The sequence below is a fragment of the Pantoea sp. Ae19-2 genome (assembly GCF_059801205.1).
In genome coordinates, this window is record NZ_JBCHWE010000001.1 from 921,012 (window position 1) to 978,104 (window position 57,093).

54 protein-coding genes and 1 riboswitch (2 of these 55 running past the window's edge) are annotated in these 57,093 nt (G+C 53.9%); of the genes, 26 read left to right on the forward strand and 28 right to left on the reverse strand.

Going from position 1 to position 57,093, the window contains the following annotated elements; genetic code table 11:
- From AAIE03_RS04315 to yeiP, 3 genes are all read right to left on the reverse strand, one after another.
- On the reverse strand, positions 1-113 hold the start of the coding sequence (locus AAIE03_RS04315) for a phosphatase PAP2 family protein (RefSeq protein ID WP_015699897.1). 589 nt of this gene lie to the left of the window's left edge; 113 of the gene's 702 nt are visible here — the first part of the coding sequence; the start codon lies at positions 111-113; its stop codon lies off the left edge, out of view.
- Positions 114-154: 41 nt separating this feature from the next.
- Positions 155-1,132, reverse strand: coding sequence for a CobW family GTP-binding protein (locus AAIE03_RS04320; protein WP_089517180.1), 978 nt, complete (start codon positions 1,130-1,132; stop codon positions 155-157).
- A 77-nt stretch (positions 1,133-1,209) separates the two neighbouring features.
- Positions 1,210-1,782 carry an elongation factor P-like protein YeiP gene (gene yeiP / locus AAIE03_RS04325; protein WP_014594125.1) on the reverse strand — a complete coding sequence of 191 codons (573 nt, stop codon included), beginning with the start codon at positions 1,780-1,782 and terminating at the stop codon, positions 1,210-1,212.
- A 283-nt stretch (positions 1,783-2,065) separates the two neighbouring features.
- On the opposite strand from yeiP, the gene AAIE03_RS04330 reads away from it, so the two are divergent.
- A complete protein-coding gene (locus AAIE03_RS04330; protein ID WP_014594124.1) occupies positions 2,066-2,350 on the forward strand; it encodes a YkgJ family cysteine cluster protein in 285 nt (94 codons plus the stop codon).
- A 256-nt stretch (positions 2,351-2,606) separates the two neighbouring features.
- Positions 2,607-3,257: a hypothetical protein gene (locus tag AAIE03_RS04335; RefSeq protein ID WP_128391945.1), complete on the forward strand. Its 651-nt coding sequence runs from the start codon at positions 2,607-2,609 to the stop codon at positions 3,255-3,257.
- A 312-nt stretch (positions 3,258-3,569) separates the two neighbouring features.
- Here AAIE03_RS04335 and AAIE03_RS04340 read toward each other — a convergent pair whose 3' ends face one another.
- Positions 3,570-4,952, reverse strand: a complete 1,383-nt coding sequence (locus AAIE03_RS04340) for an MFS transporter (protein WP_498562816.1) — start codon at positions 4,950-4,952, stop codon at positions 3,570-3,572.
- 475 nt (positions 4,953-5,427) lie between these two features.
- Here AAIE03_RS04340 and AAIE03_RS04345 point away from each other — a divergent pair, with 475 nt between their 5' ends.
- From AAIE03_RS04345 to fruA, 6 genes are all read left to right on the forward strand, one after another.
- Positions 5,428-6,459 (forward strand): LacI family DNA-binding transcriptional regulator, encoded by a 1,032-nt coding sequence (locus tag AAIE03_RS04345; RefSeq protein ID WP_498562817.1) that lies wholly within the window; start codon positions 5,428-5,430, stop codon positions 6,457-6,459.
- Between the two features lie 247 nt (positions 6,460-6,706).
- Positions 6,707-7,636 (forward strand): dihydrodipicolinate synthase family protein, encoded by a 930-nt coding sequence (locus AAIE03_RS04350; RefSeq protein WP_013026440.1) that lies wholly within the window; start codon positions 6,707-6,709, stop codon positions 7,634-7,636.
- Between the two features lie 315 nt (positions 7,637-7,951).
- Positions 7,952-9,238 (forward strand): anaerobic C4-dicarboxylate transporter family protein, encoded by a 1,287-nt coding sequence (locus AAIE03_RS04355; protein ID WP_498562818.1) that lies wholly within the window; start codon positions 7,952-7,954, stop codon positions 9,236-9,238.
- Positions 9,239-9,632: 394 nt separating this feature from the next.
- Positions 9,633-10,763, forward strand: coding sequence for a fused PTS fructose transporter subunit IIA/HPr protein (gene fruB / locus AAIE03_RS04360; protein WP_014605419.1), 1,131 nt, complete (start codon positions 9,633-9,635; stop codon positions 10,761-10,763).
- Complete coding sequence (gene fruK, locus AAIE03_RS04365; protein WP_013026437.1) at positions 10,760-11,698, forward strand: 1-phosphofructokinase; 939 nt, start codon at positions 10,760-10,762, stop codon at positions 11,696-11,698. Before fruB ends, fruK begins: the two co-directional genes overlap by 4 nt.
- A gap of 16 nt (positions 11,699-11,714) precedes the next feature.
- Positions 11,715-13,409 (forward strand): PTS fructose transporter subunit IIBC, encoded by a 1,695-nt coding sequence (fruA, locus tag AAIE03_RS04370; RefSeq protein WP_015699904.1) that lies wholly within the window; start codon positions 11,715-11,717, stop codon positions 13,407-13,409.
- 45 nt (positions 13,410-13,454) lie between these two features.
- On the opposite strand, the gene nfo is transcribed toward fruA, so the two are convergent.
- The 3 genes from nfo to AAIE03_RS04385 all read right to left on the reverse strand — a co-directional run bounded on the left by nfo (position 13,455) and on the right by AAIE03_RS04385 (position 16,669).
- Positions 13,455-14,297 (reverse strand): deoxyribonuclease IV, encoded by an 843-nt coding sequence (gene nfo, locus AAIE03_RS04375; protein WP_013026435.1) that lies wholly within the window; start codon positions 14,295-14,297, stop codon positions 13,455-13,457.
- Positions 14,298-14,544: 247 nt separating this feature from the next.
- On the reverse strand, positions 14,545-15,438 hold the full coding sequence (locus AAIE03_RS04380; protein ID WP_019106549.1) for an Rpn family recombination-promoting nuclease/putative transposase: 894 nt from the start codon (positions 15,436-15,438) through the stop codon (positions 14,545-14,547).
- Positions 15,439-15,616: 178 nt separating this feature from the next.
- Positions 15,617-16,669, reverse strand: a complete 1,053-nt coding sequence (locus AAIE03_RS04385) for a YeiH family protein (protein WP_014594116.1) — start codon at positions 16,667-16,669, stop codon at positions 15,617-15,619.
- A gap of 102 nt (positions 16,670-16,771) precedes the next feature.
- Between AAIE03_RS04385 and AAIE03_RS04390 the strand changes: the two genes are divergently transcribed.
- The 5 genes from AAIE03_RS04390 to AAIE03_RS04410 all read left to right on the forward strand — a co-directional run bounded on the left by AAIE03_RS04390 (position 16,772) and on the right by AAIE03_RS04410 (position 21,674).
- Entirely contained in the window at positions 16,772-17,137 is a 366-nt protein-coding gene (locus AAIE03_RS04390; protein ID WP_013026432.1) for a YkvA family protein, read from the forward strand.
- 14 nt (positions 17,138-17,151) lie between these two features.
- Positions 17,152-18,018 carry a DNA-binding transcriptional regulator YeiE gene (gene yieE / locus AAIE03_RS04395; RefSeq protein ID WP_014594115.1) on the forward strand — a complete coding sequence of 289 codons (867 nt, stop codon included), beginning with the start codon at positions 17,152-17,154 and terminating at the stop codon, positions 18,016-18,018.
- A gap of 183 nt (positions 18,019-18,201) precedes the next feature.
- A complete protein-coding gene (locus AAIE03_RS04400; RefSeq protein ID WP_014605424.1) occupies positions 18,202-19,668 on the forward strand; it encodes an amino acid permease in 1,467 nt (488 codons plus the stop codon).
- Positions 19,669-19,809: 141 nt separating this feature from the next.
- Entirely contained in the window at positions 19,810-20,886 is a 1,077-nt protein-coding gene (locus AAIE03_RS04405) for a FecCD family ABC transporter permease (protein ID WP_116584648.1), read from the forward strand.
- Complete coding sequence (locus tag AAIE03_RS04410) at positions 20,883-21,674, forward strand: ABC transporter ATP-binding protein (RefSeq protein WP_015699905.1); 792 nt, start codon at positions 20,883-20,885, stop codon at positions 21,672-21,674. The genes AAIE03_RS04405 and AAIE03_RS04410 overlap by 4 nt, the downstream gene beginning before the upstream one ends.
- Positions 21,675-21,710: 36 nt before the next feature.
- Here AAIE03_RS04410 and fghA read toward each other — a convergent pair whose 3' ends face one another.
- The 3 genes from fghA to ptrR all read right to left on the reverse strand — a co-directional run bounded on the left by fghA (position 21,711) and on the right by ptrR (position 24,686).
- A complete protein-coding gene (gene fghA, locus AAIE03_RS04415) occupies positions 21,711-22,556 on the reverse strand; it encodes an S-formylglutathione hydrolase (protein WP_013026427.1) in 846 nt (281 codons plus the stop codon).
- Between the two features lie 15 nt (positions 22,557-22,571).
- The gene (locus AAIE03_RS04420) at positions 22,572-23,696 is read right to left on the reverse strand and encodes an S-(hydroxymethyl)glutathione dehydrogenase/class III alcohol dehydrogenase (protein ID WP_015699906.1); all 1,125 of its coding nucleotides are present in this window, start codon (positions 23,694-23,696) and stop codon (positions 22,572-22,574) included.
- A gap of 78 nt (positions 23,697-23,774) precedes the next feature.
- Positions 23,775-24,686: a putrescine utilization regulator PtrR gene (gene ptrR / locus AAIE03_RS04425; RefSeq protein ID WP_013026425.1), complete on the reverse strand. Its 912-nt coding sequence runs from the start codon at positions 24,684-24,686 to the stop codon at positions 23,775-23,777.
- 106 nt (positions 24,687-24,792) lie between these two features.
- Between ptrR and AAIE03_RS04430 the strand changes: the two genes are divergently transcribed.
- From AAIE03_RS04430 to mglC, 7 genes are all read left to right on the forward strand, one after another.
- Positions 24,793-25,920, forward strand: coding sequence for a YbfB/YjiJ family MFS transporter (locus tag AAIE03_RS04430; protein ID WP_498562819.1), 1,128 nt, complete (start codon positions 24,793-24,795; stop codon positions 25,918-25,920).
- Between the two features lie 125 nt (positions 25,921-26,045).
- Positions 26,046-26,711 carry a GTP cyclohydrolase I FolE gene (gene folE / locus AAIE03_RS04435; protein ID WP_014594111.1) on the forward strand — a complete coding sequence of 222 codons (666 nt, stop codon included), beginning with the start codon at positions 26,046-26,048 and terminating at the stop codon, positions 26,709-26,711.
- Positions 26,712-26,761: 50 nt separating this feature from the next.
- On the forward strand, positions 26,762-27,922 hold the full coding sequence (gene yeiB / locus AAIE03_RS04440) for a DUF418 domain-containing protein YeiB (protein ID WP_013026422.1): 1,161 nt from the start codon (positions 26,762-26,764) through the stop codon (positions 27,920-27,922).
- 142 nt (positions 27,923-28,064) lie between these two features.
- Positions 28,065-29,105, forward strand: a complete 1,041-nt coding sequence (galS, locus tag AAIE03_RS04445; protein WP_013026421.1) for an HTH-type transcriptional regulator GalS — start codon at positions 28,065-28,067, stop codon at positions 29,103-29,105.
- 320 nt (positions 29,106-29,425) lie between these two features.
- Positions 29,426-30,421 carry a galactose/glucose ABC transporter substrate-binding protein MglB gene (gene mglB / locus AAIE03_RS04450; RefSeq protein ID WP_013026420.1) on the forward strand — a complete coding sequence of 332 codons (996 nt, stop codon included), beginning with the start codon at positions 29,426-29,428 and terminating at the stop codon, positions 30,419-30,421.
- Between the two features lie 70 nt (positions 30,422-30,491).
- Entirely contained in the window at positions 30,492-32,012 is a 1,521-nt protein-coding gene (mglA, locus tag AAIE03_RS04455; RefSeq protein WP_029570284.1) for a galactose/methyl galactoside ABC transporter ATP-binding protein MglA, read from the forward strand.
- Positions 32,013-32,031: 19 nt separating this feature from the next.
- A complete protein-coding gene (gene mglC, locus AAIE03_RS04460; protein WP_013026418.1) occupies positions 32,032-33,042 on the forward strand; it encodes a galactose/methyl galactoside ABC transporter permease MglC in 1,011 nt (336 codons plus the stop codon).
- Between the two features lie 257 nt (positions 33,043-33,299).
- On the opposite strand, the gene sanA is transcribed toward mglC, so the two are convergent.
- The 6 genes from sanA to metG all read right to left on the reverse strand — a co-directional run bounded on the left by sanA (position 33,300) and on the right by metG (position 40,258).
- Complete coding sequence (gene sanA / locus AAIE03_RS04465; protein ID WP_014594108.1) at positions 33,300-34,019, reverse strand: outer membrane permeability protein SanA; 720 nt, start codon at positions 34,017-34,019, stop codon at positions 33,300-33,302.
- Positions 34,020-34,152: 133 nt separating this feature from the next.
- Positions 34,153-35,850 carry an NAD-dependent malic enzyme gene (locus AAIE03_RS04470; RefSeq protein WP_014594107.1) on the reverse strand — a complete coding sequence of 566 codons (1,698 nt, stop codon included), beginning with the start codon at positions 35,848-35,850 and terminating at the stop codon, positions 34,153-34,155.
- 168 nt (positions 35,851-36,018) lie between these two features.
- Positions 36,019-36,909, reverse strand: a complete 891-nt coding sequence (gene cdd / locus AAIE03_RS04475; protein WP_014594106.1) for a cytidine deaminase — start codon at positions 36,907-36,909, stop codon at positions 36,019-36,021.
- A gap of 119 nt (positions 36,910-37,028) precedes the next feature.
- Positions 37,029-37,721, reverse strand: a complete 693-nt coding sequence (locus tag AAIE03_RS04480) for a CidB/LrgB family autolysis modulator (protein ID WP_014594105.1) — start codon at positions 37,719-37,721, stop codon at positions 37,029-37,031.
- Positions 37,714-38,106: a CidA/LrgA family protein gene (locus AAIE03_RS04485; RefSeq protein WP_014605429.1), complete on the reverse strand. Its 393-nt coding sequence runs from the start codon at positions 38,104-38,106 to the stop codon at positions 37,714-37,716. Before AAIE03_RS04485 ends, AAIE03_RS04480 begins: the two co-directional genes overlap by 8 nt.
- Before the next feature lie 118 nt (positions 38,107-38,224).
- Positions 38,225-40,258, reverse strand: a complete 2,034-nt coding sequence (gene metG / locus AAIE03_RS04490) for a methionine--tRNA ligase (protein ID WP_263751767.1) — start codon at positions 40,256-40,258, stop codon at positions 38,225-38,227.
- Positions 40,259-40,434: 176 nt separating this feature from the next.
- Here metG and apbC point away from each other — a divergent pair, with 176 nt between their 5' ends.
- Entirely contained in the window at positions 40,435-41,547 is a 1,113-nt protein-coding gene (gene apbC / locus AAIE03_RS04495) for an iron-sulfur cluster carrier protein ApbC (RefSeq protein ID WP_014594102.1), read from the forward strand.
- Here apbC and AAIE03_RS04500 read toward each other — a convergent pair.
- Positions 41,544-42,011, reverse strand: coding sequence for a GNAT family N-acetyltransferase (locus tag AAIE03_RS04500; protein ID WP_014594101.1), 468 nt, complete (start codon positions 42,009-42,011; stop codon positions 41,544-41,546). The two genes, apbC and AAIE03_RS04500, sit on opposite strands and share 4 nt — an antisense overlap.
- A 322-nt stretch (positions 42,012-42,333) precedes the next feature.
- On the opposite strand from AAIE03_RS04500, the gene ahpC reads away from it, so the two are divergent.
- Positions 42,334-42,897 (forward strand): alkyl hydroperoxide reductase subunit C, encoded by a 564-nt coding sequence (ahpC, locus tag AAIE03_RS04505; protein ID WP_013026408.1) that lies wholly within the window; start codon positions 42,334-42,336, stop codon positions 42,895-42,897.
- Positions 42,898-42,968: 71 nt separating this feature from the next.
- Positions 42,969-44,537, forward strand: a complete 1,569-nt coding sequence (gene ahpF / locus AAIE03_RS04510) for an alkyl hydroperoxide reductase subunit F (protein ID WP_014594100.1) — start codon at positions 42,969-42,971, stop codon at positions 44,535-44,537.
- Positions 44,538-44,584: 47 nt separating this feature from the next.
- Here ahpF and AAIE03_RS04515 read toward each other — a convergent pair whose 3' ends face one another.
- From AAIE03_RS04515 to AAIE03_RS04530, 4 genes are all read right to left on the reverse strand, one after another.
- Positions 44,585-45,544 carry an AEC family transporter gene (locus AAIE03_RS04515; protein ID WP_014605433.1) on the reverse strand — a complete coding sequence of 320 codons (960 nt, stop codon included), beginning with the start codon at positions 45,542-45,544 and terminating at the stop codon, positions 44,585-44,587.
- Positions 45,545-45,636: 92 nt separating this feature from the next.
- The gene (locus AAIE03_RS04520) at positions 45,637-45,834 is read right to left on the reverse strand and encodes a hypothetical protein (protein WP_072138160.1); all 198 of its coding nucleotides are present in this window, start codon (positions 45,832-45,834) and stop codon (positions 45,637-45,639) included.
- Between the two features lie 362 nt (positions 45,835-46,196).
- Entirely contained in the window at positions 46,197-46,601 is a 405-nt protein-coding gene (locus AAIE03_RS04525) for a hypothetical protein (protein WP_246875211.1), read from the reverse strand.
- 89 nt (positions 46,602-46,690) lie between these two features.
- On the reverse strand, positions 46,691-47,761 hold the full coding sequence (locus AAIE03_RS04530; protein ID WP_019106536.1) for a lysozyme inhibitor LprI family protein: 1,071 nt from the start codon (positions 47,759-47,761) through the stop codon (positions 46,691-46,693).
- A 151-nt stretch (positions 47,762-47,912) separates the two neighbouring features.
- Positions 47,913-48,009: riboswitch (TPP riboswitch) on the forward strand.
- On the opposite strand from AAIE03_RS04530, the gene thiM reads away from it, so the two are divergent.
- The gene (thiM, locus tag AAIE03_RS04535) at positions 47,999-48,841 is read left to right on the forward strand and encodes a hydroxyethylthiazole kinase (RefSeq protein WP_498562820.1); all 843 of its coding nucleotides are present in this window, start codon (positions 47,999-48,001) and stop codon (positions 48,839-48,841) included. It overlaps the preceding riboswitch by 11 nt.
- Positions 48,828-49,628 (forward strand): bifunctional hydroxymethylpyrimidine kinase/phosphomethylpyrimidine kinase, encoded by an 801-nt coding sequence (thiD, locus tag AAIE03_RS04540; RefSeq protein ID WP_019106534.1) that lies wholly within the window; start codon positions 48,828-48,830, stop codon positions 49,626-49,628. The genes thiM and thiD overlap by 14 nt, the downstream gene beginning before the upstream one ends.
- A 34-nt stretch (positions 49,629-49,662) precedes the next feature.
- On the opposite strand, the gene AAIE03_RS04545 is transcribed toward thiD, so the two are convergent.
- The 3 genes from AAIE03_RS04545 to yegS all read right to left on the reverse strand — a co-directional run bounded on the left by AAIE03_RS04545 (position 49,663) and on the right by yegS (position 52,918).
- Positions 49,663-50,349 carry a GntR family transcriptional regulator gene (locus tag AAIE03_RS04545; RefSeq protein ID WP_015699924.1) on the reverse strand — a complete coding sequence of 229 codons (687 nt, stop codon included), beginning with the start codon at positions 50,347-50,349 and terminating at the stop codon, positions 49,663-49,665.
- 43 nt (positions 50,350-50,392) lie between these two features.
- Positions 50,393-51,859, reverse strand: a complete 1,467-nt coding sequence (locus AAIE03_RS04550) for a mannitol dehydrogenase family protein (protein WP_498563162.1) — start codon at positions 51,857-51,859, stop codon at positions 50,393-50,395.
- A gap of 156 nt (positions 51,860-52,015) precedes the next feature.
- Positions 52,016-52,918, reverse strand: a complete 903-nt coding sequence (yegS, locus tag AAIE03_RS04555; protein WP_498562821.1) for a lipid kinase YegS — start codon at positions 52,916-52,918, stop codon at positions 52,016-52,018.
- A 60-nt stretch (positions 52,919-52,978) separates the two neighbouring features.
- On the opposite strand from yegS, the gene AAIE03_RS04560 reads away from it, so the two are divergent.
- On the forward strand, positions 52,979-53,110 hold the full coding sequence (locus tag AAIE03_RS04560) for a hypothetical protein (RefSeq protein WP_019106532.1): 132 nt from the start codon (positions 52,979-52,981) through the stop codon (positions 53,108-53,110).
- Positions 53,111-53,148: 38 nt separating this feature from the next.
- Here the strand turns inward: AAIE03_RS04560 and trhP are convergent, their stop codons facing one another.
- The 4 genes from trhP to AAIE03_RS04580 all read right to left on the reverse strand — a co-directional run.
- Positions 53,149-54,525 (reverse strand): prephenate-dependent tRNA uridine(34) hydroxylase TrhP, encoded by a 1,377-nt coding sequence (trhP, locus tag AAIE03_RS04565; protein ID WP_498563163.1) that lies wholly within the window; start codon positions 54,523-54,525, stop codon positions 53,149-53,151.
- Between the two features lie 116 nt (positions 54,526-54,641).
- Positions 54,642-55,349 (reverse strand): envelope stress response regulator BaeR, encoded by a 708-nt coding sequence (baeR, locus tag AAIE03_RS04570; protein ID WP_013026399.1) that lies wholly within the window; start codon positions 55,347-55,349, stop codon positions 54,642-54,644.
- Positions 55,350-55,355: 6 nt separating this feature from the next.
- Positions 55,356-56,744, reverse strand: coding sequence for an envelope stress sensor histidine kinase BaeS (baeS, locus tag AAIE03_RS04575; protein WP_015699928.1), 1,389 nt, complete (start codon positions 56,742-56,744; stop codon positions 55,356-55,358).
- Positions 56,741-57,093, reverse strand: partial view of an MFS transporter gene (locus AAIE03_RS04580; protein ID WP_498562822.1) — the final stretch only. 1,048 nt of this gene lie beyond the right edge of the window; only the last 353 of its 1,401 coding nucleotides appear in the window; its start codon lies off the right edge, out of view; the stop codon is at positions 56,741-56,743. The genes baeS and AAIE03_RS04580 overlap by 4 nt, the downstream gene beginning before the upstream one ends.

Consider the following 57,093-nt stretch of genomic DNA (forward strand, 5'->3'; position numbering starts at 1 on the left):
CCTTTATCGATATCAAACCAAAACCCGTGATGGGGCGGTAAATACCATGAAAAAAACAGCACCAGTCCCAGTGCGTTAAGCAACAGGATGGTGACAAGGCGTGTTGCGTGCATAATTCTGCCCTAGTAAAAAATAACCGCCGACCTTAATCCTGTCAGCTTAAACGAAACCTCAACAAAGCAGATTGTAAACTATTCCAGTCGGCAGATGAGGAATGAATCATCTCAATGCGACTGTCAGGTGGGGTTGCGGCGAGAATTTCAACATGCACGTCTTCTCCCTGACGGTTAATGCTGACGCATCCTTCGGGGATGCGCAGCACGCCTTTAACCCGATCGACGGGGGCAAACCGCGCCCATTCCAGCAAAGGAAGGCTATCAAACACCGTTTCGTGGTCAAAAATCCAGCCGCAGGCGACATAACCCTGACCCTCATTCACCGCCCGACGCCATGACGCGCGCCCGTCGAGTCGCAAGGCTGCGATACCGCTGCCCGGGGCCGCAGCGTGATGATGGTGGACCGGATGCGGAAGGGCGCGCGGTTTCCCGCGCGGACTGTCAAGTAACGCCAGGGGAATCTGACCGAACTCGGCAGTAACAAATTCACGATCGTCCTGATGGGCGGCAAGCCACGCCTGGAGACGCTGCCGATCGGCCTCGCGCCAGCAGTCGCGTTTATTGCCGACAATAATGTCGGCCGCGGCCAGCTGATCGCGAAAGTTTTCATTTTCCGTTACACGCACGTCGGCGAGCTGGCGTGCGTCCAGCAGGGTTAGCGTGGCCTGCAGTTCGATCCAGGGTTGATAAACAGACGACGTCAGCATCTGTAGCAGCTGGCGTGGATGGCCCAGGCCCGTGGGCTCAATCAGCAGGCGGTCGGGCTTGTTTTGTTGAAGCAGCCTGTTTAGCCCGACCTGCATGGGCAGCCCATTAACGCAACACATGCAGCCGCCGGGGATCTCCTTTAACGTCGCGCCACGGTTGGCCAGTAACGCGCCATCAATACCAATCTCACCGAATTCATTGACCAGCACAGCCCAGTTTTCAGTCTGGGGCTTGTGCGCCAGCAGATGAAGCAGCGTGGTGGTTTTTCCGCTGCCTAAAAATCCGGTGAGAAGGTTAACGCGTGTCATGCCAGTGACTCCTGTAGAGAAAGAGGGCGGTGTTATAATATAACACTACCTGTCAACCCGGCGTACAGCGCGCGTTATCAGTCGGCACGTCCCATATAGCGACGCTCGGCAACATGGATGCGAATGCGATCGCCGTTGCTGAGGTACTCGGGAACCTGAATGATCAAACCGGTAGACATTCCCGCCGGCTTAGTGCGGGCACTGGCCGATGCGCCTTTGATACCGGGTGAAGTATCCACAATATCCATGTCCACCGTTTGTGGCAGCTCAAGCGCCAGCACCTGGCCATCCATCGTGAGTACCTGAATGCCGGGAATGCCACCTTCCGGGATGAACAGCAGCTCTTCTTCTATTTGCGCTTTTTTAAAGGAATAGGGCGTGTAATCTTCGTCGTCCATAAAGACGTATTCATCACCATCAATATAGGAGAAGGTAACGCTGCGGCGGCTCAGGGAGATGGCCTCAATGATCTCGTCGCCCTTAAAGCGTTCTTCCACCTTCATACCGGTGCGAACATCGGTAAAACGCATTTTATAAAGCGTTGCCGCACCGCGCGCGCTGGGGCTCTGGACATCAATATCCTTTACCAGCAGCAGTTTTCCATTGTGGGTAACGGCCATTCCTTTTTTGATTTCATTCGCCTTTGGCATTGCTGTTCTCACTTGCAGAGTAATAGTGCGCGCAACGTTACTCGCGCGGTCGTGAACAGGCAAGATAGCGCGAAAAATTTTGTGGTCGCGGATCAGTGGCAGTGCAGGCGGGCGTTTATCTTCAGGCAGGATGAAGTGACTCAAGCCTCTCGCTCTCTGGGCATCGCGCTTCTTGCGAAAGCACGTTAGCCGTGGCAGGAAAAAATTTTTACGCGGCAAGGGATTTCGACGCTTTAAGCGTTCTGCTATCGTCCACCTTTGACACTATACAGAGAAATTCAAGATGGAATGCCGTTCAGGCTGTGGTGCATGTTGTATTGCACCCAGCATTTCTTCACCCATACCTGGTATGCCCGACGGGAAGCCAGCTGGCCATAAGTGTGTTCAGCTCGATGAAAACATGCGGTGCAAAATTTTCGGTCATCCTGACCGTCCTCGCGTCTGTGGCTCGCTACAGCCGAGTACTGCGATGTGTGGCGATAATCGCGAGCAGGCAATATTCTGGCTTGGTGATTTGGAGAGAGCGACAACGCCAGGAATTTCAGTTGTGCAAAACGATGAGCAGTGAGCTTAATGCTTCGCTGTAACGCACAAGCGATAGCGCTGATTTAACGATGTGTTGAATTACCGTTAATGTATAAAGCAATACCTTTTCTGTATACCTGAGTCAGTGATCTTAAAAAAACCAACCTGGTCAGAACATCCTGAGATTTCCTGTTAAACGGGATGTACCTTCGTTTGATTCTGAGTCGTTAGATCTGGCCAATCTTCAGATTTGATTCTATAACGCCCTGAAGCCGCGGCGTTCTGTTTATAGGTGGTTCATGGAAAGAATGAATGGAGACACTTACGCGTATGGACAATTTTTTATCAAGAGTCTGATTTGGTTGGGAATTTTTGTGGCCCTTTCAGAGGCAGTATCGATTATTGTCTCATTGATATTCACTGATTTTATCCATGGAAATCCACACAGAAGTAAAAGTAATGCTGTTTCTATGATGGAAATTTTTCCATTAATAATGGGTTTTATAGCGATAATTGGCGTCTTTATTGTATTTTCACTCTCACAGGCTATTCAGGTAATTATGCTGCGAAAACTGTATCCAGCATTTGGTCGCCGTTCCTGTTTATTCGTCGCCCTTGCGACGCCGTTGGTTACGATTGTGACCTGGTATAGCTATGATTACCTGACGCCCACCGATTTTAGTTTTGTCGGAGCGGATTGGGTGCCGCCCTATCAGCATGGTATAAGTTTCACGAGATATTTCTTAACACTCGCATACCAGTGTATGGTAACGGCATTTAGCATGCTCTATTTTGATTATGAGGTCAGGGAACGCTCAAAAAAATCAGTGTTGCTGGGGACTCTTCTCATAACGATTATTGCTGGCGCTTTGTGGGGATATCACGATGCAACGGTACAATATCATTTTATAGATAATCCTGCAGATTCTCCTTCTATAACCGATTCTTAAGTTCATCACTTTTGAACTGTGCTCTTGCGCATTACCCTCCATCTTTGCCATAGCGTTTGTCAGGTACGCTTTAATCGTCCTTGTTTTAAGCTCCACCATTCAGAGTTTAAATAGCGAGAAACGGAGCGTTCACTTCATTGCGTCCAGCCGACTTCAGCGTACGCCCGGACGGTAAACGGCAAGACTCAACGCCAGATTCGCCGTCCAGAGTCGGTAACGTTTTGTTTTTCAAAGTAAATCTGACGAACCAGAGAAAGACCCGTCAGATGATGGCTATCGGTCTCACCTGATTAGCACCGTAATTTTGCCTGGCTAGGGCGATAACTCTTCAAGCGATTTCCCTTTGGTTTCAATGGCGAAGAGCAGGGTAATCATTCCGCCGATTAGGGCAATCACGGCGAACGCAATGAAAACAAACCGGATCCCAAATCCCGATACAATGAAACCCACCATCAGCGGCCCAACAGACGACCCGGCGCGCAGCCAGGCGCTGGAAAAGGCAGTACCTGTCGCGCGAAGTCTGGTCGGATACAGTTCGGCAGAATAGAGATAAAGTGAAAAGGCAATTGTTTGCAAAATAGCATAGGCCATGCTGCCCAATATCAGTATCTGCCATGGCGTATTGGCACCCAGTACACACAGCACGATGAGCGGAATAATGGCCAGCATAAATGCCCAAGTGTACCAGCGCTTACGGCCTACTTGATCGATCCTAAAGGCACAAATGACAGAGGCAATAACACCACAGGTAGAGGTAATCCATCCATAGGCCAGGCTGGTTTCTAGTGGCAGATGAAACAAGGTTCTGTACATAGTGGGAAACCAGGTAATCATGCCGTTGTTAACGGTATAAACCGTGAGCCACAATCCCCACAGCATAAACGTGCGGGATTTGTAGATACCTGAAAACAGCGCCTTTACGCCGCTGGACGAGGCGGGCATCACCGGTACGGGTTTTATTACGGGGTCGGGTAATGACATACCACGACGCAGGGCTTCTGCTTCAAACGACTGAACGACTTTTTCAGCCTGTTGATGGCGGCCTTTAGAGACTAACCAGCGCGGAGACTCTGGCATAAACCAACGCAAAGGCGCCGCCAGAGCTGAAGGGATCAGGCCAATGAGAAACATGATTTTCCAGCCATAAATGGGCACCAGAAAGAATCCGATAAGGCCAGCACACATCATGCCGACTGGAAAGATCACTTCATAAAGTAGAAAAAACCGCCCCCGCTTCTTTGCACCGACAAATTCGTTGATATAGGCACTGGCAACGGGAACCTCAGCACCAATGCCCAGTCCCTGCAAAAAACGAATGATCAGAATTGACCAGCCGTTCCAGGCGAACAGGCAGGCGGCATCCATAATCACAAACATCACGATGGTGATACGTAAAACACCAATCCTGCCAATTTTTTCTGCCAGCGTACCAAAAAAGAGCGCTCCCACCAGTTGCCCAATATAGCTGGCTGCAATGATCAGACCGACGAACGTCGGCGTAAGCCCCCATTCCTGCGTCAGTTGTGGCAGGGCAAACGCGATGGCAATAATGGTATAGGCATCAAAAAAAGTGGACAGCCCTACCACAACACGAATCGCCATTAACCGGCGTGTGATGGGCAATCGCTCAAGCCGTGCCAGTAATACTGATGCGTCGGCGGGATGAGCGTGGGAAGCGATAACCTGAGTTGACATAGTTACACCCTGTTGCGTGATGGATATGGGGCAAACATGCAAGACGACGCGCGTTCCTGAGCCATGCATTTGCAGCCCACTCACTGACGGTAGTTGCATAAAACCTGTGCAAAATGGATAGTGTGAAAACGTTAATGCAATCGTTTTCACATGAGTTATCGTTGGTTTAATATCCCGCTGCGTCAATTAAGCGGCTTGATTAATTGTTAACGTGTTCACATTCCGCTCTCAGGCAATCGAAAAAGCGTGAAACAGGTCATACTCTCTTCAATAGCCTTTACGGGGACGCTCAGGCTGGGGAGAACAATGAGAGCCTAAGCGTTGAAAATCGTATTCTTCAGGCGTGACGACAAAGAGAAATGCGGACCCCACGCAGTGCATGTTAAGGGCGTATCCCGTTGTTATAGCGCCTGTTGTATAGTATTGCCGTCTGCAGAGGGATCTTTGCCACCCACATTAATCCTCGGAGTGATATATGGATCAGGAAAGCCAGGAAAAGGAACAGTCGGATAAAAGGCTGATAACGATGCGTGATGTTGCTAATGCCGCGGGCGTAAGCATTTCCACCGTATCGCGAATTCTGGATGAGAGGCTTCCGCAGTCAAAAAGCGCGTCAGCTGAAAAGGTTCGCCAGGTTGCTCGTGAACTTGGCTATCGGCGTGATTATGTTGCCTCCAGCCTGCGCAGGGGCGATACCGGCACGCTTGGCGTTCTGGTTCCGCGTATGACGGATGCGGTGACGGCGATGCTGTTTGAGGCTATCGCGACAGCAGCTTCACGACGCGGCTATTTTGCCATCGTGGCAACCTGTGGTGACGATGCGCAACAGGAAAAAGCGTCCGCAGAATCCCTACTGGACAGACGCGTTGACGGCCTGATTCTTTCAACCTGTCGTCTGGGCGATCCGCTTCCCCAGACCCTGCGGGAGCGCGAGATACCGCACGTGCTGGTATTGCGTACGGATGGCGTAAGTCCCTCTTCCGTTGGCGATGACGAAATGGGCGGCTACCTTGCAGCGCGTCATCTGATCGATTTAGGCCATAAAAAAATCGGGATGATTGGTGGACCGGATTTTGCGTCCAATGCGTTGAATCGTCGAAAAGGTTTTGAACGGGCAATGAGTGAAGCCGGTTTGCCTGTTCGGCCAGAATGGTGCCGTTCGTCTGACTTTAATATCAAGTCAGGCGAAGATGTGGGGTCGTCAATGTTGAACCATCCCTCGCGGCCTACCGCAATTTTTGCCGTCAATGATGAGATTGCGATTGGGGTCATGGCTGCGGCGCATCGTGCAGGCATGACCATCGGTAAAGACCTGTCACTGGTCGGATACAACGATATCCCCCTGGTCAGCCGCTTGCCTGTCGCATTGACCTCAGTGCGAACACCGCTGGAACATATTGCCGGGAATGCTGTAGATATGCTTATCCATGGCAGGCATGAACCCCATTTATCGACCATTATTCCTACGTTAATTCCGCGAAAATCCACGTCTTCTCCTCATCAGTAATCGTTCCTTTAATGACCGCATTGCGAATGTAATGTGGTCATTAAGCCGCTGGGATCCCGATCGCAAACTCTCTTCGTCTCCCAAAGCGTTTTGTGATAACTGCCTCATTTATCAATCGCCGCTGGTTGACGCGACGAAATTAGATTGCCAATTTATCTTATGTGAAAACGATTGCAGTAACGTTTTCATATTGTGTTCACTTTGACTGAACCTGTGACTAAAAGTATTTCACATCAAGGAGTTAATCATGATTAATATCGACCTCAGAGGTTTAACCCCTGCGCCTGTCACCCCATTCACGCGCGAAGGGCAAGTGGATTTTGACGCGATTCAACGTCTGGGCAGTTGGCTGGGAAGTATCGACGGCGTAAAGGGGCTGGTGGTCCTGGGGCATGCTGGCGAGGGCACCTTTCTGACGCAGGATGAACAGGCCGACGTGATTCGGGCATTTGTAAAATCGGTCGAAGGCAAAATCCCCGTTATTGCCGGTATTACCGGTGAAGGCACCGAAGTCGCGGCGCGTGAGGCAAAACGCGCTGTCGAGGCCGGTGCGGCTGCCGGTTTGCTCTATCCCTCACACGGCTGGTTGCGTTTTGGATACCAGGACGGCGCACCTCAGGATCGCTACCGCGTCGTGTATGAAGAGAGTGGTTTACCGCTTATTTTATTCCAGTACCCGGATGTGACCAAAGCCACCTACAACCTGAAAACGCTGCTGGATATTTCCGCGCAACCCGGCGTGTTTGCGATGAAAAATGGCGTGCGTAATATGCGGCGGTGGGATACTGAAATTCCCGTCATCCGCCGTGAACGTCCCGATCTACAGATTCTGACCTGCCACGATGAATATCTGCTGCATACCATTTTTGATGTTGATGGTTTCCTGGTGGGCTACGGCAATATTGCCCCTGAGCCGCTGATTGAAATGATTAACGCAGGTAAAGCGCAGGACTATAAGAAAGCACGTGCTTTACATGATCGACTGATGCCTGTGACTAAAGCGGTTTACCATCGTGGCTCACATATGGAAGGCACTGTCGCACTCAAACATGCGCTGGTTGCGCGTGGCATTCTGGAACATGCCACTGTCCGTTCACCGCTGTTACCGCTGGGTGACGGAGCGGCCGAAGAGATTCATGCCGCAATGCGTTCTGCTGAGCTGGGCCGGGTGAAATAAAACGGGCGAGTCTGGCAGGCAGGGCGCCTTCATGTGGGAACTGCCTGTCGTCGCGGCCTAAGGCTATTCAACGTATCTCTGGGATAACCCGGTTTTCTGACCGGCAGCCAGCCAGAGAAAAAAGGCATCAGCGCGAAAAGAATTTACACCCTCAGTGCACCTGATACGCAGAAAACGGTTATTTAGCCGCGTGCCATTTCTCTGTAGGACATACCGACAAATAACCCGTTGCAACCTTGCGGAGTGAAAGGAAGCCTGTACCGGCCTTGAGTGTGGGCTGGAACGGTGTAAACCGCAGTCAGAAGGAATGGGATCATGCTACTACTACAGTTTATGACCGTGCTTTTTTTTCTGTTTTTGGGAATGCGTATTGGCGGTATCGGTGTGGGGTTTGCAGGTGGGGCGGGTGTAATCATGTTGTGCGCGCTGGGTGCCACGCCTGGCGATCTGCCCATGCTGGTAATGGTATTTATTATGGTGGTGATCGTCGCCATATCGGCCATGCAACAGGCAGGCGGCATTGATTATCTGGTGCAACTGACAGAACGTGCCTTACGTCGCTATCCGCGGTTGTTGGTGATTACGGCACCGCTCTCAACCTGGTTACTGACCATGATGGCCAGTACCGGGCAGGTCTCTTTTGCCTGTATGCCCGTGATTGTGGCTGTGGCCAGAGATAATCACCTTCGTCCAACCCGCGCATTAGCGCTTTCCGTTGCCGCATCCTTACTGGGCATTGTGGCCTCGCCCATTTCTGCCGCCGTGATTTTTCTCTCTGGGATTCTGGAACAGGGACCGCATGGTTGGGGCTATATTGAACTGATTGCCGTGACCATCCCCGCCACCTTCATGGCACTTTTCTGTTCCGCCTTGTTTTACCTGTGGTGGGATCGCTTACGTCACACAGACCAGCTTGCGCATCAGGATGATGCGGTAAACACCATTCAGCATTCGCATTCCGCTCTCCACGGCAGACGTTCAGTACTGATTTTTATTGTCGGCCTGGTGACAGTGCTGATTTATGCCATTATCAGCAGCCCTAAAATGGAGATCATGACTCGCCCCGTTCTCAATAGCGGACAGGCACGGATTGCCGTAATGCTAACGGTGGCGATGGCTATCGTCATGTTCTGTCGGGTGAATGTGCATACAATTCCGGGATCGTCGGTGTTTAAAACCGGAATGACGTCTTGTATATGCATACTGGGTGTGGCCTGGCTGGGTTCCACATTTATGGAGAGCAATCGTCTGTGGTTGCAGGATAGGGTGGCGAGCTATTTTCTGGATTCCACATGGTTACTGGCGTTGATTATCGTGCTGGCATCATGTTTTCTCTATTCTCAGGCGGCATCGACCAAAATTTTATTTCCGATGGCCTTAAGTATGGGCATTGCGCCCGCCACGCTTGTTATCTGTTTTCCCGCTACCGCGTCCCTGTTTATCTTACCGAACTATCCCACATTGCTGGCCGCCGTTGCGCTGGATGATACGGGATCCACCCGCCTTGGCCGACGGATAATCGATCACCCGTTTATCCTGCCTGGCCTGCTGGCTACCGGTCTGTCGATGCTTTTTGCAGCAGGTTTAGCAAGGCTGTTCTAACCTTAAGGACATCATGAGCGTAAAAGGCTAAGCCCCTTTGCCGCCATGCTGTGAAGCCCGTGCTGGTGGATTATCACTGTCTGCCAACGTGCCTCTTAGAGGTTAACGTTACCCTGTTTGCAGCGTCTGGTGACGCTGCTGAAATCACGCTCAAAAACTCGGCCTCGTGTCGTCCAGGCTTCAGCACTATTTTTAAGAAAATTCCGTAACCTCTCTGAATTGTGCGTAATGTCAAAGATCTGTTATGCCGTTTACGCATTTTCTTGCCTGCAAAGCCAAGCTGAATAACAATCCCTGAAACGTTTCAGCGTTGCTGTGACAACCTTCACCAGGTCAAACAGCAAGATTCAACACCATTGAGCTGAAACGATTCAATCAGCAAGCGAGGAGAATTATGTTCCAGCTCGAATTGCAGGCCATCCATACCGGAGCCAGCGCCCAAAATAAAGAAGATGCGATTCGTCAGGTTGCGGCGGCACTTACCGCTGCGGGTAACGTGGCGGAAGGTTATGTTAACGGCATGCTGGCGCGTGAGCAGCAAACCTCAACCTTTTTGGGTAATGGCATCGCCATTCCTCACGGCACCACCGACACCCGCGATCTGGTGCTGAAAACCGGCGTTCAGGTCTTCCAGTTTCCTCAGGGAATTGCCTGGGGCGACGATCAAACGGCCTATGTCGCGATTGGTATTGCCGCGAAATCTGATGAACATCTGACGTTGCTGCGTCAGCTGACGCACGTACTGAGTGACGACAGCATCGCCGAACAGCTTAAAACGGCCTCTGCTGAAGATCTGCGTGCGCTGCTGATGGGTGAGAAGCAGTCAGCTGAATTCAGCTTCGATACTTCATTAATTTCCCTGGATGTCAGCGCACGTGACCTGATAACGCTGCAGGCCGTCAATGCCGGCCGTTTACAGGCTGCGGGTGTGGTTGATGCCAGCTATGTTGCTGAGGTGGTTTCCAGTAAACCGCTGAGTCTGGGGCAGGGCATCTGGTTAAGCGACAGCGGCAAAGGCAATCTGCAAAGCGGTGTGGCCGTCAGCCGCGCGGCGACAGCCTTTGAACATGAAGGTGAATCCGTGGCAATGCTAGTCAGCGTGGCCGCCGTCGATGACCGCCCGCTGGAGGTACTGGGTTACCTGAGCGCACTGCTGCACAGCAACAAAGCCGACCGTTTGCTGAAAGCCGATGCGGCAGGTGTTTATGCCCTGCTAACCAGCGAAGTTGACGAGCAGGCAGACCAACTGACGGCTGAATTTACTATTCGCAACGAGCATGGCTTACATGCGCGTCCGGGGACCGCCCTGGTGAGCGTTATTAAACAGTTCAACAGCGACATTACGATTACCAACCTTGATGGCAGCGGTAAACCTGCAAACGGACGCAGCCTGATGAAAGTCGTCGCGCTGGGTGTGAAAAAAGGTCACCGCCTGCGTTTTACTGCCAGTGGTGAAGATGCCCAACAGGCACTGACAGCTATCGAAGAAGCCATCAACAGTGGCTTAGGTGAGGGGGCGGCATGACCAGACGTGTTGCAACCATCACGTTGAATCCTGCGTACGATCTGGTCGGTTATACGCCTGAAATTGAACGTGGTGAAGTGAACCTGGTGAAAACCACTGGCTTACATGCTGCCGGGAAAGGCATCAATGTGGCGAAAGTGCTGAAAGATCTGGGTATCGACGTAACCGTTGGTGGCTTTCTGGGTAAAGACAATCAGGATGGTTTTCAGCAGCTCTTTAGTGAACTGGGGATCGCCAACCGTTTTCAGGTCGTGAATGGCCGCACGCGCATTAACGTCAAGCTGACTGAGCAAACCGGTGATGTGACCGATCTTAACTTTTCCGGTTTTCAGGTGACGGCTCAGGACTGGGATCGCTTTACCAGCGACTCATTAACCTGGCTGGGCCAGTTCGACATGGTGTGCGTGAGTGGCAGCCTGCCGGAGGGGGTCGATCCTGATGCCTTTACCCGCTGGATGACTGAACTGCGTACGCACTGTCCCTGCATCATCTTTGACAGTAGCCGCGAAGCGCTGGTGGCGGGCCTGAAAGCCGCGCCCTGGCTGGTTAAACCTAATCGTCGCGAGCTTGAGATTTGGGCAGGGCGCAAGCTACCTGCACTCCAGGACGTGATTGACGCAGCGCACGAGTTGCGTGAGCAGGGCATTGCACATGTGGTGATTTCTCTGGGTGCTGAAGGCGCACTTTGGGTCAATGCCTCAGGTGAATGGATAGCTAAACCGCCGGTGTGCGAAGTTGTCAGCACCGTTGGCGCAGGTGACTCCATGGTAGGTGGCCTGATTTATGGCCTGTTAATGCGTGAATCCAGTGAACATACGTTACGTCTGGCTACTGCGGTAGCCGCAATGGCTGTCAGCCAGAGCAACGTCGGCGTGACCGATCGTACCCAGTTGGCCGCAATGATGGCGCGCGTCGACTTACAACCCGTTAACTGACAGCAGGAGAGCGATAGTGAAAACGCTGCTGATAAAAGATCCTTCAACAGGACTGGCTTCTGCCTACATGGCAAAACAACGTCTGGCCGCTGCGGCTGCTCAGGCTGGTATAACGCTAACCGAAAACCCGGCCGAGGCCGAACTGGTGATCGTCACCGGTAAAACAGTACCAGAGGATGCCGCGCTGACGGGGAAATCCGTGTGGCTGGGCGATGTGCAGCAGGCAGTCAGTGAACCTGAACTGTTCCTGAATCGTGCCAAAACCGAAGCGAAACCCTGGCAAGCCAGCGTGGCAGCACCTGCTGCCGTTACCGCTGTGCCAGCGAATGGGCCAAAACGTGTGGTTGCCGTGACCGCTTGCCCAACGGGCGTTGCGCATACCTTTATGGCGGCCGAGGCAATCCAGGCGGAAGCGACCAAACGCGGCTGGTGGGTTAAAGTTGAAACTCGTGGCTCTGTAGGGGCCGGTAACGCGATCACCCCTGAAGAAGTTGCCGCAGCCGATCTGGTTATCGTGGCCGCGGATATCGAAGTGGATCTGGCTAAGTTTGCGGGTAAACCGATGTACCGCACCTCAACCGGTCTGGCACTGAAAAAGACCGCGCAGGAGCTGGATAAAGCCGTGGCAGAAGCGAAGCCTTATAAACCTTCTGGCGCGCAAAACAGTTCTCAGGAAGAGAAAAAAGAGGGCGGCGCGGGGGCTTACCGTCACCTGTTGACCGGCGTCTCCTACATGCTGCCCATGGTAGTGGCGGGTGGCTTGAGTATCGCGCTGTCGTTTGCGTTTGGTATCACGGCCTTTAAAGAGCCCGGTACGCTGGCCGCTGCCCTGATGCAAATCGGTGGCGGGAGTGCCTTTGCACTGATGGTTCCGGTTCTGGCGGGCTTTATTGCCTTCTCAATCGCGGACCGTCCTGGTCTGACGCCTGGCCTGATTGGCGGTATGATCGCCACCAGCATCAACGCGGGCTTCCTTGGCGGCATCATCGCCGGTTTTATTGCGGGTTATGCGGCCAAACTGATCAGCGGTAAGGTGAAGTTGCCACAGAGTATGGAAGCGCTAAAACCTATCCTGATTATTCCGCTGTTTGCCAGCCTGATCACCGGCTTGCTGATGATCTACGTGGTAGGTAAACCGGTCGCGGGCATCATGAGCGGTTTGACCAGCTGGCTGGCTAACATGGGTACCGCGAATGCAATCCTGCTGGGCGCTATCCTGGGTGGCATGATGTGTACCGATATGGGTGGTCCTGTTAACAAAGTTGCTTACGCATTTGGCGTCGGCCTGCTGAGTTCACAAACCTACGCACCTATGGCCGCGATTATGGCTGCCGGTATGGTGCCACCGCTGGCGATGGGGCTGGCGACGCTGGTTGCGCGTCGTAAATTTAACAAAGGTCAGCAGGAAGGCGGTAAAGCCGCGCTGGTTCTGGGTCTGTGCTTTATTTCAGAAGGTGCGATTCCGTTTGCGGCCCGTGACCCGATGCGCGTCCTGCCATGCTGTATCGTCGGTGGCGCAGTAACCGGTGCCGTTTCCATGGCGATTGGTGCCAAGCTGATGGCACCGCACGGTGGCCTGTTCGTCCTGTTAATCCCGGGGGCGATTACGCCGGTCGTGGGTTATCTGATGGCGATTTTGATTGGTACCGCGATTGCCGGATTAGGCTATGCAGTACTGAAGCGCCCGGAAGAAGAGCTGGCGAAAGCCTGACAGGTAAGACGACAAAGGAGCCGCAAGGCTCCTTTTTCTTATTTCTTAACGTTGTTCTGACTTAAGCCAGGCAATTTCATCTTTCCAGATATCCGGATTAATGGTCTCCAGAATCAGCGGAATACCATCGAAACGCGAATCCTTCATCATCCAGCTAAAGGCGGTTTTACCGATATTCCCCTCACCCAGGCTGTGATGACGGTCAACCCGGCTGCCCAGCGTACTTTTGGCATCATTCAGGTGCATCCCGCGAAGATAGTTAAAACCCACCACGCGCTCAAATTCGGCAAAGGTCTCCGTGCAGGCGGCTTCACTGCACAGATCGTATCCGCCCGCGAAGGCATGGCAGGTATCGATGCAAACGCCGACGCGCGACTTATCTTCGACGTGTTCAATAATGGTCGCCAGATGTTCAAAGCGGAAACCCAGGTTGCTGCCCTGACCGGCGGTATTTTCGATAACGGCGGTCACGCTGTGGGTTTGATCCAGGGCGATGTTAATTGACTCGGCGATGCGCTTTAAGCAGGTCAGCTCATCAATTTGTTGTAAATGACTGCCCGGATGAAAATTCAGTAGCGTCAGACCCAGCTGTTCCGCGCGCTGCATTTCATCTACGAACGCATCGCGCGATTTTTGCAACGCGTCCATGACCGGATGCCCCAGGTTTATCAGATAGCTGTCGTGCGGCAGAATCTGGCCCGGGCCAAAATGGTATTTCTCACAGGCAGCGCGGAAGGCGGCGATGGTTTCGTCTGACAGCGGGGCGGCTTTCCACTGACGCTGGTTCTTCGTGAACAGCGCAAAAGCCGTGGCTTCCAGTTCGTGGGCGCGGAGGACCGCCTGATCCACACCACCCGATGCGCTGACGTGCGCGCCAATATACTTCATGCCGTTCTCCTGAAGGATTTAACTCAGATTGAACGGCATGATACACGATGGCGCTGTGGCAAAGCGCGGTGCGCAGGAAATTTTTAGCGAGGTCAGGAGGAGGCATTATCAGGAATACAGCCGTGCCGCAAAGGGCTCGCTCTTTTCACCCGAATACGCGAAAAGTCTCTGGAAAGGGGCCGGGCGTGAGGCGAAAACGGCCGATGCCGAATCGACCTTGTCTGTCGGAAGAAGACAACGCAGCGGATCAGTGGCGGAGTTTCGCCAATTCATCTTCGGTCAGGCCGGTCATTTTAATCACGGTCGGGCGATCAAGGCCGTTATTTAACATGGTCTGGGCAATCTTCAGCGCTTCTTCCTTCCTGCCTTTTTCAATGCCTTTTTGTTCCAGCTGTTCTGCAATGGTCATCAGAGCCTCTCCGTGTTGCGGCACCCGCTGTGCCAGCTTATGAACAAAGGTTTGCGCATCTGAAGCTTCGCCCACCTGTATCATGTAGTTTACCAGCGATATCACCAGCGATGAAGAGAGATGTTTATGCAGAAGAAGGCTGACCAGGCTGTCAATCAGGGCTGTCAGGTTTCGCTGGTGGATATGCTTTTGCAGTAAGGTTAAGGCGGCCATGCTGCGATGGTGTGCAATCTCCTCGTCAGGGATAATCGTCACATCAACCAAAGGGAAAGCCGTGGTGTACAGTGCGCCCGCGATGTCCGATCGGGCAAATTCATCGAGCCAACAGAGGGAATAAGGATACGGGCTGCGTTTACCGGTATAGAACAACATCGGGATAACCAACGGCAGTGTTTTATGTCCGGCCTGCAGGTGGCGGTGCATGGCGGCAACCGCATAGCGCATCAACCTGAAGGCCATATGTTGATCCGGACCGGACTGATGCTCGATAAGCACGTGGATGTAGCCTTCCCCGGATGCGGTTTTAAGGCTGTAGAGCACGTCGCTGAAATACTGACGCAGATCGTCTTCGACAAACGAACCCGATTCCAGTTTAAGGGTGGACAGGTCGCAAAGGGCGCGTAACGGTTCTGGCAGGTGGATCGCCATAAAATCCCGCGCAATATCGGGCTGTGTCAGAAACTGCCTGAACAGGGCATCGTGAGGCGTTGGCGTGGTGGTTTTTATCTTCATCCGTCCCGGCTCGAAAAAATGACCTGCCTAAAATAGGGCAGACCGGGGCGTTCGCCTAATAACGGCGCAGTAATGTACGGCGCGTCTCGCAAATCCCCGCGAGTGGTGCAGTGAAGGGGAAGTGGCCGCCATAACCGGCCCCGTCAAGGGCCGGTCAGGAAGGGAGAGGGCTGCGTGCTTACGCCATGAGGTGCTGGACCAGCAGATTAATAGTACCGCCACCCACAATCAGCCAGACAAATACCAGTGCTCCTAACAGCACAGGCTTAAATCCGGCAGCGCGCAGGGCAGTAAAGCGGGTAGTTAAGCCCAACGCTGCCATTGCCATGGTCAGCAGGATCCCGCCGAGGGTATTTAATGTGTTAACCCACCCGGCCGGCAACCAGTGCAGAGAGTTGAACAGAGCGACAGCAACAAACATTAAAGCAAACCACGGAAAGGTGACCGGCTGTGCGCTATGCTGTGCTGTCTGTTCACGTCGCAGTACACCGCTCAGCAACAGTAAAAACGGAGCCAGCATCATCACCCGGAGCATTTTCGCAATGACTGCGCTGCTCTCGGTTTCGGGCGCAATGCTGTGCCCGGCGGCGACCACCTGGGCCACTTCGTGGATCGTCGAACCGGTGAAAACACCAAACTGTGTCAGACTGACGGCAGGGAAAAGATGATGAACCCATGGCCACAGCAAGGGATAAACAAAGATCGCCAGGGTGCCAAACAGCACGACCGTTGCCACCGCCACCGCCACCTTTGAGGGGGCCGCTTTCACGACTGGCTCTGTGGCCAGTACGGCAGCGGCACCGCAGATGCTGCTCCCCGCACCGATTAACCACACGGTGTCACGATCGAGCCTGAGCAGGCGCCTGCCCAGCAGGCAGGTTATAAAAAACGTGCTGCTCAGGGTCAGTACATCAATAACGACGCCGCTCAGGCCGACATCCGTGATTTGTTGTAAGGTGATGCGAAATCCGAACAGTATCACGCCCAGCCGGAGCAGTTTTTGTTTGGCCAGCAGTACGCCAGCGTCGCACTGACCGGCCATGGGGGAATAAACACTGTTCCCGATAATGATGCCCAGCATAATGGCCAGAGTTAACGAACCCAGCCCCAGACGCGAGACGGCAGGTACCTGCGCCAGCAGCGCCGTGACGCTGGCAAGGGTACCGCATAGCAACAGGCCTGGCAGCCATTGCTGCACAGTGTGAGATTTTGAAATGCTGATGTCGGCCATGATTACGCTCCTGGTTGAGCACGCATCATCGCGCCAGGTTTGTTAAAAGTGAAATTGATTATATATTTATAATCTACCGCTATAAGTGATAAGGCAGGATATATGCTGTTCGCACGACTGGGGCGCTTCATCACGCTCATCAAAAGAGATGTTTTAACGCTCGCCTATGCCTGCCGCGATCCCCGAACGCCGCTGTGGTGTAAAGGCGCGGCCGTGGGACTCATGGCGTACGGCATCAGCCCCATTGATGTGATCCCTGATGTCATCCCGGTCGTCGGGCTACTCGATGATGCAGTGATCATTCCCACCGGCGTCATGTTGCTGCTGAAAATGTTACCCACGGAAGTGCGCGCCAGCAGCGCAGAGCGTGCCCGGCAGCAGCGTGCACGCGGTAAAACCCTGTTCGGTGTGCTGGGTGTGGTTTTTCTGCTGTGGATAGCCCTGATGGTTTACCTCTTACAGCGTTAGATTCAGGAGTCTCCATGCACATTACACTGCGACAAATCGACGTTTTTACCGAAGTGCTGAAAAGCGGCTCCACCACGCAGGCTTCTCAGGTGCTGGCCTTGTCCCAGTCAGCCGTCAGTGCGGCACTCGCCGATCTGGAAAACCAGCTTGGCGTTCAGCTTTTCGACCGTGTAGGTAAGCGACTGGTAGTGAATGAACACGGCCGGTTACTTTACCCGCGGGCCGTGGGCCTGCTTGAACAGGCGACGGAAATCGAACAGCTGTTTAAAGAAGATAACGGGGCTATCCGAATTTATGCCAGTAGCACAATCGGGAATTACCTGTTGCCGGGGATGATTGCCGGCTACCGCCGTGATTTCCCGACCTTACCTTTAGAGCTGAGCGTGGGAAACAGCCAGGACGTGATCATGGCCGTGTCTGAATTCAGGGTTGATGTCGGGTTAATCGAAGGTCCCTGTCATATGACGGAACTGGTAAGCGAGCCCTGGCTTGACGATGAGCTGGTGGTGTTTGCCGCGCCGGATGCTGCCATTTTACAGCAGCCGGTGACGCTGGCATCGCTGGCGGAGGCCACCTGGATTCTTCGCGAACGGGGTTCAGGGACGCGCGAAATCGTTGATTACCTGCTGCTGTCTCATCTGCCGACCTTTCAACTGGGGATGGAACTGGGCAACTCCGAAGCGATCAAACATGCCGTGCGTCACGGCATGGGCATTAGCTGTTTATCCCGTCGGGTTATTGCCGACCAGCTCAGTGCCGGAACGCTCATTGAGCTGAATACGCCTTTGCCCAATTTGACGCGTACGCTTTACCGTATTCATCACCGGCAAAAACATATCTCAAAGGCGCTGTCACGGTTTTTGTCCTACTGCCGGGAATAACCGCAGGGGGAGGCTGATGATGAAATAAGCGGTTCAACCCCTTGAAATTCAGGGAGACAGGCGCTGCCGCTAATAATCTGCCGCCTATCATGAAGGTAACTTATATCAACGCAGCATTCGCTATACAGTGCGGCCTTTGCTGCTACAATCGCGCCTTATTTTTACCCAGCGTAATGTTTACACATGCATAATGACACAAAAACAACACAACAACCTGCGTTACGACGCGATCTAAAAGCGCGTCACCTCACCATGATCGCCATTGGCGGTTCAATCGGTACAGGCCTCTTTGTGGCATCAGGTGCCACCATCTCTCAGGCCGGTCCAGGCGGCGCGTTACTCTCCTATGCCCTGATTGGTTTGATGGTTTATTTCCTCATGACCAGCCTGGGTGAACTGGCGGCATTTATGCCGGTATCCGGTTCTTTTGCTACCTACGGTGCGAAATACGTCGAAGAAGGCTTTGGTTTTGCCCTTGGCTGGAACTACTGGTACAACTGGGCGGTTACGATTGCCGTTGACCTGGTGGCTTCCCAACTGGTGATGAATTACTGGTTCCCGGACACGCCAGGATGGATCTGGAGCGCTCTGTTCCTGAGCCTGATGTTCCTGATCAACTACATCTCGGTGAAAGGCTTCGGCGAAACGGAGTACTGGTTTTCGCTGATCAAGGTTGTCACCGTGGTGATCTTTATCGTGGTTGGCGTACTGATGATTGTCGGGATTATGCGCGGCGCTGAAAATGCGGGCTGGCATAACTGGCAGGTCGGTGACGCGCCATTTGCGGGCGGTTTCGCCGCGATGATCGGCGTGGCGATGATTGTCGGCTTCTCCTTCCAGGGCACTGAACTCATCGGTATTGCGGCGGGCGAATCAGAAGATCCGGCGAAGAATATTCCTCGCGCGGTACGTCAGGTGTTCTGGCGTATCCTGCTCTTCTATGTGCTGGCTATCCTGATCATCAGCCTGATTTTGCCTTATACCGATCCGCAGCTGTTACACAATGATATTAAAGATATCAGCGTCAGTCCGTTTACGCTGGTGTTCAAAAATGCCGGTCTGCTGTCAGCGGCGGCGGTGATGAACGCGGTCATTTTAACGGCGGTATTGTCCGCGGGTAACTCCGGAATGTACGCCTCAACGCGCATGCTTTATAACCTTGCACGCGAAGGCAAAGCACCGCGTATCTTTGCCCGCCTGTCAAAAGGTGGCGTCCCCCGTAATGCCCTGTGGGCGACCACGGTGGTGGCTGGTCTGTGCTTTTTAACCTCGAAATTTGGCAATCAGGAAGTCTATCTCTGGCTGTTGAATACCTCAGGCATGACCGGCTTTATCGCCTGGCTCGGTATTGCAATCAGCCACTATCGTTTCCGTCGGGGTTACGTTGCGCAGGGCCACGATCTTACTGCGCTGCCATATCGTTCCGGCTTTTTTCCCGTTGGACCGATTTTTGCTTTTGTCCTTTGTCTGATTATCACTCTGGGCCAGAATTATCAGGCGTTCCTGCAGGATAAAATCGACTGGTACGGCGTGGCGGCTACCTATATCGGTCTGCCGCTGTTCCTGCTGATCTGGCTGGGTTACAGGCTGGTGCGGGGTGGTCGGATCGTCAAATATACTGAAATGGAATTTCCCGTCTATAAAGACTAACTATGCCTGAAAGCGCCCGGTGAACGCCGGGCGTTTTTTAAGCTTACGTCATCACTGTTAACATTCCATGAATTGATAATTATTATCACCTGCACTATTGTGGCTGCGTTTTTAATTCTGGAGCCATTACTGGGTTGAATCATGACAACGGAATCCTCGTTGATCGGTGCTGAAGCGGACCATCAGCACACCTTAAAAAACTATCATCAGGTTGTGCGCCGCCGAATCTTCTGGCTGGGTGCGCTGCTGATAGCGATACTCGCCTCACTCGTTCTTGATTTTACGCTCGGTCCGGCAGGGCTCTCTTTGTCCGTGTTGTGGCACACGCTGCTCTCTCCTGAGAGCGTCGATGCAGGTACCCGCGTAATCGTCTGGGATATTCGCCTGCCTTATGCCTTGATGGCGATTGTTGTTGGCCTGGCGCTGGGCCTCGCCGGCGCCGAAATGCAAACGATCCTGAATAATCCGCTCGCCAGTCCGTTCACGCTGGGCGTGTCTTCTGCGGCGGCGTTTGGTGCAGCACTGGCGATTATTCTGGGCATAGGGATTCCGGGCATCTCCGGGCAGTGGTTTATCTCGGCCAACGCCTTTCTGTTTGCCCTGTTTGCCGCGTTGATGCTGGATGGCATTACGCGATGGACCCAGGTGTCATCGTCCGGTGTGGTGCTGTTTGGTATCGCCCTGGTGTTTACTTTTAACGCCCTGGTTTCAATGATGCAGTTTATTGCCAGCGAAGATACGTTACAGGGGCTGGTGTTCTGGACCATGGGCAGCCTGGCGCGCGCCTCCTGGGAAAAGCTGGGCGTACTGAGTGCGGCCTTTGCGCTGCTGGTTCCCTTCTCTATGCTCAGCAGTTGGAAACTTACCGCGTTGCGCCTGGGTGAAGACAGGGCGATCAGTTTTGGTATTGATGTTCGTCGTTTACGCCTGGCCACGCTGCTCCGTATCAGCGTACTGTCCGCGCTGGCCGTCGCCTTCGTCGGACCGATTGGCTTTATTGGGCTGGTGGCACCGCATATTTCCCGCATGATGTTTGGTGAAGATCATCGCTTCTATTTGCCGGCCAGCGCGCTGACCGGTGCCCTGGTGTTGTCGCTGGCTTCTGTGGCGTCGAAAAACCTTATTCCCGGCGCCATCGTGCCGGTGGGCATTGTGACTTCGCTGATTGGCGTACCGTTCTTCCTGAGTATTATTCTGCGTCACCGGGGGACAGTATGAGGGAGCAAGGATTAAGCCTGCGCGGCTTCACGACCGGCTATCCCAAACGCCAGGTCATTGAAAACCTGAATGTGGCGCGCCTGCCGCGTGGGGAAATTACGGTTCTGCTAGGACCGAACGGCTGTGGCAAATCTACGCTGCTGCGTGCGCTGGCCGGACTGAATAAAGGGCAGGGCGAGCTATGGCTCAACGGGAAAGACCTGATGACCCAGCCTTTCGCCCAGCGTGCCAGACAGGTCGTGTATCTGCCCCAGTCGCTGCCGGCTGGCGTTCATCTGCACGTGCTGGAGTCCATTATCGTGGCACAGCGCGCCTCCAGTGGTTTACATAGCGCCGCCAGCGAGGCGGACGTGATGGCGCTGCTGGAGCAACTGGGCATTGCGCATCTGGCCATGCGTTACCTTGACCAGCTCTCCGGTGGACAGAAACAGTTAGTGGGCCTGGCGCAGTCGCTGATTCGTCGGCCTGCGCTGCTGCTGCTGGACGAACCGCTCAGCGCGCTGGATTTAAACTACCAGTTCCACGTGATGGATTTGGTACGGCGTGAAACCGCGCTGCGCAATATGGTCACGGTGGTGGTGGTGCACGATATCAATATTGCCTTACGCCACGCTAAGCATGCGGTGATGCTTAAAGCGGGCAGGTTAATTGCCGAAGGCACGCCGGATAGCGTTATCACCCCAGCAACCCTGGCGCAGGTTTACGGCGTACAGGGCCGCATTGAGCACTGTTCACGCGGTACACCGCAGGTCATGATTGACGGGCTGGTACAGGAAGGACTGTCTTGAAATCAGGGGATTGCACTGGCAATCCCCTGTGTGAGATCACCCTACCAGCAGGTGTTGCGCATGGAAGCGCAGGTGATCTTCGACAAAGCTGGCAATGAAGAAGTAGCTGTGATCGTAGCCAGGCTGGATGCGCAGGGTCAACGGGAAGCCCATTTCCTGCGCGATCGCTTCTAAGCGCTCCGGCTGCAGTTGATCCGCCAGGAACTGATCGCTGTCGCCCTGATCGATCAACAACGGCAGACGATGCTGAACCTCCCGCATCAGCTGGCAGCTGTCGTAGGCGAGCCAGGCCTGGCGATCGTCCCCCAGATAGGCCGTGAATGCTTTCTGGCCCCAGGGAACCTCACAAGGGTTAACGATGGGCGCAAAGGCGGAAGCCGACGCAAAGCGGTTTCCCAGACGTAATGCCAGCATCAGCGCACCGTGTCCGCCCATGGAGTGGCCCATTATCGACTGACGTTCACTGACCTTAAAGTTATCGGCAACCAGCTCAGGCAGCTCGTCACTCAGGTAGTCGAACATACGGTAATGATCCGCCCAAGGCTGTTGCGTGGCGTTGAGGTAAAAACCTGCGCCCTGGCCCAGGTCATAGCCTTCGTCATTCGCAACCTGCTCACCGCGTGGGCTGGTGTCCGGCATGATTAACACCAGGCCCAGCTCGGCAGCGACACGCTGTGCGCCAGCCTTGGTGGTGAAGTTCTCGTCGTTGCAGGTCAGGCCCGCCAAAAACCACACCACCGGCGGCGGGGAATCACCGCGCGGACTCGGCAAATAGATACTGAACGTCATCGGGCAATGAAGCACCTGAGACTGATGACGCCAGCGCTGCTGCCAGCCGCCAAAAATACGATGCTCTTCCAGCAGCTCCAGAGTAGATGTCATAGATAGCGCCCCCGGTTACTTGTTAAAATGCACGACGGAGCGGATCGATTTCCCTTCATGCATTAAATCAAAGGCGTCATTAATCTCTTCAAGCGGCATGGTATGGGTAATGAAATCGTTCAGCGCGAATTTCCCATCAAGATAATCCTGCACGATACCGGGAAGTTGTGAACGGCCTTTCACGCCACCGAAAGCAGAGCCACGCCAGACGCGGCCGGTTACCAGCTGGAATGGACGCGTTGAAATCTCCTGACCTGCGCCTGCAACGCCGATGATCACCGACTCGCCCCAGCCCTTGTGGCAGCACTCCAGAGCAGAGCGCATCACATTGACGTTACCGATACATTCAAAGGAATAATCCACGCCGCCGTCGGTGAGTTCAACAATCACGTCCTGAATCGGCTTGTCATAGTCTTTCGGGTTAATCAGATCGGTGGCACCCAGCTTACGCGCCAGATCAAACTTACTGGTGTTGATATCAACACCAATAATGCGGCCCGCTTTGGCCATTTTCGCGCCGATAATCGCCGACAGACCAATGCCGCCCAGCCCAAAGATGGCAACGGTATCGCCTTCTTTAACCTTGGCGGTGTTCATCACTGCGCCCATACCGGTGGTTACGCCACAACCCAGCAGGCACACTTCTTCCAGTGGCGCTTCTTTACTGATTTTCGCCAGGGAGATTTCAGGCACGACGGTATATTCAGAGAAGGTTGAAGTGCCCATGTAGTGGAAAATCGGCTTGCCGTCTTTAAAGAAACGCGTGGTACCGTCAGGCATCAGACCTTTGCCCTGCGTGGTGCGGATGGCCTGACACAGATTCGTTTTACCGGACAGGCAGAACTTACATTGACCACATTCTGGCGTGTAAAGCGGGATCACGTGATCGCCCACTTCAACGCTGGTCACGCCTTCGCCGACCGCTTCAACAACGCCACCGCCTTCGTGACCCAGAATCGCCGGGAACACGCCTTCAGGATCGCTGCCGGACAGCGTATACGCATCCGTATGGCAGACGCCGGTGGCGACGATACGTACCAGCACTTCCCCTTTCTGCGGCGGCATAAGATCCACTTCTTCGATTTTTAGCGGTTCGCCTGCGGCCCAGGCTACGGCGGCACGGGTTTTGATCATGTTCATGCAATCCCTCTTCCAGTCAGATTGTGACGCGATGTGGCGTCTGGATAGTCGTGATAAGTTAAAAATAGCGCGAAAACTCTATTCCGCCGCCTGCAATGGATGCATCAGCTCGTCATTGAGCGGACGATCGTGAAATTGTTCAATAATAAGATACTTCAGCGCCTCAACGTTGGGCGTGAAGGCATCGCGTCGCCACATCAGCCAGGTAGCGGTGTTGCGATATTCCGCCGGCAGGCTGTGTACCTGAACACGGGCGCGGTCTGGCATCTGTTTCAGCACCGACGCGGGAATCATAGCCACGCCCGCGCCGCCTGCGACACAGGCCAGCATGGCATGGTAAGACTGAATTTCCATCACGCTGTGAGGCGCGGCCTGGCTGTCGCGGTACCAGGCTTCAAGTTTAACCCGGTAAGAACAGCTGTTGCGAAAGGCAAACAGAGTATCGTCTTGCGTGTCGCGCGCGCAGGTTACCGGGATATGATCAAGATCGGTGATCAAGACCATCTCCTCGCGAAAGGCAATACAGCCATTCAGATCGTCGTGCTGAACCGGGCCATCGACCAGGGCCGCGGCCAGCGTGCCTTCACGTACTCGATCAATAATTTCCCCTGAGGTGCCCGTGATCAGCGATAAGGCGACAGCAGGAAAACGCTGATGGAAGGCAGCCAGAAGGCCAGGCAGGCGCGTCGCGGCGGTACTCTCCATCGAGCCAAGTGCAAAATTCCCGCCGGGTTTACCCGCTCGGGTCATATTTAATGCTTCATCACTCAGGGCCAGAATACGCTGGGCGTAGTTAAGGAAATTATGGCCCATGGGCGACAGGCGAATGCGCTGTTTTTCGCGAATAAACAGATCGACACCCAGTTCCTCTTCCAGCTGACGCAGACGCGTCGTGAGGTTGGAGGGAACCCGATGCAGTTGTTCCGCAGCACGGGCCAGGGAACCGCTTTCTGCCACGGAACAGAACATACGTAACTGAACTAAATCCATAGTGTTCTCTTCCTGTAAACAAGTTGATTAAGATTATTCACTTTTTGTGAGTGTAAGCATCGTTCATGCTATAAGCAAGTTTCTGTGTAAAAAACTGAGGTGGCAGATGGCGTTTCGCGTGGCAATAAGTGCATTTTTGACGTTGTTTGTTGTAATGGGAATCGGGCGCTTTGCCTTCACCCCGCAGGTTCCCCTGATGATTCAGGCGCACCAGTTAACGCTGACCAGCGCCAGCCTTGTGGCGGCGTTAAACTATCTGGGCTACCTGTGCGGGTCTTTCGATGCCATGCGCGCACGCCATAAGGTCGCGTTGCGTCTGCAACTCGGAACGTGGGGCGCCGTGGTGCTGACGGCACTGTCGGCCTTTGCCGACGGGCCGTGGTGGCATGGCGTTATTCGCTTTGCCATCGGCTGGGCCAGTGGATGCGCCCTGGTGCTGGCGGCGGCGTGGAGCAACGAGCAGTTGCATCAGTATGGTCGTCCGGGGCTGTCGGCAGCCGTCTTTGCCGGACCGGGTGCAGGCATTTTTATCAGCGGTCTGCTCGCGGTGAGCTTGCACAGATATCAGGTCTCAGCGGCGCTGGCCTGGTGGGTTTATGCCGCGCTGGCGGCGGTATTGGTGGCGCTCATTAGCCGAAATCTGCCGCGCAAGGCTGAGCTACATCGTCCGGAGCAGGCACCGCCATCGCTGGTGCTGACCCGTAACCTCCGGCGGCTGGTCCTGAGTTACAGCCTGGCGGGATTTGGCTATATTCTCCCCGCGACATTTCTTTCACAAATGGCTGCAGTGCGTTTTCCAGGCAGTGCTGTGGCACAGTTTGTCTGGCCGATATTCGGCGGTGCGGCGGTCATCGGTATTGTTCTGGGCATTGTCACGCGCAAGACGGGGAGCAGTCATGCCCGCCTGGCGGTGGCCCTGTGGGCACAGGCGCTGGGAGTGCTGGCGGCCGCATTGCTGCCGGGATTCAGCGGGCTGCTTATCGGCGCGCTGCTGGTCGGGGGCGGCTTTCTGTGTGTGGTACAGCTGTCTTTGCTCTGTGCTCGTGAACTGGCACCGCAGCATATGCGTTATATGGCCGGCTTGCTGACAACCGGCTACGCAGTTGGGCAACTGGCAGGGCCTATGCTCTCCTCGCTGTCAACGCTGTTTCTTCATCGTCTCGAACCCGCACTGTGGGTGGCGGGGGCCAGTCTGATCGTCGCAGGGCTTCTGGTCTGGCGGCGGGACGCGTGAAAAGCTTTCATCTCCAATCGGATTGATTGCTGGATTCCCTGCACAGAAAGTTTCACAATACGCACTCAGAAATATGACCCGCTGGCAACAGACGGCGGGCGCAACACCTGCCGGAGAAGAGTAAGATGAGCACCTTGAGTCAGGAAGCTGCACTGGTCCACGAAGCGCTGCTGGCGCGTGGGCTGGAAACGCCGCTGCGCGCACCCACGCGTGAAATAGACGATGAAACGCGTAAGAGCCTGATTGCAGGCCATATGACGGAAATCATGCAGCTGCTGAATCTTGATCTTGAAGATGACAGCCTGATGGAAACCCCGCATCGCATCGCCAAAATGTATGTCGATGAGGTCTTTTCCGGTCTCGATTATGCCAACTTCCCCAAAATCACGCTCATCGAAAACAAGATGAAAGTGGATGAGATGGTGACGGTTCGCGACATTACGCTGACCAGCACCTGCGAACATCATTTTGTGATTATCGACGGGAAAGCCACCGTCGCGTATATCCCTAAAGATAAGGTGATCGGCTTATCCAAGATCAACCGCATCGTGCAGTTCTTCGCGCAGCGGCCTCAGGTGCAGGAGCGTTTAACACAGCAGGTCCTGCTGGCGCTGCAAACGCTGTTGGGAACGAATAACGTTGCCGTTTCGATCGATGCCGTTCACTACTGTGTGAAAGCGCGCGGCGTGAAGGATGCCACCAGCGCCACGACCACGACCTCGCTGGGTGGGCTGTTTAAATCCAGTCAAAATACCCGTCAGGAATTCCTGCGCGCGGTGCGTCATAACTAAAGCTGACGGGCGGGTGCGACGGTCGCCCGCCTGAGACATCAGGATCCCACATGCAACGCTACCTCGTGCTGGATTTTATTCGGGGCTGTGCCATTCTCGGCATTCTGTTGTTAAATATTATTGGCTTTGGTTTACCTTCTGCTGCCTACCTTAATCCTGCCTGGCAGGGCAGCATCACTCTTTCTGATGCCTGGACGTGGGCTATTTCCGATGTCTTTGCCCAGCTTAAATTCCTGACGCTATTCGCCCTGCTGTTCGGAGCAGGCCTGCAGATGCAGCTGTCACGCGGTAGCCGCTGGCTGACTGCCCGTTTATCCCTGTTAGTGATGCTGGGATTGATTCACAGCGTATTTATCTGGGAAGGCGATATCTTGCTGGATTACGGCATTATCGGGCTGGTTATCTGGCGTATGCTGCGCGATGTTCCCTCTACCCGGGGGTTAATTAACACCGGAATTCTGCTCTATCTGATGGGATGCGCCGTGTTGCTGGTATTTGGCTTGATCTCCAGCCCTGAACCGTCGCCCTCATGGCTCCCGGGCGCTGCAGAGATCCAGTACGAGCAGTTCTGGAAGCTCACGGGCGGTCTGGCCGCCGTGCAGATTCGTTTAGATCACCTTTCTTCGGGATTGATGGCGCTGGTGGCCCAGTACGGCTGGCAACTGGCGGGACTGATGATGCTGGGGGCGGCGCTGGTGCGCAGCGGATGGCTGAAAGGAACCTTTCCGCTACAGCACTACCGACGCGTTGCCGCGCTGTTGCTGCCGCTGGGTTTGCTGATGGCGGCGGCGGGCGTTGCCGCACAGTGGTGGGTTCACTGGGACTACCGCTGGAGCGCGTTTTATCTGCAACTGCCGCGCGATCTGGCCAGTCCACTCATCAGCCTCGGCTATACGGCATTGTGTTTCGGCTTTTGGTCTTCGGTCCAGCGCTGGCGGCTGAGTTATGCCATTCGTTGCGTAGGTCGAATGGCGCTCAGCAACTACCTGTTGCAATCCCTGATCTGTACCACGCTCTTTTATCGCTTCGGCGAGTTTATGCATTTCTCACGCCTGCAGCTGGTGATGCTGGTGCCAGTCATCTGGTGCGTTAACCTGCTGTTTTCCGTGCTGTGGCTGCGTTACTTCCCGCAGGGCCCCCTCGAATGGATCTGGCGTCGTCTGACGCAGATTGCCGCAGGCGCACCGTCCACTTCCCCCTCTGAAAGATAATGACCGCCATCACAAAGGTTACAGAATTGTATGTAACCGTTTTCATTGATGTGACGTAATTCACGCTGTGTGGCGATCTTCCCTGACAAAATAGCGCCGGTGTTGTAACTGGCGTAATGCCTTATCTCTCTGGAAGTGCTGCATGATAACGATTCGTGATGTTGCGCGTCAGGCCGGTGTGTCAGTGGCCACCGTTTCGCGCGTACTAAATAACAGCAGCGCGGTCACCGCTGAAACACGTGACGTCGTGTTACAGGCGGTTGACGCTCTGGGCTATCGCCCAAACGCCAACGCTCAGGCGCTGGCTACCCAGGTGAGTGATACCATCGGGGTGGTGGTTATGGATGTTTCCGACCCCTTTTTCGGCGCGCTGGTGAAGGCGGTAGATACCGTGGCACAGCGCGTGCACAAGCATGTTCTGATCAGTAACTCCTGGCACCATGAAGAAAAAGAACGCCACGCCATTGAAGTGTTGATACGCCAACGCTGCAATGCGCTGGTGGTGCACGCGAAAACGCTTTCAGACGCCGAACTGGCCGATTTTATGAGCCAGGTGCCCGGTATGGTGGTGATTAACCGTAGCGTGCCGGGTTTCGAGCATCGCTGTGTCAGCCTTGATAATGTAACGGGCGCATTGATGGCCTCAAGAATGCTGCTGCAACAGGGGCATTGCCGCATTGGCTATTTGTGTTCCAGTCATCCCATTGAAGACGTTACACAGCGGCGTGAAGGCTGGCTGCAGGCCCTGGCAGAGCAGGGGATTCGTCCGCAGGAAAGCTGGATAGCCAGCGCCGAACCCGACATGCAGGGCGGCGAAGCCGCAATGGTTGAACTGCTGGGGCGTAATCTCAATCTGAGCGCCATATTCGCCTATAACGACAGCATGGCGGCAGGCGCGCTTACGGCCCTTAAAGACAACGGAATTCAGGTCCCTCAGCATTTTTCCGTAGTGGGCTTCGACGATATTCCGATTTCACGATACACCGATCCGCAGCTGACCACCGTTCGCTATCCTATTGTTTCAATGGCAAAACTTGCCACGGAGCTGGCGCTTCAGGGGGCCGCGGGCTGTATCGACAGCAGTGCAAAACACATCTTTATGCCGACGCTGGTACGCCGCCATTCCGTAGCGCAAAAGCAAATTGTGGAGTCCGTCACTAATTCAGGCGATTCCACGATGTAACCGTTTTCAATCTGTGATTGTATTCACAGTTAATTAACATTGCTATCACTATGATGGCAGCGTCTTACAGTACTGAAACATTATGTAACGCCACTCTCCTGTTGAGGGCACCGGCCTGGTCGCCGGTTTACATGGTTCATGACACGCACTATGGATGCAGTAGCCTACACGGAAGTCACGGAAGTTGAGTTTTGCATGGCACAGCAGTGGCTCAGCCTGATAGAGAGCGCATCCTGCCTCGCCGAATAATTCTACCTGATGTTCTAACGCCATCTGCGCGGCAGAACAAAAAAAGACCCTGCAAAAAAACCGGAGATACCATGAATAAGAAGGTTTTCACGCTCACAGCACTGGTTGCCAGCATGATGTTTGGTGCAACGGCGCATGCCGCTGACACGCGTATCGGCGTAACCATTTACAAATACGACGACAACTTCATGTCGATGGTACGTAAAGATATCGAGAAAGAAGCCAAGACGCTGGGCGGTATTCAGCTGCTGATGAATGACTCGCAGAACGACCAGTCTAAACAGAACGATCAAATTGACGTGCTGATGGCAAAAGGCGTGAAAGCGCTGGCAATTAACCTGGTCGATCCGGCGGCGGCCGCGGTGGTTGTCCAGAAAGCCCGTGCTAACGACATTCCCGTGGTGTTCTTCAACAAAGAGCCAAACGCGAAAGTGCTGGCCAGCTATGACAAAGCTTATTACGTGGGGACAGACTCAAAAGAGTCTGGTGTGATTCAGGGCAAACTGATTGAGAAGCACTGGAAAGCAACCCCGGCCTGGGACCTGAATAAAGACGGTGTGATTCAGTTCGTTCTGCTGAAAGGCGAGCCGGGTCATCCGGATGCGGAAGCGCGTACCAAATACGTTATCGATACGCTGAACAAAGACGGTGTTAAAACCCAGCAGTTAGCGATGGATACGGCAATGTGGGATACCGCTCAGGCGAAAGATAAGATGGACGCCTGGCTGTCAGGCCCTAACGCCAAGAAAATCGAAGTGGTTATCGCCAACAACGATGCCATGGCAATGGGTGCCGTAGAAGCGCTGAAAGCACACAACATGTCTTCCATCCCTGTCTTCGGTGTGGATGCGTTACCTGAAGCACTGGCGCTGGTTAAGTCAGGCGCAATGGCCGGTACCGTGCTGAATGACGCGGAAAACCAGGCGAAAGCCACCATCGACATGGCCAAGAACCTTGCAGATGGCAAACCGGCGACGGCAGGCACCAACTTCAAGATGGTTGATAAGATCGTACGCGTACCTTATGTACCAGTTGATCAGGAAAACCTGTCTCAGTTCCAGAAATAACTCTTTGCAGACGGGCGCGGCAGCTGCTGCGCCTTTTTTATGTCATCACCGTTTTGTAGCCAGGTAAATTATGGCCAGTGATAATACGACCGCGCAGCGCGAATATCTGCTGGAAATGACCAACGTCAGTAAATCATTTCCCGGCGTGAAAGCTCTCGACAACGTTAATTTAAAAGTGCGGCCTCACTCCGTTCATGCACTAATGGGTGAAAACGGCGCTGGTAAATCGACATTGTTAAAGTGTTTATTTGGTATCTATAAAAAAGATACAGGCAGCATTCTTTTTCAAGGGCAGGAAATAGATTACAAAAGCTCCAAAGAAGCGCTGGAAAACGGCGTGTCGATGGTGCACCAGGAATTAAACCTGGTATTACAGCGTACCGTGATGGACAACATGTGGCTTGGGCGTTATCCACGCAAAGGCTTTTTTGTCGATCAGGACAAAATGTACCGTGATACCAAAGCGATTTTCGACGAGCTGGATATTAATATCGATCCGCGTGATAAAGTCGCCCATCTCTCCGTCTCGCAAATGCAGATGATTGAGATTGCCAAAGCATTTTCCTATGACGCCAAAATCGTGATCATGGATGAACCGACTTCTTCGTTAACCGAAAAAGAAGTTAATCATCTGTTCACGATTATTCGTAAGCTCAAAGATCGCGGCTGCGGAATTGTTTATATCTCGCATAAAATGGAAGAAATTTTCCAGCTGTGCGATGAAATTACCATCCTGCGTGATGGCCAGTGGATTGTGACTCAGCCGCTTGAAGGGCTGGATATGGATAAGATCATCTCCATGATGGTTGGGCGCTCTCTCAGTCAGCGCTTCCCGGATCGCACCAATGTTCCGGGTGAAACCATTCTGGAGGTGCGCAATCTGACCTCGCTGCGTCAGCCCTCAATTCGCGATATTTCTTTTGATTTACGTAAAGGGGAGATACTCGGCATTGCCGGGTTAGTGGGTGCAAAACGTACCGATATCGTTGAAACGCTGTTTGGCATTCGCGAAAAATCGGGCGGCACAATTAAACTGCATGGTAAAACGATTAACAATCATACCGCCAATGAAGCCATTAACCATGGTTTTGCGCTGGTAACTGAAGAGCGTCGTTCTACCGGTATTTACGCTTTTCTGGATATTGGATTTAATTCCCTGATATCCAATATCAAAAAATATAAGAACAGTATTGGTCTGCTGGATAATAAACGCATGAAAAGCGATACCCAATGGGTTATCGACGCTATGCGGGTAAAAACGCCAGGGCATCATACGCAAATTGGTTCACTTTCTGGTGGTAACCAACAGAAGGTCATTATTGGTCGCTGGTTGCTGACTCAGCCTGAAATCTTAATGCTTGATGAACCCACGCGCGGTATTGATGTGGGGGCCAAATTCGAAATTTATCAGCTGATGGCTGAGCTGGCGAAGAAGGAAAAGGGCATCATTATTATCTCTTCCGAAATGCCAGAGTTGCTGGGCATCACCGATCGTATTCTGGTAATGAGTAACGGTCTGGTCGCCGGCATTGTTGATACGAAAACGACCACGCAGAACGAAATATTGCGTTTAGCGTCATTACACCTTTAATGAAGTAAGGGCTGTTAACATGAAAGCGACTACAAAAAAGAATGCGCTAACCTGGCTGAAAGAGGGCGGCATTTATGTCGTACTGCTGGTACTACTGGCTGTTATTATTTTCCAGGATCCGACATTTTTAAGTTTAATGAACCTGAGTAACATTCTGACCCAGTCTTCGGTGCGTATTATTATCGCGCTGGGCGTGGCGGGGCTGATTGTGACCCAGGGTACTGACCTGTCTGCCGGGCGTCAGGTGGGGCTGGCCGCCATTGTGGCCGCCTCATTGCTGCAATCCATGGATAACGTCAACAAAGTGTTTCCGCATCTGGAAACCGTGCCGATTCCGGTCGTTATCCTGATTGTTTGTGTGATTGGTGCCGTTATTGGTCTGGTGAATGGTGTCATTATTGCCTATCTGAAAGTGACGCCTTTTATCACTACGTTGGGTACCATGATCATCGTTTATGGCATTAACTCACTGTATTACGACTTCGTTGGGGCCTCACCGATTGCGGGCTTCTATGATGGCTTCTCAACTTTCACACAAGGCTTCCTTCGTTTCGGTGATTTCAAACTGTCTTACATCACCTTCTATGCAGCGATTGCTGTCGTGTTTGTCTGGATTCTGTGGAACAAAACGCGCTTTGGTAAAAACATTTTTGCTATCGGGGGTAACCCGGAAGCGGCAAAAGTGTCAGGTGTGAACGTTAACCTGAACCTGATCCTGATTTATGCCTTGTCAGGCGTGTTTTATGCCTTCGGCGGTATGCTGGAAGCGGGTCGTATCGGCTCAGCCACGAATAACCTCGGTTTCATGTATGAACTGGATGCTATCGCAGCCTGCGTAGTCGGTGGCGTGTCCTTTGCCGGTGGTGTCGGTACGGTGGCCGGTGTGGTGACCGGGGTGCTGATCTTCACCGTCATCAACTACGGTTTGACCTATATCGGTATCAACCCTTACTGGCAGTACATCATCAAGGGCGGCATCATTATCTTCGCTGTGGCGCTCGACTCGTTGAAGTACTCGCGTAAAAAATAACAGCAGTGGCAATGATGCAAGCGGCCTCAGGGCCGCTTTTTTTGCGCCCTTTTACGCGGTGTTGTGGGGTTCGCTCATCGTCGGGGCGCTGTTTCTTTCATGGCACAGGCTCAACGTCACGGTGCGCAACCCTGAATTGGCTGGCGGACGTCGCCGCAGCCTTCCCGTTTCATTTCTGACAGCAGCATCAGGCGGGCGGGGGAGCCATAAGCCATTCCGGGCTCATCTGTTACTGAAACGCGGGTAAACGGGATGAATTACTGACGGCGTTTCTGTTCCAGTTCCAGTAGCTGTTCTGGCGTCACGGCAGGATAGCTCTGTGCATCTTCAGGAACTTCATGTACAGCCGGGATCGGCACCAGCGGGCCAAGGAAACGCGGTTCGCGCTTCAGTAAAAACAGATCGGCCAGCGCACCCAGCCGCGCACCGACTTCACGCATTCGTACGCTGAGCATATTTTTAGGAGACGGAACCGCATAGCACTGCGCCTGAATCCCCAGGTGCAGGGCAATAAACAGCGCCCGTTCGCAGTGAAAACGTTGGGTAATGATAATAAAGTCGTTGGTGTCGAATACCTTACGCGTACGGACGATAGAATCCAGCGTACGGAAGCCCGCATAGTCCAGCACAATATCAGCAGGATCGACGCCACCTTTGATGAGATCGCGCCGCATAGTCATGGGTTCGTTGTAGCTTTGCTGCGCATTGTCCCCGCTCAGCAGCAGGTAGTTCACCTTTCCACTGTTATAGGCGTTAAGCGCGCCCTGCATGCGGTACAGGTAATACTGGTTAATCACGCCGGTGCGATAATATTTGGCCGTGCCCAGTACCACCCCGACCTGACGGTGGGGAAGGGATGCAAGGTTGTCATAGATATAGGGTGCCGTTTTCCAGCTGATCCAGCGGTCCAGGCCGAGCGCCGTCGCCACCATCGTTAAGATGATGAAAAGCAGAGCAATGAAAACGCGTTTCAACATGCGCCTGAGCACTCGAGATCCGAAGTTTGGGTGGGACAAGGCTACTTGAGCGTCACCCGCTAAGCAAGTTTACCCCGTCTGGCTGGTGTAAATTTAAGCAGCGCTGGATCCGCAGGGATCCAGCGCCGAGTTTTTAGATAGAGGTACGGCGGTAGTGGCGGTATTGAGGCAGCCAGAAATTATTGGCGATAGACTGTGAGAGCACGTCTTCTGAAGTCACCACCGCGACGCCCGCGAGCTGGGCAGCTTTGCCCACTTCCATCGCGATAATCTTCGACACGCCCTGAATATCTTTAATTTCAGGCAGAACCGGGCCTTCACCATCGTTCACCAGCGGTGAACAATCCGCAAGAGCACGGCTGGCCGTCATCAGCATGGTATCGGTGACACGCGATGCGCCAGACGCAATCACGCCCAGGCCAATGCCAGGGAAGATGTAGGAGTTATTACACTGCGCGATCGGGTAGGTCTTACCGTTCCACGAAACCGGTGAGAACGGACTACCGGTAGCGACCAGGGCGGCACCATCGGTCCAGGCAATAATGTCTGCCGGCGTGGCCTCAACGCGAGACGTTGGGTTAGAAAGCGGCATCACGATTGGACGTTTGCAATGCTTGTGCATCTCACGGATGATTTCTTCTGTGAACAGCCCAGGCTGACCTGACACACCGATTAAGATGTCTGGCTGTGCGTTACGCACCACGTCCAGCAGTGAGATCGCATCATTTGAGGTATCCCAGTCTTTCAGGTTGTCGCTTTTCTGCACCAGCTTGCTCTGGAAATCGAGCAGGTTAGGCAGTTTGTCGGTCAGCAAACCAAAGCGATCCACCATCATGACGCGACGACGGGCTTCGTCGTCGCTCAGACCTTCCGATTTCATCTGTGCGATGATCTGTTCGGCAATACCACAACCGGCTGAACCCGCGCCCAGGAAGACAACCTTCTGCTCGCACAGGCGGCTGCCTGCTGCACGGCTCGCGGCAATCAGGGTGCCAACGGTGACCGCAGCGGTACCCTGAATGTCATCATTGAAGCAGCACACTTCGTCACGATAGCGCTCCAGCAGTGGCATGGCGTTTTTCTGTGCAAAATCTTCGAACTGCAACAGCACTTTTGGCCAGCGGCGTTTCACGGCCTGAATAAACTCGTTTACAAACTCGTCATATTCTTCGCCCGTGATACGGGGATGGCGCCAGCCCATGTACAGCGGATCGTTGAGCAGCTGCTGGTTATTGGTGCCCACATCCAGCACCACCGGCAGGGTATAAGCCGGGCTGATGCCGCCACAGGCGGTGTACAGTGACAGCTTACCGATTGGAATGCCCATGCCACCGATGCCCTGATCGCCCAGGCCAAGGATGCGCTCACCGTCAGTGACCACAATCACTTTCACATTTTGTTTGGTGGCGTTTTGCAGCATGTCTTCGATGTGCGCACGGTTGGGATAGGAGATGAACACGCCACGCGCGCGGCGATAAATTTCTGAGAAGTGTTCGCAGGCGGCACCGACGGTTGGCGTGTAAATAATCGGCATCATCTCTTCGAGATGGTTGTCCAGCAGACGATAAAACAGCGTTTCGTTGGTATCCTGAATGTTGCGCAGGTAGACATGTTTATCGTTGTTGTTTTTGAAGTCCTGAAACTGACGCCATGCGCGTTTTGCCTGCTCTTCGATGGATTCTACCGCTTCTGGCAGTAAGCCATTGAGGTTAAATTCATTGCGCTCTTCGATGCTGAAGGCACTGCCTTTATTCAGCAGCGGAAATTCCAGCAATATAGGGCCAGCATAAGGAATGTATAGCGGGCGTTTACTTTCGTATTCGAGTTCCATGCAGTCATGCTCCGGTTGCAAGTTTTCCTGGCGCAATAATCAAAGAGTAGGGTGACGCCAGTTTTATTGTGATGACGAAGACCTGGCGCCAGATCCTATGAAATTTCTGGCCGATGTACAGCTTTTGTAAATAAAAGATTTAGAAACTGTTTAAAACCGTGCCTCACCTTACGCTTTTGCCAGCGTAAGGTGCGTCAGGTTATCGCAACCCAGGGCGTGCAGGGTGGCCTGAGTTGCAGAGAACTGATCCAGGGCTGGCTGCGGCGTCTGGGCTAATGCGGCGGCCTGAATATCGTGGCAGGATTCCCCCGCCATATTCAGTAGAATCAGCGCGGCCTGCAAAGGCGGCAGGCTAGGATTGAAGGCGGCGTTTTCTGCATAGCGTCCGCTGAAAATCCGGCCGGAGGCGGTCTGTAACGCCACTCCGCTGAACGCCCGACTGTAAGGCGCATGGCTGCGATTAGCCGCCTTGACGGCGGCCTGAGACAGCGCATCGCCCGTTGCAACATAACCCTGGTCCACATCATCCATCAGGCGTTCGGTGATATTCAGATCGCCTGGGCCGAATGCGTCAGGCAGATAGTGCGCCAACGTATGCACCGCGCGCTGCGGCAGGCTAATGCGAATATCTGTGCCGCTGTTAAGTTCATTCATAAACTGGCGACAGTGACCGCAGGGGGTGTAATTGACAGTAATGGTCTCCAGACGGGATTCACCGCGCAGCCAGGCATGGGTGACGGCGCTCTGTTCAGCATGAACGGTTTGCTGCATGGTCGCGCCGGCAAATTCCATATTGGCGCCGAAATACCAGTTGCCGCTGACGCCGCGCGCAATCGCGCCGACGTTAAAATGTGAAAGCGTGGCAACCGCGCAGGCAGCGGCAACCGGCAGCAGCGCCAGCGCCAGCGCATCGGCATCCAGTTGAGTTTGCTCTTGCAACAAGGTGACCTGATCGGCCTGCAGCATCGCGTCAAATCCCGGCTCGCTCAGCACCGGACGCAGCGCGGTTTGCAGAGTGGCTGGAAGTACTTCAAAGGCAGAGTGGAAACGTGGATGCATGGAAGCCTCATTCAATCATCAGGGCAATGTGCCAGACATCGGTTTATATGTGATCTCTGTCTCTCTGACAATGCAACATGTCTTACAGTTTTCAACTTTGCGAGATCTCTCCCAAAGTTTTAGCCAAACCAGTGCAGCAGCAGCGGGAAAATAAAGGGGGCGAGCAACGAGGTGATGATGCCGCAGATCACCAGCGCCAGCGAGCTGAAGGCACCTTCCTGAAAATCAAGCTCCGCTGCCCTGGCCGTTCCCAACGCATGCGAGGCATTGCCAATCGCCAGCCCGCGTGCGGCTTTGCTTTTCACTCCCAGCAGATTAAGCAACATATGACCAAACACGGCGCCCAGCACGCCCGCAATCAGGACACAAATTGCGCTGATGGCGGGAATGCCGTGCAGTGAGGCTGAAACCGCCATGGCGATCGGCGTGGTAACCGATTTCGGCAAAATCGTGGCGGCGATTTCTGGTGTGGCGCCCATCCACAGCGCGATGGCGGTGCCTGAAATCATCGCCGTCAGGCTGCCGATCACGCAGACGCCAATAATGGATTTCCAGCGGGCGCGAATTTGATGCATCTGCTCATACAGCGGCAGTGCCAGGGCCACGACGGCGGGCTGCAACAGTTGATTCAGTATCTCGCTGCCTGCGAAGTAGCGGGCATAAGGCATGTGCAGTAACAGCAGAAGGGGAATAATCACCGCCATGGAGACCAGAAGCGGGTTCAGCAAGGGAATTTTCAGCGTTGCCGCCAGCTTGCGCGCCAGCAAAAAAGCCCCGACAGTGAGGGGCAATGACCACCAGATATCACTCATCGTTGCCCCCTTTGATCACGGGGCGCGAATGCAGCTTATGCGCGCTTAACCCTACAATGGCCAGGACAGCGAAGGTACTGACAAGACAGGAGACCACAACAGGACCGAACTGCGCGGTAAGAATATCGGTGTAATTCATGACGCCAACGCTGATGGGCACAAACAGCAGCGCCATATAGCGAATAATCAGATGGCAACCCGGTTTGACCCAACGCACGGGCAGGATTTGCGATGCAAGCAGCGCAAACAGAATCAGCATGCCAATAATGCTGCCGGGCAGGGTGATGGGCAGCAGCAGGGCCACGCCGTTTCCGGCATATAAGCAAAGATAGATAATGATAAAAGCGCGCAGATAACGCCAACTCATCGTTAGCACGGTGTGCATGACAGGCTCCTGTTTTTAACGGGGTTTATCATACGCACTAACGGTCAGGCCCGCCAGCAATCAGCGGTGTGGCTGAAGCGCCATCCCCGGCGGTAAACCGCAGAGGATGGCCAACGGACTATTTCACCGGCATGCCGGGCACCGCGCCGCTGTCTACGGACAGGACAAACAGATCTTTGCCGCCGGGACCGGCAGACAGCACCATGCCTTCTGACACGCCAAACCGCATTTTACGCGGCGCAAGGTTGGCCACGATAATGGTCATTTTGCCAACCAGTACCGCCGGATCGGGATAGGCCGCACGAATACCGGAGAAAATCTGGCGCTTCTCGCCGCCTAGATCCAGTTCAAGACGCAGCAGCTTGTCCGAGCCTTCGACGAATTCCGCTTTCTCAATCAGCGCCACGCGCATATCGACTTTGGCAAAATCATCAATGGTAATGGTATCGCCAATCGGCGCATCGGCCAGCGGGCCGGTCGCCGCGGGTTTATTGGCGTCTGCCGCATCCGCTTTTGACGCCTCAATCAGGCCGTCGACCTTCGCCATTTCGATTCGGCCATACAGGGCCTTGAACGGCGCAACCTGATGGTTCAGCAGCGGTTGCTGAATGGCATCCCAGTGCAGCTCAGTGTTCAGGAACGCTTCGGCGCGCGCGCTCAGCGACGGCATGACCGGTTTCAGCCAGGTCATCAGCACCCGGAACAGGTTAATGCCCATCGAGCAAATGGCCTGCAGGTCTGCATCGCGGCCTTCCTGCTTCGCCACCACCCACGGCGCCTGCTCATCCACATAGCGGTTAGCCAGATCGGCCAGCGCCATGATTTCACGAATGGCACGGCCAAATTCACGGCTGGCCCAGGCCTCACCAATCTTCTCAGATGCGTCCAGGAAGGTTTGATACAGCGCCGGATCGGCCAGCTCAGCTGACAGCTTGCCGTCAAAGCGTTTGGTGATAAAACCGGCATTACGTGAGGCCAGGTTGACGACTTTGTTAACGATATCGGCGTTAACGCGCTGAACAAAATCTTCCAGATTCAGGTCGATGTCATCAATGCGTGAAGAGAGCTTGGCCGCATAGTAGTAGCGCAGGCTGTCGGCATCCAGGTGCTGTAACCAGGTGCTGGCTTTGATAAAGGTTCCACGCGACTTCGACATTTTTGCACCGTTGACGGTGACGTAGCCATGCACGAACAGGTTAGTCGGCTTGCGGAAACCGCTGCCTTCCAGCATGGCCGGCCAGAACAGGCTGTGGAAGTAGACAATGTCTTTACCGATGAAGTGATACAGCTCCGTGGTGGAATCCTGCTGCCAGAATTCGTCAAAGTTAATATCGCCACGTCTGTCACACAGGTTCTTAAAGGATCCCATGTAGCCGATAGGCGCATCCAGCCAGACGTAGAAATATTTGCCCGGCGCGCCAGGGATTTCGAAGCCAAAATACGGCGCATCGCGCGAGATATCCCACTGTTGTAGACCGGATTCGAACCACTCCTGCATTTTGTTCGCGACCTGCTCCTGCAGTGCGCCAGAACGGGTCCAGGCACGCAACATCTCACTGAACGAGGGGAGATCGAAGAAGAAATGCTCGGAATCACGCAGCACGGGTGTTGCACCCGACACCACAGATTTCGGATCGATCAGTTCAGTCGGGCTGTAGGTCGCGCTACACACTTCGCAGTTATCGCCGTACTGGTCAGGTGACTTACATTTTGGGCAGGTTCCCTTAACAAAACGGTCAGGCAGGAACATGCCTTTTTCCGGATCGTACAGCTGAGAGATGGTCCGGTTTTTAATGAAACCGTTCTCTTTCAGGCGGCCGTAAATCAGCCCGGCGAGCTCACGGTTCTCATCGCCATGCGTGGAATGGTAATTGTCATAGCTGATGTTGAAACCGGCGAAATCTGTTTCATGCTCCTGCTTCATTTCAGCAATCATCTGCTCCGGCGCAATACCCAGCTGCTGGGCTTTCAGCATGATCGGCGTACCGTGAGCGTCATCGGCGCAGATGAAATAAACCTGATTGCCACGCATTCGCTGATAACGCACCCAAATGTCCGCCTGGATATGCTCGAGCATGTGGCCGAGATGAATTGAGCCGTTTGCGTAAGGCAGGGCGCAGGTTACCAGAATTTTTTTAGCGACTTGAGTCATAGTTTGCGTAGCTTTCAGTTAAGTAAAAAAACGGGCTTAGATGGTAACCGATGGGCACAGCCGCGTAAACATAAGGGATTTCCCGTGCGCGACAGCCCGCGAAACGATCGGCATCTGATAGTATTGTTAGTACATCGCTGAAACACAGCGCAGGCCTAGCAGAAAAAGGAGTGGGGATGACAGCGCAATCCCGGGAACCGCATACACCAGAAGCTTTACGCGCCGTTGTGGCCGGCGTACTGAGCGGCTTTGAACATCCGACGCTTCAACGTAACCTCATTGCACTCAAGGCGTTACACCACGTAGCCCTGTTGGACGGCACGCTGCACATTGAACTGCTGATGCCGTTCGCCTGGAACGGGGCGTTTGAAGAGGTGAAAGCAGAAACCAGTGCTGAGCTGCTGCGCCTCAGTGGCGCGCAGGCTATCGACTGGCGTCTCAGTCATGATATCGCCACCCTGAAGCGGGTTAAAAATCACCCCGGCGTTAACGGCGTGAAGAACATTATTGCCGTCAGCTCTGGCAAAGGCGGCGTGGGTAAATCGAGCACGGCAGTTAATCTGGCCCTGGCGTTAATTGCAGAAGGGGCACGCGTAGGCATTCTGGACGCCGACATTTATGGCCCGTCCGTGCCCAACATGCTGGGGTGTGAAAAAGAGCGGCCAACGTCGCCAGACGGTAAGCATATGGCCCCTGTTATGTCGCACGGGCTGGCAACCAACTCCATCGGTTATCTGGTAACAGATGATAATGCGATGGTCTGGCGCGGCCCGATGGCCAGTAAAGCGCTCATGCAGCTGCTTACCGAAACCCAGTGGCCAGAGCTGGATTATCTGGTGCTGGATATGCCGCCGGGCACCGGCGACATTCAGCTTACGCTGGCGCAAAGCGTACCGGTCACCGGCGCGCTGGTGGTCACCACGCCGCAGGATATTGCGCTTATCGACGCGCGTAAGGGGATGGTAATGTTTGAGAAGGTGAACGTGCCGGTACTGGGCGTTGTGGAAAATATGAGTATTCATATTTGCAGCGAGTGCGGCCATCACGAGCCAATCTTTGGCACCGGCGGCGCGCAACGGCTGGTGGATGACTATGGTACCCGGCTGCTGGCGCAGCTACCGTTGCATATTCACCTGCGTGAAGACCTCGACGATGGCGAACCCACTGTGATCCGTCGTCCACACAGCGAGTTCGCGGCACTTTATCGCCAGCTTGCCGGCCGGGTGGCGGCTCAGCTCTACTGGCAGGGCGAGGTGATTCCGGGCGATATCGCGTTTCGCGCGCTTTAACGCCCGCTGGCCTCGCTGGTGTAGAGCGATGGCTGAGGATAGTGCATCAGCACATAATTCCCCTGTTCGCTCTCACCCTGCGAAATGATTTTCCAGCCGCGCTGCAAATAAAATGTTTGTGCGGCTTTGTTCATTTCCAGGCACTTTAGCGCACCCGTCGAGGTGAAGCGCCCCTGAACCTCATTAAGCAGCGCGCTGCCTACGCCACGGCCCTGATAAGCCGGATCGACATACAGGCTGTGCAGAAAATTATCGTTTTCCATCAGCCCGGCAAACCCCACCCGATGACCGTCCAGTTCTGCAACCAGAACCGTCTCGCCGGGGATGATCTGATCGAAATCTTCAAGCTGCCAGTCCTCGTTTTCAATCCAGTCCCAGTTATGGCGGCGTGCCGCCAGATACAAGGTTCGCAGAAAAGGGCGGTCAGCCTCAGTAAACAGTCGAATATGCACATCGCGCTCCATTAATCCTTTTTAACAAACATGGCAGGGATTGCCAAAAAAGCAAAAGCAGAACAAATGTCATCTCTTTCACTGTACACTGCTGGGCGGTGCCTTTCGGGGAGACAGGAACGGGTGGTGAATTTCAGGCGCTGGATTTCACGCATAAGCAAGTAAAACGTGATTTCGCAGCGAGCGTTGCCGCCGTAAAGTCGGTTTTTTCCCTGAAAGATCAAGACGATCGGCGTTTGATAGCTTTCGTTTATTTTATTGATAACGAGGGCTTATTAGATGTTGGCCCGAAAAATTTGTAATCTGCATCACATATTCTAAAGGAGGCCATCACATGTCCATTATCAATACCAAAATTAAGCCGTTCAAAAACAGCGCATTCAAAAACGGCGAATTCATTGATGTAACCGAGAAAGACGTTGAAGGTAAATGGAGTGTTTTCTTCTTCTATCCTGCTGACTTCACTTTCGTTTGCCCAACCGAACTGGGCGACGTAGCGGATCACTACGAAGAGTTCCAGAAAATGGGCGTGGACATCTATTCCGTGTCTACCGATACCCACTTTACCCACAAAGCCTGGCACGGTTCTTCCGACACCATCGCGAAAATCAAATATGCGATGATTGGTGACCCAACTGGCGCGCTGACCCGCAACTTCGACATCATGCGCGAAGACGAAGGTCTGGCGGATCGTGGTACGTTTATCGTTGATCCACAGGGCGTGATCCAGGCAGTAGAAATCACTGCTGAAGGTATCGGCCGTGACGCGTCTGATCTGCTGCGCAAAGTGAAAGCGGCACAGTATGTGGCGTCTCACCCAGGTGAAGTGTGCCCGGCGAAATGGAAAGAAGGTGATGCCACTCTGGCACCGTCTCTGGACCTGGTTGGCAAAATCTAATTTCGCATCGATACGTCGATCATTTTCTCATCGGGTGCTGCGGCACCCGATTTTTTGACCAGGAACTCACTATGCTTGATACCAATTTAAAAACACAGCTCAAAGCCTATCTTGAGAAACTCACCAAGCCTGTGGAGTTGATTGCGACGCTGGATGATGGCGCGAAATCAACGGAGATTCGCAATTTGTTGGTCGATATCGCGAGCCTGTCTGACAAGGTCAGCTTTCGTGAAGAGAACGATCGTCAGGTGCGTAAGCCCTCGTTTTTAATTACTAACCCAGGCGCTGATCAGGGGCCGCGTTTTGCCGGTTCGCCGCTGGGTCATGAATTTACCTCACTGGTACTGGCACTGCTACAGACCGGTGGGCATCCCTCTAAAGAAGCGCAAAGCCTGCTCGACCAGATTGCGGCGCTGGATGGGGATTTCCATTTCGAAACCTATTATTCACTGTCGTGCCACAACTGTCCGGATGTGGTGCAGGCATTAAATCTGATGGCGGTGTTAAACCCACGCATCAGCCACACCGCCATTGACGGTGGCCTGTTCCAGAATGAAATTCAGGAACGCAATGTGATGGGCGTGCCCGCTGTCTATCTGAATGGCAAAGAATTCGGTCAGGGCCGCATGAGCCTGGCGGAGATTGTCAGCAAAGTCGACACCAATGCAGATAAGCGTGCCGCAGAAGAGCTGAACAAGCGTGAGGCTTACGAGGTTCTGATCGTGGGCAGCGGTCCGGCGGGCGCCGCCGCGGCTATCTACTCCGCACGTAAAGGGATTCGCACCGCGTTACTGGGCGAGCGCTTTGGTGGACAGGTGTTGGATACAGTCGATATTGAAAACTACATTTCCGTACAGAAAACGGAAGGGGCCAAACTGGCCGGTGCCCTGCGCGCTCACGTGGATGATTACAACGTTGACATCATTGACAGCCAGAGCGCGATTAAACTGATTCCCTCAGCGGTGAAAGGCGGCCTGCACGCTATTGAAACGGCCTCCGGCGCGGTGCTGAAATCGCGCAGTATCATTCTTGCCACCGGTGCGCGCTGGCGCAACATGGGCGTGCCTGGCGAAGAGCAATATCGCACCAAAGGCGTGACGTACTGCCCACACTGCGACGGCCCGCTGTTTAAAGGCAAACGCACGGCGGTCATTGGCGGCGGTAACTCCGGCGTAGAAGCCGCAATCGATCTGGCGGGCATTGTTGAACACGTGACGCTGCTGGAGTTCGCCAGTGAAATGCGTGCAGATAAAGTGCTGCAGGACAAACTGCGCAGCCTGAAAAACGTGGATGTGATTCTGAATGCACAAACCACGGAAGTGAAAGGCGATGGCAGTAAGGTGACGGGCCTGCAATATCTGGATCGCACTAACCAGACTACTCATGAGCTGGCGCTGTCGGGCATTTTCGTGCAGATCGGTCTGCTGCCTAACACCAACTGGCTGGAAGGCGCGGTTGAGCGCAACAAGATGGGCGAAATCATGATCGATGCGAAATGTGAAACCAGCCTGAAAGGCGTTTTCGCCGCAGGGGACTGCACCACCGTTCCTTATAAGCAGATCATCATCGCCAGCGGTGAAGGAGCAAAAGCCTCACTGAGCGCGTTTGATTACCTGATTCGCACCCAGCCTGCGCACTAAGTTTTACGCGTAAGACGAAAGCCCTGTAACCTGTGTTGCGGGGCTTTTTAATATCCGGCCAGCGTCATCAGCATCATCCATAACGGTGTAGTAATGGCAGCAAAAAGCGTGGAAAACAGCATGCTCGCGGCCGTCGGTCCGGTTATCACATTAAATTTCTGCGACATCAGATAGACGTTCACGCCCACCGCCATGGATCCCAGCAGCACCACCACTTTGCTTTCCAGCGCGGGTAACCCGGTCAGCCAGGCAATAGCCCAGACGCACAGCGGTTGCAGAATCAGTTTCAACGCACAGATGGTGTAACTCTCTTTTAAGCCTTCCCGAATCCGGTAGTGCGCCAGGCTCATGCCAAGGGTAATCAGGGACAGAGGCGCGGCAATCGATGCCAGCATGCGTAGGGGTTCAGCGGCAATAACGGGAAGCGGCCGCTGTAGCAGACTCCAGGTCGTGCCGGACAAAATACCAATGATTAATGGGTTTTTCAGCACGCTGATCAAGGTTCGTTTAAACCCCCCCAGTGAGAAACTGCCCTGTTTGGACCACTCCACCGATACCGTCAGCAAGGTCCAGAGAATCAGGCTGTTAAACACCAGCACCAGCGCGACGGAGGGGAGTGCCGCTTGACCAAGCAGGACGGTAGCAACCGGAATCCCCAGCATCACGTTGTTCGAGAACACGCCGCCCAGGGCAAAAACCGATCCGGCTACGCCATCCAACTGAAACAGGCGCGATGCGACAATCCGTCCCACAATGAAGACCAACAGGCAACTGCCAAAAAACGCCAGCAGCAGGCGTACATCGACCGGTGGACTGTTATAAAAATCACTCATGATGCGAAACAGCATGCAGGGCAGGGCGACATTGAACACAAAACGGTTCATGCCTTCGCTGACGGTAACGGGCCATCTGCCAAACCGGATAAGGCAGAATCCCAGAAAAATCAGGATAAACAACGGGGCGGAAAGGTAGATCTGGTGTCCTAGTGTATCCAGCAGGAATGGCATAAGTGTAAGCAATCCAGTGACTCAGTAACCGCAAGACTATCAAATTGCTTCAACCACGTAACCTGGCAAAACAGGGCGCGCGGTCAGCCAGATCATCCCAGCCAGCGACGCGCCTGATCATCACTGATATCGCGGTAATAAACCCGATGGATAACCGTATCGCAACATTGGCAGCGGGCAGAAAGATAGGTGGAATAATAATATCGGCCAGAAGGAGAAACCGCACCCTGACGGGTGATACTAATGTCGGTCCATCGGTGACGATGAGGAATAAGCGCTAAGAATCGCATCATGCTTCCTGTAAAGGATGAAGTGTTCTGGTAATTTTTAACTATATTATTTGAATATTTATTGTTGCGATGTTGTAGGCAGGCTTGTTAATTTCCGGGCGATGTAATAATGGTGAAAAATATTACTTAATAGTGTTAATAACTCTACTGCTATTACTTGAGAATTTTTAGCCCGCAGCATTAAGCCTTTTTTTGTAGGGAAGGGAGTTGATCCAGATCATGCAAAAGGTTGCAGAGAATTTTTCATATCAACGCAAAGCTTTGCAGAGAGAAACCATAAGGTGATGACGACCCTGATCAGTTGAACAGGCGTTAACGCCATAACGTATCCTGAAGATAGAAGTGGCCAATCAACGGTTGGGTCACGATACTAAGCTCGGGATCACGTTTTTTGAACAGCGGTCAAAAATGCACTCGGCTTGCCACTGACCTTCAGGTGCATAGACGAGATCGGTAAATCCCTCATTAAACTCATCCCATTTTATGATGACTGGCTGATGAGTGTAGTATTGTGCAATATCAAAAAGGGGATAATAACTGGGGTAAATAAAAAAGAGCTTGATATAGTTAATTTCTGTGAGAGAAAGGAACACTAAGCCAGCGAAAATGAATGGCAGGGAAATAACTTTCGCGACATCTTTCCAACGGCGTTCCCAAATAGATGCAACAAGTTCGCATATTAACCACATTGCCCAACTTATTAATATTAAAGTGCCCCCTATTAAAGAAAAGATAAATGTACCAGAAGACACAGATGTATAAGCCATAATCATCAGGAGTGCAATCACACAATCAGCGGTAAGCTAATTAAGCCTTTGATATTAGATGGCGCTTCATCGTCTTTTTGCATTTTTTATTACTCATCATCGGTAATGTTATTCAGCAGGATCGTGATTGAACGTCTGGCTTCGCTATTCGCCGTATCCGCCGGCATGTTAAACGCATGTTGGTAGTAGTGTGTCAGCTCAATAAGGCTATTCTGGTAGCCTTCAGTATGCTGCTTGATAAACTGCTGTGCGTCGTCAGATAAGCTATTTTTTCCGTATTGGATGGACTTTAAAAACTTCATGCTGTGACTTAACGTGGCTGAAATTTCCGCCCGTGTAATGGCATAAATTGTAAAACGAATGGTCCCTGTGCTAACAGGGGTGGCATCTTCCGCCAGATGAATAAATTGCTTAAACAACGGCAGTGTGGGTTGAGTTTGTTCGCAGTCACTGATGGGGGTTCGGCTGTCAATTGCACCACCGGCCAGCGGTTCCAGCCAGACGATATTTTGTGGATGCCGTAAAAATGCCTCGCAGGGGATAATAAGTGATTCTGGATTATTTTCGGCAATGAGCCAGAGAAACATGCCGAAGTTGTTGGTATTTTCTGCTGCGCTTTCTGCATCAGGAATTTTATCTTCGAATATGTGGTTATCTGTTACTTCGAAAGCGGGTCGAATGAGTTCGGTGACCTTATTATGCCTGGTTGAACCTGCTGGAAGAGAAGTAAACTGATAAATCGCTTCGTATATGTTCACTAACTCGGGATTTGTTTTACGGATTTGCTTAATGGCTTCGCCATGATGGGTATAAAGAACCATGACAGCGAGTTCAAAAAGCCGTTGATCGTAGTATCCTTCAATGCGTTTTTCTTGAGGGTCAGTGAGACACATTTTAGTCAGGTTTTTTAACCATTGCCGTTGTGCGGTAATGAGCCCCGAAGGTCCGGCCGTGGCGTTTTTTTTCGCGAGATCAAAAAAATGCGCCATTAACCGATCTTTTGCCGATAACGTCTGGCTCTGACAAATCACCTTTTCGATTGCGCTGGGATGCGCACATGAAAAACTGGGGGCGGCACTCGCCTGAAATGCCAGCATCAATCCTGACATGAGTAACGCCAGTTTTATAAAATATGCGACCAGGCTGAAGCCAGTTTTCATCAGGATACTCTGAGTAAATAATTGTTATCTCAAGAATAAGCCCAAGAAGGCGTGTTGAATATAAACCCGGATTAAACGATCTGATTTGATGCGGGCAAGGTTGCTTTGCCAGTGGCTCAACCTTATGCTGATGACGGGTAAAGTGAATTTACCTGACGACTCGGGGTGCCCTTCTTTGTGAAGGCTGAGAAAAACCCGTATTACCTGATCTGGATAATGCCAGCGTAGGGAAGTCTGATGCCTGACCGCATTCGCCTTCTTGTCCGCCGGTTGGGAGCTCTGATGACACATCAACCGCAACACCTTTCTGATGCGCAATGCGCGCCCATTCTGCAACAGTTTCGCCGTCAGTCACCGCTGGTGCACTGTATGACCAACGATGTGGTGCAAACGCTAACGGCTAACGTTTTACTCGCCCTTAATGCCTCTCCGGCCATGGTCATCGACGCTGACGAAGCGGCGCAGTTTAGCGCGCTTGCCGATGCGCTGCTTATCAATGTCGGTACGCTAACCCACGATCGTAAGCAAGCGATGCAGGCTGCGGTGCTTGCAGCAAACCAGGCGGGCACGCCATGGACACTGGATCCGGTGGCGGTCGGCGCGCTGACGCTGCGCACCGCGTTTTGCAAGCAGCTACTCGCGCAGTCGCCTGCAGTGGTTCGCGGCAATGCCTCAGAGATTCTGGCGCTGGCGCAGCAGGCAGAAGGCGGACGCGGTGTTGACAGCCTGCATTCGGCCGAAGCCGCGCTGCAGGCTGCCCAACAGCTGGCAAAAGCTTTTGATACCTGTGTCGTCGTAACCGGCGAAGTAGACTATGTCACCGATGGACAGCGAACCTGGGCGATTACGGGCGGCTCGCCGTTAATGACGCGGGTGGTCGGCACCGGCTGTGCGCTTTCAGCGGTGGTGGCGGCCTTTGCCTGTTTGCCAGGTGACCGACTGATCAACATCGCCTGCGCCTGTCGGGTGATGGCGCTGGCTGGAGAAAAGGCCGCGCAGGATGCAGATGGACCGGGTAGCTTTGCGCCTGTTTTCCTGGATGCACTCTGGACGCTGGAGGCACCTGATGAAACGCATTAATGCCCTGACGATTGCAGGGACCGATCCCAGCGGCGGGGCCGGTATCCAGGCCGATCTGAAAACCTTCTCTGCACTGGGCGCGTACGGTACCAGTGTGATCACGGCGCTGGTGGCGCAGAATACCTGCGGTGTGCAGTCGGTATACCGTGTTGCGCCAGAATTTGTGACCGCCCAATTGGACTCGGTGCTGGATGATGTGCGCATCGACAGTGCGAAGATTGGCATGCTGTCTGAAACAGAAATTGTCGAGCGGGTGGCCCATGGCCTGCAGCGGCGGGAAATTCCCTTTGTGGTGCTGGATACGGTGATGGTGGCTAAAAGCGGCGATGCCCTGCTGAATCCGGATGCGATTGCCTGTGTGCGAGATCGTTTATTGCCACAGGTCTCATTGATTACGCCAAACCTGCCCGAAGCCGCTGCACTGCTGGGATGCCAGGTTGCCCTCAATGAAGATGAGATGCTCACCCAGGGCAAAGCGCTACTGGCGCTGGGTTGCCAGGCAGTGCTGATGAAAGGCGGTCATCTCGATGGTGATGAAAGCCCGGACTGGCTGCTAACCCGGGCAGGGCGTCAGCGCTTTAGCAGCGTACGGGTAAACACGCGTCATACGCACGGCACCGGCTGTACGCTGTCCGCCGCGCTCGCGGCCTTACGTCCCCGGCATGACAGCTGGGAAGCGACGATCAGTGAAGCGAAAGCCTGGCTGCAGCAGGCATTACTGGCGGCAGATTCGCTGGAAGTGGGCAACGGGATTGGGCCGGTGCACCATTTCCATCAGTGGTGGTAGCCCATCGTGTTTCGCCTTGCAGACTGGCAAGGCGTTAATCCTCTTCAAACCAGGCGCTGTTTTGCTTGATGACTGGGGTGATCGAAAACATCATGGCCTGCAAATGATGGCGCAACGCCGCCTCAGCCTTGACGGGATCGTTTGCCTTCAGCGCCGCAAAAATAGCATCATGCTGTTCTATCAGGGTTTCGGCGGGCGCAACGTCATTCAGGGTTAAATAGCGTACCCGATCCATGGTGGCTTTGATGTTTTCAACCGTTTCCCACGCCAGCGGACAGCCGATGCTCTCAGCGATGAGGCGATGAAACTCATCGTCCAGGCTTAAGAACATCTGGCTATCGCCACGGGCAGCGGTGATGCGTTGCAGTTGCAGGTTATGCTCCAGCGCCATCAGCCCTGACTCTTCGATTTCCTCAGCAGCGCGACGGACCACGGCAATCTCCACGGCCTCACGAATGAAACGACCATCTTCGACCCGTTTAGCCGAGATCCTGCGCACAAAGGTGCCGCGCTGCGGCAGGATCTGAACCAGACCGGCCTCCGCGAGCTTGATAAAGGCTTCCCGCACCGGCTGACGTGAGAGGTTGAACCGGGCGGAAACCTCTTTTTCCGAGAGCAGTGCGCCCGGCTGAATTACGCACGTCACGATATCGCGGCGCAGATAGCGATAAACCTGCTGATTCACCGGTTCGCTGGTGGTAATGGTGTAAGAAAGTGTCATATCGCTGTCCGTTTTATCTTCGGCCTGGCATCAGGCGATCGCATCAGACCTCAGGACCGGCAATGGCCTGCTGAACGCTGGCACGGGCTCCCTGAGCGGCAAGCAGCAGGTAACAGGCGGTAAGTTGTTTCACCAGCGCATCGTTTTTAGCAAGATCGTCGCCAAATACCCTGCTGATGTTGAGTAACGCCCGCACGCGAGCTTCACCGTCATCACTTTCCGCTACGCAAGTGGCCAGTTGCGCGTTCAGCGGATCGCGGATCTCAATGGGCTCGCCTTTTTCATCCACTGCGCTGACATAGCGCATCCAGGCCGCGATGCCCAGCAGCAGCAACGGACATGGCGTGCCGTGGTCCAGATGCCAACGCAGGCTGTCGAGAAAGCGCTGGGGCAGCTTCTGGGTCCCGTCGGTCGCAATCTGATAAGTCCGATGCTTAATCGCCCGATTGGCAAAGCGGGCGATAAGCGCATCGGCATAGGCGGATAAATCGACATCCTGAATGGTCAGCGTAGGTGCCTGCTCATTGACCATCAGCGCCCGTGCCGCTGCGCGAAACTCGTCATCAGCCATACAGTCGCTGATGTGTTCGTAACCGGCAAGATAGCCAAGGTAAGCTAAAAACGAATGGCTGCCATTGAGCATGCGCAACTTCATCTGCTCAAACGGCAGAACATCCTGCACCAGTTGAGCGCCCGCTTTATCCCAGTCCGGTCGGCCGCTGACAAAATGGTCCTCGATCACCCACTGGAAAAAAGGTTCAGCTTCAACGGCGACCGGATCCCGTGAACCGATGCGCTGGTGCAGGGCGTCAAATGCCGCGTCATTCATGGCGGGCACGATACGGTCCACCATGGTGGAGGGAAAGGTGAGGTTCTGTTGGATATAGTCAGCCAGGGAGGCATCGTACTGCCGGGCCAGCTGCATCACGACATTACGCGTTACGCGGCCGTTTTCTGGCATATTGTCGCAGGACATCACGCTAAATGGCGCGACTCCCCGTTCACGGCGGCGGCGGATTGCCGCGACAATCAGACCCGGCAGAGAGTGCGGCTGGTCCGGCTGCGCCAGATCGTGCTGAATATCCGCGTGCTGAACGTCAAGGTCGCCGCTGGCGGGCAGATGACAGTAGCCTTTCTCTGTCACGGTCATTGATACAATCGCCACGTCAGGCTGACACATTGCCTCAATGACGGCCTCGATACCGTCCGTTTTGCCATGCAGCGCGGACGTGATAATGCCGATTACGCGGGTTTCTACAGCATCGTCGCTCTTCTCTGTCAGCGTGTAGAGCAGGTCCTGTTCCCGCAGCGCCTGAATAAGAGCGCCGCTGTTCAAATTCACCTCGCAGTAACCCCAGTCGCTGCCCAGTTCAGCCAGCTTATCGCTACATAACGCCTGGTGGGCCCGATGAAAGGCACCAAACCCGATGTGTATCATTCGGGTCTTAAGCTGGCTACGGTCGTAGGCGGGGCGCTTAACATCAGCGGGAAGGTGGTCAATTTGCAGCATCATGCATCCTTGTGGCGGAGGGAGCGACAGGCCATTCCGGCGGTAAGGATGAAAAATTACGCGCCCCGCGACTACCATACAAGTTGGCGTGACGAAATTGTGAATGCAATCACGAACTGTTTACATCTAAACCGGGAGTCTTCACTCCCGGTTAACTTAGCTCAGCAAGGCGCACTGCGGTGGCAGGCGACAGCTTAGCGCACCTGGCATAACATCAATCGTAAACTCCTGTCCGGACAGCGGTTCGCCATCGAGATTAAACGTCATCTCATGCGATGAGCGGATCGTCAGGGACGATAGACGGGTGGAAATAATGCTGGGATTGTCCTCATCGCCGCCGGTCAGTGAGTGCAGCAGGGTAGGCAGTAACTCCTGCGCGGTGACCACGCTGATGTCGAGCAGGCCGTCGTTGATCAACGCAGCGGGACACAAACGCTGACCGCCGCCAGCCTGACGGCCGTTACCAATGCCAATGACCAGCGCATCGCCCTGCCAGCTAAAATCAGGTCCGGTGATTTCACAGCTGTCGGGCTTGAGTGTATCCATGCGCATCAGCCCGTGAATGAAGTAGGAAACGCCACCCAAGGCCGACTTCAGTTTTTCCGGCGTTTCAGTGGTAATACGTGTACCGAAGCCGCCGGTCGCCATGTTGATAAAGTAGTGATGCTGATTTACCCGGGCCAGGTCGATATCGTAGGCTTTGCCCTGAATCGCCAGACGCAGCGCAGGCTCGATTTCTTCAGGAATGCCGACGCTGGTCGCAAAATCGTTGGCCGTCCCCAGGGGAATAATGCCTAAGACAGGACGGTCGGCGACGTTGACGGACGCCAGGGCGGTGGCGATTTCATTGACGGTGCCATCGCCGCCGCCTGCCACCACGGTTTCAGCCTGTAATTCCAGGGCTTCTTCGACGTAGCGCTCGCCGTCGCCTTTTTCATACGTCACGCGCACGGCAATGTTGTAGCCCTCATCGCGCAGCTTAGTGACCGCTTCACGTAGATCATCATTGTCTGCGCCTTTACCGTTCAGGATCAGCAGCGTAAGCGATTGTTTGTCCATTATCTGTTCCTTGGAGATCTAAAGCGTAGTGAGTGGTTATAGCATAGCCGGAGAAGAAAAATGATTGGCGAAAAGGAGAAAAAAGAAAACCCGCACGGGGGAGCCGGGCGGGTGAATGAGGTGGATCCAGTTACAGCTGCTGATAATTGTTACTCATTGGTAGCAGGCAGCACTATAGAACAGCAAAATTAAGCCGTCTGTGATCCTACTCTTGCTTTTGTCAAAATGTGTCAAGCTGGCACGCGCGTGGCGTGCGGATCGCGTGTATCCTGACCCGCAGTAAAGTTGCGCAGCAGCAACGCAAATTGCAGGTCAACATCAGGCGGCACCTTCATCCAGACGCGATGTCCGTCTCCCGGCGCCACCTCCGTCGGCTCGCCCCGGCTGTTTTGCAGGGCATCCAGCGTACAAATCAGGTTGCCGGCGGGCGTCATGATCTCCAGGCTGTCGTGCAGGGCAAATTTATTTTTCACCACCACTTCCGCCCAGCCATCACGCAGCTCGCCGCTGAATTCGCCGACAAACTGCTGACGTTCCGAGATGGAATAGCCGTTCTGGTAATTCTGGTAGCTGTCATGGGTATGACGGCGTAAAAAGCCTTCGGTGTAGCCGCGATGCGCCAGGCCCTCCAGCGTTTCCAGCAGAGCGGGATTAAAGGGTTTGCCCTCGGCGGCATCGTCAATGGCTTTGCGATAGACCTGAGCGGTGCGAGCGCAGTAATAGTAGGATTTGGTCCGGCCTTCAATTTTTAATGAGTGAACGCCCATCTGGCTGAGCCGTTCAACATGCGCCACGGCACGCAAGTCTTTCGAATTCATAATGTAGGTGCCGTGCTCATCCTCAAAGGCACTCATCATCTCACCGGGTTTCATCTTCTCTTCCAGCAGAAATACCTTGTCGCTGGGTTGGCCGATGCCCAAGGTTGGCGTGACGTCCTGCACGGTAACCGGCTGATGGATTTCAACAATATTCCCCACCTCATCCTGCTTAGCCTCCTGCAACTGGTATTCCCAGCGGCAGGCATTGGTGCAGGTTCCCTGGTTAGGATCGCGCTTATTCATGTAACCGGAAAGCAGGCAGCGCCCGGAATAGGCCATACACAGCGCACCGTGTACGAACACTTCCAGCTCCATTTCAGGCACCTGCTGGCGAATCTCGGCGATCTCTTCCAGCGACAGTTCACGTGACAAAATCACCCGACTTATCCCCATTTGCTGCCAGAACTTCACCGTTGCCCAGTTGACGGCATTGGCCTGAACGGATAAGTGAATGGGCATGGACGGAAACGCCTCACGCACCAGCATGATTAATCCGGGATCGGACATAATCAACGCGTCCGGCTGCATCTCAATCACCGGCGTTAAGTCGCGGATAAAGGTTTTCAGCTTGGCGTTATGCGGGGCAATATTCACAACGACGTAAAACTTTTTACCCAGTTCATGGGCTTCATTAATGCCCTTCGCCAGGTTTTCATGGCTGAATTCGTTGTTACGCACGCGCAGGCTGTAGCGCGGCTGGCCGGCGTACACGGCGTCCGCGCCGTAGGCAAAGGCGTAACGCATATTCTTCAGCGTCCCGGCTGGAGAAAGCAATTCTGGTTTCATGATGAACTCACTGATATCAGGTCAGCATGCCGCCTGGGCGGCACGTGCAGGGCTAAACCCTGCAAAAGATGCGGAATTGTAGGCAGTGAGAAAAAGGAAGTAAATTGATCTGAATCAATCTAAATCAAATGACAGATATCGGCTTCCCAGCGATAGCCCATGCCGTACACAGCGCGGATAAAGGGCTGCTCGCTGTCCAGATTTTCCAGCTTCCTGCGCAGGTTCTTGATATGGCTGTCGATGGTGCGGTCGGTGACCACGCGATAATCATCATAAAGATGGTTTAACAGTTGCTCACGGGAAAAGACTTTCCCCGGCTCAAGGGACAGCGTTTTTAACAAACGAAATTCAGCGGGGGTTAAATCGAGCGGCTCATCGCGCCAGCTGGCCTGAAAGCGGCTTTCGTGCACTTTCAGCAGCGATGCGACCGGCGCGTCTTCTGGCGAGCGTTTGACGCGACGCAAAATGGTTTTGACGCGCGCAACCACTTCCCGCGGGCTGAACGGCTTACAGACATAGTCGTCTGCGCCAATTTCAAGGCCGAGCAAGCGATCGATCTCTTCCGTACGCGCGGTCACCATAATAATCGGCAGTTCAGAGTCGCGCCGGATTTCACGGCACAGCGTCAGCCCGTCTTTACCTGGCAGCATCAAATCCAGCAGGATAAGATCGGGCGGCGTCTGGTTAACATAATCCAGTACTTCATTGCCGTGCGCCAGGTGATGAGTCCGGTAGTTAGATGCCTGTAAATAATCAATCATCAGTTGTGCCAGCTTGGGTTCATCTTCAACCACAAGGATCAGCGGATACGCGTTTTCCTGATTCATAGTCTTCTAAACGGGAGGAACATAACGCAATTGTAGCGCGATTTTCAGTCCACCTAAATCAGCGTGCGTCGCGGTTATGGTGCCGCCATGCGCATCAACGATGTTTTTACAGATAGCCAGGCCCAGCCCCGAGCCGCCGCTGGCGCGATTGCGTGAACCTTCGGTACGGAAAAAACGCTCGAAAATTTTGGCCTGCTGCTCGCCATCCACCCCGGGTGCGCTGTCTTCAATGATGACTCGCCAGTCGGGCGCGTCATACCAAAGACGTACCCGGACCTCGCCACCGGCATCGGTGTAACGCAGGCTGTTTTCCAGCAGGTTGATAAACAACTGCATCAGGCGATCGGGATCGCCAAAGAAAGGGGCTTCTTCAGGCATGTTCAGATGTAGCGTTAAATCATGAGCCCGGTAGCGCTCAGTAAAGTTGCCTGCGCTGACCTCAATAAGCTGCACCAGATCCGTCGCCTGCTTGCGGTAGGCCAGCGCGCCGACGTCAGAAAGAGAAAGCTGATGTAAATCGTCAACCAGCTTGGTTAACAGGGCAACCTCACTTTGCAATGAGGTAATGGCGTCGGGCGTCAGCTTACGAACGCCATCCTGCATGGCTTCCAGTTCACCGCGTAAAATAGCCAGCGGCGTGCGTAACTCATGGGAGATATCGGCCATAAATGCCCGGCGCATACTTTCATTTTTTTCCAGCGAACGGGCTAACAGGTTAAAGTCATGGGCCAACTGACCCAGCTCATCCTGACTGCTGACCTCAACCCGGGTGGCTAAATTCCCTTCGGCAAGATGATGGGTGCCGTCCACCAGCCTTTTGACCGGCGCCAGTAGGCCCCGCGCCATCAGCCAGGTCACCAGCGCGGCAAGCAGGGTAGAGAGGCCAACGATATACCAACTGGTTCGTCGCTGTTGCTGATCAAAATTAATATCGGTACTGCGCGTCAGGCGTTCAGGCGGGGAGCTGATTATCCAGCCCACGATTTTGCCGTTGCTGGTGGTGATGTTATGACGTATGCCTTCTGGCGGCACCTGTGAACGTGGGCCTACCATCACTTTGTACTGCTGATCGAGCACCCAGAATTGGGTTCGCCAGCCGTGCGGCGGAAGCTGATTACTGCTGTCGGGATTTTGTTCCAGCGATCGCAGCATGGTAAAAATCAGTCGGTCATTATTACGCAGAAAGTCCCAGTTGCCATGCTGCTCGTACTGATCGGCCAGCGCTGCACCCAGCAAATTCAGTCGCTGTTCATTACCACGTTTAATGTAGTCCACGAAGCCATGCTCAAAACTCAGCCTGACGCCCCAGTGCATGGTGATCAGCACCAGCATGCAGGTGGAGAAAATAGCCATAAACAGCTTGGCACCAATGCCAACGCGCAGAAACGATCTCATTCACTTCTCCGGCGTCGCAGATCGACGCTTTTACTCTCTTCTTTCGGAACGCGCCAGAACACCAGCGCAGGCAGAATAATAATCAGGGCCATACAGAGATAAACGTAGATAAAGGCCTGATGGCTTAGCCCGTGGTGCCCCAGCGCCGACTGGCCGAAGGCGCCCAGCAGCAGGCCCGCAACGGTAACGCCGATACTCATGGATAGCTGCATGATCATGGATAACAGACTGTTGCCGCTGGAGGCCAGTTCGTCAGGCAACTCCTTTAGCGTCAGCGTATTCATTGAGGAGAAGCGAATGGCATTCACCATGCCCTGCAGAAACAACACCAGCGGCAACATGGCCGTCC

Bases quoted from the DNA above. Each gene is read 5' to 3' on its own strand.
- AAIE03_RS04320 (WP_089517180.1), bottom strand. From the start codon at position 1,132: ATGACACGCGTTAACCTTCTCACCGGATTTTTAGGCAGCGGAAAAACC.
- yeiP (WP_014594125.1), bottom strand. From the start codon at position 1,782: ATGCCAAAGGCGAATGAAATCAAAAAAGGAATGGCCGTTACCCACAAT.
- AAIE03_RS04330 (WP_014594124.1), top strand. From the start codon at position 2,066: ATGGAATGCCGTTCAGGCTGTGGTGCATGTTGTATTGCACCCAGCATT.
- AAIE03_RS04335 (WP_128391945.1), top strand. From the start codon at position 2,607: ATGGAAAGAATGAATGGAGACACTTACGCGTATGGACAATTTTTTATC.
- AAIE03_RS04340 (WP_498562816.1), bottom strand. From the start codon at position 4,952: ATGTCAACTCAGGTTATCGCTTCCCACGCTCATCCCGCCGACGCATCA.
- AAIE03_RS04345 (WP_498562817.1), top strand. From the start codon at position 5,428: ATGGATCAGGAAAGCCAGGAAAAGGAACAGTCGGATAAAAGGCTGATA.
- AAIE03_RS04350 (WP_013026440.1), top strand. From the start codon at position 6,707: ATGATTAATATCGACCTCAGAGGTTTAACCCCTGCGCCTGTCACCCCA.
- AAIE03_RS04355 (WP_498562818.1), top strand. From the start codon at position 7,952: ATGCTACTACTACAGTTTATGACCGTGCTTTTTTTTCTGTTTTTGGGA.
- fruB (WP_014605419.1), top strand. From the start codon at position 9,633: ATGTTCCAGCTCGAATTGCAGGCCATCCATACCGGAGCCAGCGCCCAA.
- fruK (WP_013026437.1), top strand. From the start codon at position 10,760: ATGACCAGACGTGTTGCAACCATCACGTTGAATCCTGCGTACGATCTG.
- nfo (WP_013026435.1), bottom strand. From the start codon at position 14,297: ATGAAGTATATTGGCGCGCACGTCAGCGCATCGGGTGGTGTGGATCAG.
- AAIE03_RS04380 (WP_019106549.1), bottom strand. From the start codon at position 15,438: ATGAAGATAAAAACCACCACGCCAACGCCTCACGATGCCCTGTTCAGG.
- AAIE03_RS04385 (WP_014594116.1), bottom strand. From the start codon at position 16,669: ATGGCCGACATCAGCATTTCAAAATCTCACACTGTGCAGCAATGGCTG.
- AAIE03_RS04390 (WP_013026432.1), top strand. From the start codon at position 16,772: ATGCTGTTCGCACGACTGGGGCGCTTCATCACGCTCATCAAAAGAGAT.
- yieE (WP_014594115.1), top strand. From the start codon at position 17,152: ATGCACATTACACTGCGACAAATCGACGTTTTTACCGAAGTGCTGAAA.
- AAIE03_RS04400 (WP_014605424.1), top strand. From the start codon at position 18,202: ATGCATAATGACACAAAAACAACACAACAACCTGCGTTACGACGCGAT.
- AAIE03_RS04405 (WP_116584648.1), top strand. From the start codon at position 19,810: ATGACAACGGAATCCTCGTTGATCGGTGCTGAAGCGGACCATCAGCAC.
- AAIE03_RS04410 (WP_015699905.1), top strand. From the start codon at position 20,883: ATGAGGGAGCAAGGATTAAGCCTGCGCGGCTTCACGACCGGCTATCCC.
- fghA (WP_013026427.1), bottom strand. From the start codon at position 22,556: ATGACATCTACTCTGGAGCTGCTGGAAGAGCATCGTATTTTTGGCGGC.
- AAIE03_RS04420 (WP_015699906.1), bottom strand. From the start codon at position 23,696: ATGAACATGATCAAAACCCGTGCCGCCGTAGCCTGGGCCGCAGGCGAA.
- ptrR (WP_013026425.1), bottom strand. From the start codon at position 24,686: ATGGATTTAGTTCAGTTACGTATGTTCTGTTCCGTGGCAGAAAGCGGT.
- AAIE03_RS04430 (WP_498562819.1), top strand. From the start codon at position 24,793: ATGGCGTTTCGCGTGGCAATAAGTGCATTTTTGACGTTGTTTGTTGTA.
- folE (WP_014594111.1), top strand. From the start codon at position 26,046: ATGAGCACCTTGAGTCAGGAAGCTGCACTGGTCCACGAAGCGCTGCTG.
- yeiB (WP_013026422.1), top strand. From the start codon at position 26,762: ATGCAACGCTACCTCGTGCTGGATTTTATTCGGGGCTGTGCCATTCTC.
- galS (WP_013026421.1), top strand. From the start codon at position 28,065: ATGATAACGATTCGTGATGTTGCGCGTCAGGCCGGTGTGTCAGTGGCC.
- mglB (WP_013026420.1), top strand. From the start codon at position 29,426: ATGAATAAGAAGGTTTTCACGCTCACAGCACTGGTTGCCAGCATGATG.
- mglA (WP_029570284.1), top strand. From the start codon at position 30,492: ATGGCCAGTGATAATACGACCGCGCAGCGCGAATATCTGCTGGAAATG.
- mglC (WP_013026418.1), top strand. From the start codon at position 32,032: ATGAAAGCGACTACAAAAAAGAATGCGCTAACCTGGCTGAAAGAGGGC.
- sanA (WP_014594108.1), bottom strand. From the start codon at position 34,019: ATGTTGAAACGCGTTTTCATTGCTCTGCTTTTCATCATCTTAACGATG.
- AAIE03_RS04470 (WP_014594107.1), bottom strand. From the start codon at position 35,850: ATGGAACTCGAATACGAAAGTAAACGCCCGCTATACATTCCTTATGCT.
- cdd (WP_014594106.1), bottom strand. From the start codon at position 36,909: ATGCATCCACGTTTCCACTCTGCCTTTGAAGTACTTCCAGCCACTCTG.
- AAIE03_RS04480 (WP_014594105.1), bottom strand. From the start codon at position 37,721: ATGAGTGATATCTGGTGGTCATTGCCCCTCACTGTCGGGGCTTTTTTG.
- AAIE03_RS04485 (WP_014605429.1), bottom strand. From the start codon at position 38,106: ATGCACACCGTGCTAACGATGAGTTGGCGTTATCTGCGCGCTTTTATC.
- metG (WP_263751767.1), bottom strand. From the start codon at position 40,258: ATGACTCAAGTCGCTAAAAAAATTCTGGTAACCTGCGCCCTGCCTTAC.
- apbC (WP_014594102.1), top strand. From the start codon at position 40,435: ATGACAGCGCAATCCCGGGAACCGCATACACCAGAAGCTTTACGCGCC.
- AAIE03_RS04500 (WP_014594101.1), bottom strand. From the start codon at position 42,011: ATGGAGCGCGATGTGCATATTCGACTGTTTACTGAGGCTGACCGCCCT.
- ahpC (WP_013026408.1), top strand. From the start codon at position 42,334: ATGTCCATTATCAATACCAAAATTAAGCCGTTCAAAAACAGCGCATTC.
- ahpF (WP_014594100.1), top strand. From the start codon at position 42,969: ATGCTTGATACCAATTTAAAAACACAGCTCAAAGCCTATCTTGAGAAA.
- AAIE03_RS04515 (WP_014605433.1), bottom strand. From the start codon at position 45,544: ATGCCATTCCTGCTGGATACACTAGGACACCAGATCTACCTTTCCGCC.
- AAIE03_RS04520 (WP_072138160.1), bottom strand. From the start codon at position 45,834: ATGCGATTCTTAGCGCTTATTCCTCATCGTCACCGATGGACCGACATT.
- AAIE03_RS04525 (WP_246875211.1), bottom strand. From the start codon at position 46,601: ATGGCTTATACATCTGTGTCTTCTGGTACATTTATCTTTTCTTTAATA.
- AAIE03_RS04530 (WP_019106536.1), bottom strand. From the start codon at position 47,761: ATGAAAACTGGCTTCAGCCTGGTCGCATATTTTATAAAACTGGCGTTA.
- thiM (WP_498562820.1), top strand. From the start codon at position 47,999: ATGCCTGACCGCATTCGCCTTCTTGTCCGCCGGTTGGGAGCTCTGATG.
- thiD (WP_019106534.1), top strand. From the start codon at position 48,828: ATGAAACGCATTAATGCCCTGACGATTGCAGGGACCGATCCCAGCGGC.
- AAIE03_RS04545 (WP_015699924.1), bottom strand. From the start codon at position 50,349: ATGACACTTTCTTACACCATTACCACCAGCGAACCGGTGAATCAGCAG.
- AAIE03_RS04550 (WP_498563162.1), bottom strand. From the start codon at position 51,859: ATGCTGCAAATTGACCACCTTCCCGCTGATGTTAAGCGCCCCGCCTAC.
- yegS (WP_498562821.1), bottom strand. From the start codon at position 52,918: ATGGACAAACAATCGCTTACGCTGCTGATCCTGAACGGTAAAGGCGCA.
- AAIE03_RS04560 (WP_019106532.1), top strand. From the start codon at position 52,979: ATGATTGGCGAAAAGGAGAAAAAAGAAAACCCGCACGGGGGAGCCGGG.
- baeR (WP_013026399.1), bottom strand. From the start codon at position 55,349: ATGAATCAGGAAAACGCGTATCCGCTGATCCTTGTGGTTGAAGATGAA.
- baeS (WP_015699928.1), bottom strand. From the start codon at position 56,744: ATGAGATCGTTTCTGCGCGTTGGCATTGGTGCCAAGCTGTTTATGGCT.